This is a genomic window from Actinomadura latina NBRC 106108, from assembly GCF_001552195.1.
GTDB lineage: Bacteria > Actinomycetota > Actinomycetes > Streptosporangiales > Streptosporangiaceae > Spirillospora > Spirillospora latina.
In genome coordinates this window covers 220,182-277,506 of the sequence record NZ_BCQS01000012.1, presented here as the reverse complement: position 1 = coordinate 277,506, position 57,325 = coordinate 220,182, and the positions used below count along the sequence as shown (strand labels likewise).

At 71.8% G+C, this 57,325-nt stretch carries 49 protein-coding genes and 2 tRNA genes (2 of these 51 only partly in view); 28 read left to right on the top strand and 23 right to left on the bottom strand.

Translation table 11 applies throughout. From position 1 onward, the window contains the following. Nucleotides 1–561 carry the start of a MocR-like pyridoxine biosynthesis transcription factor PdxR gene (pdxR, locus tag AL2_RS19075; protein ID WP_376741299.1) on the bottom strand. It extends 807 nt beyond the left edge of the window, so 561 of the gene's 1,368 nt are visible here — the first part of the coding sequence; the start codon lies at nt 559–561; the stop codon falls past the left edge of the window. Nucleotides 562–630: 69 nt separating this feature from the next. Between pdxR and AL2_RS19070 the strand changes: the two genes are divergently transcribed. From AL2_RS19070 to AL2_RS19040, 7 genes are all read left to right on the top strand, one after another. Then, on the top strand, nt 631–1,281 hold the full coding sequence (locus AL2_RS19070; RefSeq protein WP_067635225.1) for a pyridoxamine 5'-phosphate oxidase family protein: 651 nt from the start codon (nt 631–633) through the stop codon (nt 1,279–1,281). Between the two features lie 52 nt (nt 1,282–1,333). Further along, the gene (gene orn, locus AL2_RS19065; protein ID WP_067635224.1) at nt 1,334–1,930 is read left to right on the top strand and encodes an oligoribonuclease; all 597 of its coding nucleotides are present in this window, start codon (nt 1,334–1,336) and stop codon (nt 1,928–1,930) included. 55 nt (nt 1,931–1,985) lie between these two features. Beyond that, a tRNA-His gene (locus AL2_RS19060) sits at nt 1,986–2,061 on the top strand. A gap of 121 nt (nt 2,062–2,182) precedes the next feature. Further along, nucleotides 2,183–2,749 (top strand): response regulator transcription factor, encoded by a 567-nt coding sequence (locus AL2_RS19055; protein ID WP_067635223.1) that lies wholly within the window; start codon nt 2,183–2,185, stop codon nt 2,747–2,749. Between the two features lie 82 nt (nt 2,750–2,831). Beyond that, nucleotides 2,832–2,904 (top strand) — tRNA-Lys (locus AL2_RS19050). A gap of 494 nt (nt 2,905–3,398) precedes the next feature. After that, on the top strand, nt 3,399–4,100 hold the full coding sequence (locus AL2_RS19045) for a YcnI family copper-binding membrane protein (protein WP_083946662.1): 702 nt from the start codon (nt 3,399–3,401) through the stop codon (nt 4,098–4,100). After that, nucleotides 4,100–5,803 carry a copper resistance CopC/CopD family protein gene (locus tag AL2_RS19040; protein WP_067635222.1) on the top strand — a complete coding sequence of 568 codons (1,704 nt, stop codon included), beginning with the start codon at nt 4,100–4,102 and terminating at the stop codon, nt 5,801–5,803. Before AL2_RS19045 ends, AL2_RS19040 begins: the two co-directional genes overlap by 1 nt. 121 nt (nt 5,804–5,924) lie before the next feature. Here AL2_RS19040 and AL2_RS19035 read toward each other — a convergent pair whose 3' ends face one another. From AL2_RS19035 to AL2_RS19000, 8 genes are all read right to left on the bottom strand, one after another. Further along, nucleotides 5,925–7,166 (bottom strand): styrene monooxygenase/indole monooxygenase family protein, encoded by a 1,242-nt coding sequence (locus AL2_RS19035; RefSeq protein WP_067635221.1) that lies wholly within the window; start codon nt 7,164–7,166, stop codon nt 5,925–5,927. Nucleotides 7,167–7,184: 18 nt separating this feature from the next. Next, entirely contained in the window at nt 7,185–7,790 is a 606-nt protein-coding gene (locus AL2_RS19030) for a GTP-binding protein (protein WP_067635382.1), read from the bottom strand. 55 nt (nt 7,791–7,845) lie between these two features. Continuing rightward, complete coding sequence (locus AL2_RS19025; RefSeq protein ID WP_067635220.1) at nt 7,846–8,187, bottom strand: DUF742 domain-containing protein; 342 nt, start codon at nt 8,185–8,187, stop codon at nt 7,846–7,848. Beyond that, on the bottom strand, nt 8,184–8,624 hold the full coding sequence (locus AL2_RS19020) for a roadblock/LC7 domain-containing protein (RefSeq protein ID WP_218003676.1): 441 nt from the start codon (nt 8,622–8,624) through the stop codon (nt 8,184–8,186). The genes AL2_RS19025 and AL2_RS19020 overlap by 4 nt, the downstream gene beginning before the upstream one ends. Next, nucleotides 8,621–9,595 carry a sensor histidine kinase gene (locus tag AL2_RS19015; protein ID WP_067635219.1) on the bottom strand — a complete coding sequence of 325 codons (975 nt, stop codon included), beginning with the start codon at nt 9,593–9,595 and terminating at the stop codon, nt 8,621–8,623. The genes AL2_RS19020 and AL2_RS19015 overlap by 4 nt, the downstream gene beginning before the upstream one ends. A gap of 389 nt (nt 9,596–9,984) precedes the next feature. Beyond that, nucleotides 9,985–10,833 carry a M23 family metallopeptidase gene (locus AL2_RS19010; RefSeq protein ID WP_067635218.1) on the bottom strand — a complete coding sequence of 283 codons (849 nt, stop codon included), beginning with the start codon at nt 10,831–10,833 and terminating at the stop codon, nt 9,985–9,987. An 18-nt stretch (nt 10,834–10,851) separates the two neighbouring features. Further along, nucleotides 10,852–11,370, bottom strand: a complete 519-nt coding sequence (locus tag AL2_RS19005; RefSeq protein WP_157438233.1) for an ArsR/SmtB family transcription factor — start codon at nt 11,368–11,370, stop codon at nt 10,852–10,854. Between the two features lie 31 nt (nt 11,371–11,401). Further along, nucleotides 11,402–12,382 carry a patatin-like phospholipase family protein gene (locus AL2_RS19000; RefSeq protein ID WP_067635217.1) on the bottom strand — a complete coding sequence of 327 codons (981 nt, stop codon included), beginning with the start codon at nt 12,380–12,382 and terminating at the stop codon, nt 11,402–11,404. A gap of 387 nt (nt 12,383–12,769) precedes the next feature. Between AL2_RS19000 and AL2_RS18995 the strand changes: the two genes are divergently transcribed. From AL2_RS18995 to AL2_RS18975, 5 genes are all read left to right on the top strand, one after another. Beyond that, nucleotides 12,770–15,958: a glycosyl hydrolase 115 family protein gene (locus AL2_RS18995; protein WP_067635216.1), complete on the top strand. Its 3,189-nt coding sequence runs from the start codon at nt 12,770–12,772 to the stop codon at nt 15,956–15,958. After that, nucleotides 15,955–17,340, top strand: coding sequence for a glycoside hydrolase family 10 protein (locus AL2_RS18990; protein ID WP_067635215.1), 1,386 nt, complete (start codon nt 15,955–15,957; stop codon nt 17,338–17,340). The genes AL2_RS18995 and AL2_RS18990 overlap by 4 nt, the downstream gene beginning before the upstream one ends. A 166-nt stretch (nt 17,341–17,506) precedes the next feature. Further along, nucleotides 17,507–19,288 (top strand): glycoside hydrolase family 15 protein, encoded by a 1,782-nt coding sequence (locus tag AL2_RS18985; protein ID WP_376741300.1) that lies wholly within the window; start codon nt 17,507–17,509, stop codon nt 19,286–19,288. Between the two features lie 34 nt (nt 19,289–19,322). After that, nucleotides 19,323–20,372, top strand: coding sequence for a glucose 1-dehydrogenase (locus AL2_RS18980; protein WP_067635213.1), 1,050 nt, complete (start codon nt 19,323–19,325; stop codon nt 20,370–20,372). Between the two features lie 187 nt (nt 20,373–20,559). After that, nucleotides 20,560–21,516, top strand: coding sequence for a DUF5954 family protein (locus AL2_RS18975; RefSeq protein WP_157438232.1), 957 nt, complete (start codon nt 20,560–20,562; stop codon nt 21,514–21,516). An 11-nt stretch (nt 21,517–21,527) separates the two neighbouring features. On the opposite strand, the gene AL2_RS18970 is transcribed toward AL2_RS18975, so the two are convergent. Continuing rightward, complete coding sequence (locus tag AL2_RS18970) at nt 21,528–21,905, bottom strand: hypothetical protein (RefSeq protein ID WP_157438231.1); 378 nt, start codon at nt 21,903–21,905, stop codon at nt 21,528–21,530. Nucleotides 21,906–22,087: 182 nt separating this feature from the next. Between AL2_RS18970 and AL2_RS18965 the strand changes: the two genes are divergently transcribed. Beyond that, entirely contained in the window at nt 22,088–24,196 is a 2,109-nt protein-coding gene (locus AL2_RS18965; RefSeq protein WP_067635210.1) for an ATP-binding protein, read from the top strand. Here the strand turns inward: AL2_RS18965 and AL2_RS18960 are convergent. The 3 genes from AL2_RS18960 to AL2_RS18950 are packed head-to-tail and all read right to left on the bottom strand — an operon-like array spanning nt 24,147 to nt 27,012. Continuing rightward, a complete protein-coding gene (locus tag AL2_RS18960) occupies nt 24,147–24,644 on the bottom strand; it encodes a hypothetical protein (RefSeq protein ID WP_067635209.1) in 498 nt (165 codons plus the stop codon). The genes AL2_RS18965 and AL2_RS18960 overlap by 50 nt on opposite strands. Next, complete coding sequence (locus tag AL2_RS18955) at nt 24,644–25,879, bottom strand: hypothetical protein (RefSeq protein WP_067635208.1); 1,236 nt, start codon at nt 25,877–25,879, stop codon at nt 24,644–24,646. The genes AL2_RS18960 and AL2_RS18955 overlap by 1 nt, the downstream gene beginning before the upstream one ends. Beyond that, complete coding sequence (locus AL2_RS18950) at nt 25,876–27,012, bottom strand: hypothetical protein (RefSeq protein WP_067635207.1); 1,137 nt, start codon at nt 27,010–27,012, stop codon at nt 25,876–25,878. Before AL2_RS18950 ends, AL2_RS18955 begins: the two co-directional genes overlap by 4 nt. 239 nt (nt 27,013–27,251) lie before the next feature. Between AL2_RS18950 and AL2_RS18945 the strand changes: the two genes are divergently transcribed. After that, nucleotides 27,252–30,368 carry an AfsR/SARP family transcriptional regulator gene (locus AL2_RS18945; protein WP_067635206.1) on the top strand — a complete coding sequence of 1,039 codons (3,117 nt, stop codon included), beginning with the start codon at nt 27,252–27,254 and terminating at the stop codon, nt 30,366–30,368. A gap of 502 nt (nt 30,369–30,870) precedes the next feature. Here the strand turns inward: AL2_RS18945 and AL2_RS18940 are convergent. Beyond that, a complete protein-coding gene (locus AL2_RS18940; protein WP_067635205.1) occupies nt 30,871–31,062 on the bottom strand; it encodes a DUF397 domain-containing protein in 192 nt (63 codons plus the stop codon). Continuing rightward, entirely contained in the window at nt 31,059–31,874 is an 816-nt protein-coding gene (locus AL2_RS18935; protein WP_067635204.1) for a helix-turn-helix domain-containing protein, read from the bottom strand. Before AL2_RS18935 ends, AL2_RS18940 begins: the two co-directional genes overlap by 4 nt. Before the next feature lie 99 nt (nt 31,875–31,973). On the opposite strand from AL2_RS18935, the gene AL2_RS18930 reads away from it, so the two are divergent. The 3 genes from AL2_RS18930 (at nt 31,974) to AL2_RS18920 (ending at nt 35,455) form a co-directional block, all read left to right on the top strand. Further along, a complete protein-coding gene (locus AL2_RS18930; protein WP_067635203.1) occupies nt 31,974–32,477 on the top strand; it encodes an ATP-binding protein in 504 nt (167 codons plus the stop codon). A 734-nt stretch (nt 32,478–33,211) separates the two neighbouring features. After that, nucleotides 33,212–33,745, top strand: a complete 534-nt coding sequence (locus tag AL2_RS18925; RefSeq protein ID WP_067635202.1) for a hypothetical protein — start codon at nt 33,212–33,214, stop codon at nt 33,743–33,745. 342 nt (nt 33,746–34,087) lie between these two features. Beyond that, nucleotides 34,088–35,455, top strand: coding sequence for a phosphodiester glycosidase family protein (locus AL2_RS18920; RefSeq protein ID WP_083946688.1), 1,368 nt, complete (start codon nt 34,088–34,090; stop codon nt 35,453–35,455). On the opposite strand, the gene AL2_RS18915 is transcribed toward AL2_RS18920, so the two are convergent. Next, complete coding sequence (locus tag AL2_RS18915; RefSeq protein ID WP_067635200.1) at nt 35,406–36,185, bottom strand: NYN domain-containing protein; 780 nt, start codon at nt 36,183–36,185, stop codon at nt 35,406–35,408. The two genes, AL2_RS18920 and AL2_RS18915, sit on opposite strands and share 50 nt — an antisense overlap. 127 nt (nt 36,186–36,312) lie before the next feature. Here AL2_RS18915 and AL2_RS18910 point away from each other — a divergent pair, with 127 nt between their 5' ends. The 5 genes from AL2_RS18910 to AL2_RS18890 are packed head-to-tail and all read left to right on the top strand — an operon-like array spanning nt 36,313 to nt 45,237. Continuing rightward, a complete protein-coding gene (locus AL2_RS18910) occupies nt 36,313–37,860 on the top strand; it encodes a TIGR02677 family protein (protein WP_245666726.1) in 1,548 nt (515 codons plus the stop codon). Further along, nucleotides 37,857–39,023, top strand: coding sequence for a TIGR02678 family protein (locus AL2_RS18905; RefSeq protein ID WP_067635199.1), 1,167 nt, complete (start codon nt 37,857–37,859; stop codon nt 39,021–39,023). The genes AL2_RS18910 and AL2_RS18905 overlap by 4 nt, the downstream gene beginning before the upstream one ends. After that, nucleotides 39,020–43,084, top strand: a complete 4,065-nt coding sequence (locus AL2_RS18900; protein ID WP_067635198.1) for a TIGR02680 family protein — start codon at nt 39,020–39,022, stop codon at nt 43,082–43,084. Before AL2_RS18905 ends, AL2_RS18900 begins: the two co-directional genes overlap by 4 nt. Continuing rightward, on the top strand, nt 43,081–44,301 hold the full coding sequence (locus tag AL2_RS18895; protein ID WP_067635197.1) for a TIGR02679 family protein: 1,221 nt from the start codon (nt 43,081–43,083) through the stop codon (nt 44,299–44,301). Before AL2_RS18900 ends, AL2_RS18895 begins: the two co-directional genes overlap by 4 nt. A gap of 15 nt (nt 44,302–44,316) precedes the next feature. Then, nucleotides 44,317–45,237, top strand: a complete 921-nt coding sequence (locus AL2_RS18890) for an SEC-C domain-containing protein (protein WP_067635196.1) — start codon at nt 44,317–44,319, stop codon at nt 45,235–45,237. Nucleotides 45,238–45,291: 54 nt separating this feature from the next. Here AL2_RS18890 and AL2_RS18885 read toward each other — a convergent pair whose 3' ends face one another. Then, a complete protein-coding gene (locus tag AL2_RS18885; RefSeq protein WP_067635195.1) occupies nt 45,292–46,332 on the bottom strand; it encodes a phosphotransferase family protein in 1,041 nt (346 codons plus the stop codon). After that, on the bottom strand, nt 46,329–47,303 hold the full coding sequence (locus AL2_RS18880; RefSeq protein WP_067635194.1) for a DUF7064 domain-containing protein: 975 nt from the start codon (nt 47,301–47,303) through the stop codon (nt 46,329–46,331). The genes AL2_RS18885 and AL2_RS18880 overlap by 4 nt, the downstream gene beginning before the upstream one ends. 136 nt (nt 47,304–47,439) lie before the next feature. Here AL2_RS18880 and AL2_RS18875 point away from each other — a divergent pair, with 136 nt between their 5' ends. The 3 genes from AL2_RS18875 to AL2_RS18865 all read left to right on the top strand — a co-directional run bounded on the left by AL2_RS18875 (nt 47,440) and on the right by AL2_RS18865 (nt 50,434). Further along, nucleotides 47,440–48,258 carry an SAM-dependent methyltransferase gene (locus AL2_RS18875; RefSeq protein ID WP_067635193.1) on the top strand — a complete coding sequence of 273 codons (819 nt, stop codon included), beginning with the start codon at nt 47,440–47,442 and terminating at the stop codon, nt 48,256–48,258. Nucleotides 48,259–48,407: 149 nt separating this feature from the next. Continuing rightward, the gene (locus tag AL2_RS18870) at nt 48,408–49,538 is read left to right on the top strand and encodes an acyl-CoA dehydrogenase family protein (RefSeq protein WP_067635192.1); all 1,131 of its coding nucleotides are present in this window, start codon (nt 48,408–48,410) and stop codon (nt 49,536–49,538) included. Continuing rightward, nucleotides 49,535–50,434 (top strand): acyl-CoA dehydrogenase family protein, encoded by a 900-nt coding sequence (locus AL2_RS18865; RefSeq protein WP_067635191.1) that lies wholly within the window; start codon nt 49,535–49,537, stop codon nt 50,432–50,434. Before AL2_RS18870 ends, AL2_RS18865 begins: the two co-directional genes overlap by 4 nt. On the opposite strand, the gene AL2_RS18860 is transcribed toward AL2_RS18865, so the two are convergent. Next, a complete protein-coding gene (locus AL2_RS18860) occupies nt 50,418–51,989 on the bottom strand; it encodes a FadD3 family acyl-CoA ligase (RefSeq protein ID WP_067635190.1) in 1,572 nt (523 codons plus the stop codon). The two genes, AL2_RS18865 and AL2_RS18860, sit on opposite strands and share 17 nt — an antisense overlap. Nucleotides 51,990–52,148: 159 nt before the next feature. Here AL2_RS18860 and AL2_RS18855 point away from each other — a divergent pair, with 159 nt between their 5' ends. Beyond that, a complete protein-coding gene (locus tag AL2_RS18855; protein WP_083946657.1) occupies nt 52,149–53,747 on the top strand; it encodes an amidohydrolase family protein in 1,599 nt (532 codons plus the stop codon). A gap of 1 nt (nt 53,748) precedes the next feature. Here AL2_RS18855 and AL2_RS18850 read toward each other — a convergent pair whose 3' ends face one another. Together AL2_RS18850 and AL2_RS18845 are read right to left on the bottom strand one after the other, a co-directional pair. After that, nucleotides 53,749–54,342: a TetR/AcrR family transcriptional regulator gene (locus tag AL2_RS18850; RefSeq protein ID WP_067635189.1), complete on the bottom strand. Its 594-nt coding sequence runs from the start codon at nt 54,340–54,342 to the stop codon at nt 53,749–53,751. Beyond that, nucleotides 54,332–55,111, bottom strand: a complete 780-nt coding sequence (locus AL2_RS18845) for an SDR family NAD(P)-dependent oxidoreductase (protein ID WP_247611719.1) — start codon at nt 55,109–55,111, stop codon at nt 54,332–54,334. The genes AL2_RS18850 and AL2_RS18845 overlap by 11 nt, the downstream gene beginning before the upstream one ends. A gap of 195 nt (nt 55,112–55,306) precedes the next feature. Between AL2_RS18845 and AL2_RS18840 the strand changes: the two genes are divergently transcribed. After that, nucleotides 55,307–55,876, top strand: coding sequence for a hypothetical protein (locus AL2_RS18840; RefSeq protein WP_067635187.1), 570 nt, complete (start codon nt 55,307–55,309; stop codon nt 55,874–55,876). Here AL2_RS18840 and AL2_RS18835 read toward each other — a convergent pair. Beyond that, nucleotides 55,833–56,201 carry a DUF1330 domain-containing protein gene (locus tag AL2_RS18835; protein ID WP_067635186.1) on the bottom strand — a complete coding sequence of 123 codons (369 nt, stop codon included), beginning with the start codon at nt 56,199–56,201 and terminating at the stop codon, nt 55,833–55,835. The genes AL2_RS18840 and AL2_RS18835 overlap by 44 nt on opposite strands. A 57-nt stretch (nt 56,202–56,258) precedes the next feature. On the opposite strand from AL2_RS18835, the gene AL2_RS18830 reads away from it, so the two are divergent. Beyond that, on the top strand, nt 56,259–56,768 hold the full coding sequence (locus tag AL2_RS18830) for an HXXEE domain-containing protein (protein ID WP_067635185.1): 510 nt from the start codon (nt 56,259–56,261) through the stop codon (nt 56,766–56,768). Nucleotides 56,769–57,068: 300 nt separating this feature from the next. On the opposite strand, the gene AL2_RS18825 is transcribed toward AL2_RS18830, so the two are convergent. Next, nucleotides 57,069–57,325: the 3' portion of an HNH endonuclease signature motif containing protein gene (locus AL2_RS18825; RefSeq protein WP_083946656.1), read on the bottom strand. 988 nt of this gene lie beyond the right edge of the window; the window shows 257 of its 1,245 coding nt (coding positions 989–1,245); the start codon falls outside the window, past its right edge; the stop codon is at nt 57,069–57,071.

The following is a 57,325-nucleotide window of genomic DNA, read 5'->3' as shown; positions in this document are numbered from 1 at the left end:
GGTCGCGGCCAGGAGATCGAGCCCGTTCGTCGCTCCCCGCGTCACCAGGAGCCCGTCCAGAGGACAGCTCACGCCGCGGCTACGCCTGAGGTAGTCGGTGAGCGCCGCCCGCAGTCCCGGCAGGCCGTGCGGGTCCTGGCGCTGTTGCGGTGGCATGCCCGCGGCCAGTCGCCATGCTCTGCGCCATGCCGGTGTGTCCAGGGCCCCGATCCAGGCGACGCCCGGTCTCAGGTCGATCTCATGTGGAGCCGCAGCCCTCCGTGCCGGTCTCGTCGCCGGTCTCTGCGGCTTGGGCACGGGCGCGGCGGCGACGCCTTCGGTCACGTACGTCCCGGACCCGTGGCGTCCTTCCAGCCAGCCCTCGGCATACAGCTGCTCGTAGGCCTCCGTCACCACCGTCCGGCTGACGCCCAGCGACTCGCCCAGGGCCCTGCTGGACGGAAGCCGCTCCCCCGCGGCAAGCCGTCCGGCCGTCATCGCGTCCCGCAACTGGCCGACGAGCTGAGCGCTCATCGGCTCCTTCGCGCCCCGGTCGACGACGAGGGGCAGATCGATCGACAAAGTGGTCTCCGGCTTTGAGTGCCAAGTGGCCATACCGGCCAGGCCACTCTCCCTCTAGCGTAAACGGACATGACCCCACTCTCATCGACCGCCCGCACGCGCCTCACCAGGGCCCCGGAACGCGGCAGCGCGGACCGCTCCGTCCTCTACGAGATCCTGGACGCCGGCATGATCTGCCACCTCGGCGTCGTCGTGAACGGCTCCCCGCGCGTCCTGCCCACCTGCTACGGCCGCCTGGACGACACCCTGTACGTCCACGGCTCCAGCGGCGCGAGCAGCCTCATGGCCGCCCCGTCCCAGGAGATCTGCGTCACCGTCACCCACCTGGACGGCCTCGTCCTCGCCCGGTCCGTCTTCCACCACTCGGTCAACTACCGCAGCGCCGTCATCTTCGGGACGCCCGAACTCGTCACCGACCCGGACGAGAAGCTGACCGGACTGCGCACCGTCGTCGACCACCTCGTCCCCGGCCGATGGGACGCGGCCCGCGGGCCCAACCGGAAGGAACTCGCCGCGACCTCGGTGATCGCCCTCTCCCTGGAGGAGGCCTCCATCAAGATCCGCCAGGCCCCGCCCTCCGACGACGAAGAGGACTACGCCCTCGACACCTGGGCCGGCGTCATCCCTGTCACCCAGATATTCGGGACGCCCTCCCCCGACCCGCTACTCCGCCCGGGCATCGCCATTCCAGGGCATATCGCCCGCCGTGTGACCTCCTAATTCCATCCCGCTCAATGCCCCGCGCAGTCGTCCATGGCCGTAGGGTGAATCCATGAACGAGCGGCTGGTCTGGATCGACTGCGAGATGACAGGACTCGACCTGCGCAACGACGCGCTCATCGAGATAGCCGCGCTGGTCACCGATAGCGAGCTCAACATCCTCGACGAGGGCGTCGACGTCGTCATCAAGCCGCCCCCCGAGACCGTGACCCAGATGACCAAAGTCGTCCGGGACATGCACACCACGTCCGGGCTCCTGGAGGCGCTCCCCAGCGGCATCACCCTCGCCGAGGCCGAGGAGATCGTCCTCAGCTACATCCGGACCCACGTGAAGGACGCCAAGAAGGCGCCCCTGTGCGGCAACTCCATCGCCACCGACCGGTCCTTCCTGGCCCGCGACATGCCCGCCCTCGACGCGCACCTCCACTACCGCATGGTGGACGTCTCCTCCATCAAGGAACTGGCCCGCCGCTGGTACCCGCGCGTGTACTTCGCCAGCCCGGAGAAGAAGGGCGGCCACCGCGCCCTCGCCGACATCACCGAGAGCATCCAGGAACTGCGCTACTACCGCGCCGCCGTCTTCGTCCCGCAGCCCGGCCCCGACTCCGACATGGCGCGCTCCATCGCCGCCAAGGTCTCCTCCGGCTGACCCACCCTCACGGAGCCGCTACACTACTGGGAGCCGGGACGCGCTCCCGGCCGCGGTGGGTGTAGCTCAGCTGGCAGAGCACTTGGTTGTGGTCCAAGATGTCGGGGGTTCAAGTCCCCTCACTCACCCCAGGTGCGGGGCCCCGGTCATAAGGCCGGGGCCTTCGTCGTGTGCGGCGCGGTCCATCGACTCTTGAAGATGGTCCCGTTATGCTCCGTCCCTATAAATGTCAACGACACGTCAAGGGCAGCGATGAGTGTCGACGAGACGGCCCCCTTGCGCGTCCTCGTGGTGGACGCCGATCCCCGGGTCCGCGCGGACGTGATCTCCCTCCTCAACGCCGGCGACGACCTCCGGGTCGTCGCCGACACCCCCGACCCCCTGACCGCCCTCACCCTCGCCGAGCGCCTGCGTCCCGACATCGTCCTGCTCGACGCGCCCGCCGCCGCCCACACGGCCGCCCTCAGCGCCGCCTCCCGCGTCTTCCTCCACTCCGACGACCAGCCCGCGGTCGAGACCGCCCTGCGCGCCGGCGCCTGCGGCCACCTCGTCCCCGGCTCCTTCACCGTCCGCGACCTCATCCGGGGCGTCCGCGACGCGTCCCGCACCACCCTCGGCCTGTCCGCCCGCGAGTCCGAGGTCATGGACCTCATCGCCACCGGACGCTCCAACGGCGAGATCGCCCGCCAGCTCTTCCTGTCCGAGAAGACCGTCAAGAACCACGTCAACCGCATCTACGCCAAGCTCGGCGTCAGCTCCCGCGCCACCGCCATCGCCCTCTGGCGCGGCATGGTCAGCGTCCTCCCCGTCCGGGAGTAACCGATTCGCACTGCCCCGCGGCCCCTGGTACTGTTCTTCCTGTCGCAAGGGCCCCCGGCCACGGCCGAGGCCCCCCAGACATGCGCCGTTAGCTCAATTGGCAGAGCAGCGGACTCTTAATCCGCGGGTTCGGGGTTCAAGTCCCTGACGGCGCACTCGGGCACCCCTGTTCGCAAGCCTTCGGCTTGCTTCGCGGGTGCCTTGCCTTTTATTGGGGGGCGACCCCCCATTTTCCCTCCGGTGGCCTGTGCGGGCCCGTGTTCGCAAGCCTGCGGTTTGATCCGCGGGTGCGTTGCCTTTGTTGGGCCCCATACCTCGATCCCGGTCATCCCAGGCTTCAAAGGCCCTCTCGTTCATTCGCAGTCCCCTGCGAGTGCGAGGTGAACCGGTCGCACCGTCTCCAGACGCGAGGACGCAGGCGTACGCGTACAGGCGGTGCTCGCGCCGCCCCAGAAGTGCGACTCACGTCAGCAAGACCCGAGCCCCGATCACCTCATGCTGGGGGCACGGCTAGCGCAAGCCATGCCGCACACCTGTTGACCAGGACACACAGCCTCTGGCTTGCATTTTTCTAGGCGAGACATGTAAAAACTAGAACATTCGTAAAAACCTCGCCCATCCCCGCTGCACCGCCGCGCCTGGAGGCACCATGCCCGCTCCGTCCGTCGTCGGCCGCGCTCTGATCACCGGCTCGGTCACCGCCACCGCGCTGATCACGGCGCTGGCCTCGGCCGCGTTCGCGCACGTCACCATCAGTCCGAACACGGCCGAGCCGGGCGGCTACGGAGCCGTCACCGTGCGGGTCCCCAACGAGAAGCCCGACGCCGACACCACCAAGGTGGAGTTGTTCCTGCCCTCCGATCACCCCATCGCCTCCGTTCTCGTCCAGCCCACCCCCGGCTGGAAGGTCGAGACCACCGTCGACCGGCTGGAGCAGCCGATCAAGACCGGCAAGGGAGAGGTGACCGAGGCGGTCACGAAGATCGTCTGGTCCGGCGGGAAGATCGCCCCGAGGCAGTTCCAGCAGTTCGGCGTCTCGCTGGGTCCGCTGCCCACCGACACCCCCAAGCTGTACTTCAAGGCCCTGCAGACCTACACCGACGAGTCCGGTAAGACCGACGTCGTCCGGTGGATCGACATCCCGAGCGGCACCGAGAAGCCCGAACACCCCGCGCCGTCGCTCAGCCTGGTCAAGCAGGCCGCTCCAGCGACGACCCCCGCGGCCGCGTCGACCGGGACCGAGGACGAGGGCGGCAGTACGGCGTCCACCGTCCTCGGGGCGGCCGCGCTCCTGGTCGCGCTGGTCGCGCTGGCCACCGGGGTGTTCGCCCGCCGACGGCCGTCGCGCTGATGAACCACCGGCTCACCCTGCGGCTGGTCACGCTCGCGCTCGCCCTCATCGTGCCGGCCCTCATCGCGCCGGTCTTCCTGGCCGGACCCGCGGATGCGCACACGATGCTGCGCTCCTCCTCCCCTGCCGACGGTGAGGTCGTGACCGGGACACCGGCGCGCGTGATCCTGACCTTCACTGAGCCGGTACGCCCCGTGACCGGTGGGATCCGGGTGCTCGGCCCGGCCGGCCAGGACGTGGGCGGGGCCGTCTCGGCGGAGGGCTCCGGCGTCACGGTGGCGGTGCGCCCGCCGGCCGACGCGGACGCCGTGCAGGGCACGTACACGGTGAGCTGGCGGGTGGTCTCGGCCGATTCCCATCCGGTCGCCGGCGCCTTCACCTTCGCGGTCGGCCACCCGAGCGCCGCCCAGGCCGGGGGCGTCCGCGGGGACGGGAGCGCGGCCGATCTCCCGGATGGGGCCCGGACCGTGCCGGTGCTGCGCTCCGTCGCGCGCTTTCTGGGGTACGCGGGTTTCGCGATGCTCGCGGGGGCGGCGGCCTTCTGCGCCTACGCCTTCAGCGGGGGGCCGGAGCTGCGCGGGTTGCGACGGGTGATGGCGGCCGGTTGGGCGGCACTGGTCGCCGGTGCGCTCGGCGCCCTGCTGCTGCACGCTCCTTACATCAACGGGACGTCCCTGGCCTCGGCGTTCCGTCCGGCTTCGCTGCGTGAGACGGTGCTCGATCCGGCCGGTCGCGCACTCGTGGTCCAGGCGGCCATCGCGGTCGTGTCGCCCCTGCTCCTCTACCGGGCCTGGGCCGGGCTGCCGGGTTCGCGTGCGAAGGAACGGCTGGTGTTCGGGGTCTGCGCCGCGGTGGCGGCCTGCGCCCTCGCGGTGACCTGGCCGTTGTCCGGGCACGCCGTCGCGGGCCCGCGTCCGCTGCTCACCACGGTGGCGGGCACCGCGCACGTGTGCGCGATGGGGCTGTGGGTGGGCGGCCTGGCCGCCCTCGCGGTGACCGTCCGGGCCCGTGCCGGAGATCCGGCGGCGGGCACCGCGGCCGCTCGCTTCTCGTGGGTCGCGGCGGGCAGCGTCGCCGTGCTCGCGCTCACGGGCCTGCATCAGGCCCGCCTGCGGGTGGAGACACCGGAGGCGCTCACGACCACCGGCTACGGGGTGACGCTCCTCGTCAAGCTCGCACTCGTCGCCGGCGTGGTGGCGGTCGCCTTCTTCTCGCGGCGCGTCCTGCAACGGCGGAAGAGCGCGGCCGTGCCCGTCCGGCTGGGCCGGCTGGTGGCCGTGGAGACGGCCGGGACGCTGGCCGTCATCATGGTGACGGCGCCGCTCGTGTCGATGCAGCCCGCGGGGACGGCGTTCGCCGCCAAGCCGGTCACGTTGACCGCCGGGTTCGACACCGGCGGCGCCGAAGGGTCCGGCACTCTCGCGATCCGCATGCCCAACCGGGCGCGCGGGCTCACCGATTCGGTCGTCCGCGTCCGGGACGGCTCCGGCAGGCCGAAGGACGTGGCCGAGCTGACCATCGCGTGGTCGCAACCCGATCGGCGCATCGGGCCGATCGACGCACGGGTGGACCGGCTGGCCGCCGGCCGCTACTCGGCCCGCACTCCGCCGCTCACCGCGGCGGGGCGCTGGCTGATCTCGGTGACCGTGCGGACCGGTGAGATCGACCAGGCCAAGGTACGGCTGGCGCACACACTTCGTTGACGGGCGTCGTCGCCGTCGCCGATCGTGCGGGCCGGTTCGGAGAGGAGGGGGTTGCAGTGCCTCTTCAAGCGCTGCCCGTCCCCGCGGGCGGCCACACGGGCCTCGTACAACCCCCGGACCGCTAGTGCGGCGCCGGACCGGTGACCGTCGCCAGGTACTCCTCGGTCTTGGCCGGGTCGAGGAGCCAGTTGGCGAAGTCGCCCGGATTGGCGTACCCGTAGGCGAACCGGTAGGCGACCGCCTCGTTCTCGGCGGCGATCGCCAGGACCTTCTGGACGTGCTCCGGCAATGGCCCGAGCATCATGTTCGTATAGGCGGTCGGGTACTGCGCGTACTCCCAGTAGGTCTCGAAGGTCTGCCGCATCCAGGCCGGATCGAAGGGCCGGTCACCGTGGCGGAGGATCGACTGGAAGTACACCTCGGCGCACCGCACCGCGTTGTTCGAGCCCTGCCCGGTGCACGGGTCGTTGGCGACGACGACGTCCGCCATGCCGAGTACGTGCGCGGTCGGCGACAGGTTCCCGACCGGATGCCGGACGACCGGCGCGTATCCCCCGTACAGAGTGCAGCGCGCATCGGTGGGTTCGGCGTCCACCGTGCGTTCGTACTCCCAGGGGGCGTACTGCCGCATGAGGTCCAGCGTCCGGGCGAGGTGGTCGGAAGGGCTCGGACGGTCGTCCCAGCAGTCGAACGGCCCGCCCGGCACCGCTTCCCACAGCAGGATGTCGCAGGGGCCGGTGTTCGTGTAGCCCGGCATGAAGAAGAGCTCGCCGATCCCCGGCGTGGCGGTGATGCGGACGTGGGGCTCGGGGTGGTCGGGCCACGGCGTCATCCCGTGCAGGTAGACGCACGACAGCCGCCGCTGCGGACGGTCGTACGGCGAGCGGCTCGCGTCCCGGTCGAACAGCTCCACCAGCTCGCCCTTGCCCGCCGCGATGATCGTCAGGTCGTAGAGGGCGGAGAGGCCCTCCAGGTCGGACGTCATCACGCTGTGGTAGACGGTGTTGCCGCCGCGTTCCTCGAACAGCTCCAGCCAGCCGGCCATCTTGACCCGCTGGTCCACCGACTGGGCGTAGTGGTCCCAGCGTCCGAGGGTCTGGAACGCGCGGGTGCCGGGCGGCGCCGCCACGGTCGCGCGCTGCGCGACGATCTGCGGGGCGCGGTCCTCCCAGAGGTTCAGGCCGTGGTCGCGCTCGATCTGCAGCTGCGGCCAGAAGATGCACTGCGTGGACATGATGCGGCCGCCCCGGATCTCGTCCGGGGTCCGCGCCGACATGACCGTCACCTCGTAGTCCTCGGCCTGCAGGCTCAGGGCCAGCTGCAGGCCGGCCTGCCCCGCTCCGACGATCAGGATCCTTCGCAACGTCTCCTCCTCCGGGGGTCAGCGGATGGCCGGCGCGCGGCCGGCGGTGCGGTCGAGGGTGTGGCCGAGCGTCCGCGTCAGGACGTCGACGGCCGAGGTCCGCTCGCGGGCGTCGCAGGTGATGAGGGGGACGCCGGGGTCCAGCCGGAGCGCCTCCCGGACCTGCCCGAGCGGATGGGTCTGCCGCCCGTCGAAGAGGTTCGCGGCCACGATGAACGGCACGTCGGAGTCGTTCTCGAAGTAGTTGACCGCCGGGAACGACACGTCCAGCCGCCGGGTGTCCACCAGGACGACGGCGCCGCTGGCCCCGCGGCACAGGTCGTCCCACATGGGCCAGAACCTCGGCTGGCCGGGCGTGCCGAACAGGTACAGCACCAGGTCGGACGCCAGGGTGACGCGGCCGAAGTCCATCGCGACGGTCGTGGTCGTCTTGCCACCGCCGCCACCGCCACCGCCGCCACCGCCGTCGCCGCCGTCGCCGCCGTCGCCGAGCCGGTCGACGTTCTTGGCGGCCTGCGTCATCCACGCCTCGGTGTTCACCGGCGGGATCTCCGAGATGGCCTCGACCAGGGTGGTCTTGCCGACGCCGAACCCGCCCGCGACGACGAGCTTGACCGAGGTCATGCCGCGCAGGGGCGAGCGCGGCGGGACGCCGGGGGCCGGCCTCGGCCCGGACGGGTCAGGCGAGCTCGCGTAGACCATCGATCACTCTTTCCAGGACGTGCGAGTCGTACGGCGAGACGTCCTCGGCGACGATCACGATCCGGTCGCCGGCGGCCAGGTCGGCGAGGAGGACCCGGGTGACGCCGAGCGGCACCCCGCAGTGGGCGGACAGTTCGGCGACCGATTCACCGCCGGCGTGCGCCCGCTCGTACAGCGCCCTGGCCTCGGGAAGGAGCCGCTCGGCGAACGCCGCGTCGTAGCCGCCGCCGGTGACGAGCGTGTGCACCAGCAGGTGCCGCCGGCCGCGGGTCCGTCCCCCGGTCAGCACGTAGGGCCGCACCCACGGATTGGCGCTCACGTCGCCGCCCGCTCGGTCATGCGGCGCAGGTCGTCGCGCATCTGGGGGGTGAGGACGTGCCCGACGGCGTGCACGAACTTGGTCATCTCGTGGGCGACGGCGCCGAGGTTCGCGCCCTCGCCGACCAGGACGACGAGCCCGGCGAGCTGCCCGATGCCCATGAACAGCAGGTGCCCGGTGGCGAACTTCAGCATGACCTGGTCGCAGCCGCCCGCGCCGACGTGCTTGGCGATGTTGTTGCCGATGCTGATCATGCCGCTGGTCAGCGCGGCCATCGGATCGACGAACTCCGACGGCATCGAGCCGGACTCGACGAGCGCCAGGCCGTCCGACGACACGATCAGCGCCAGCGTCACGCCGGGGGTGGCGGAGGCGAACTGTTTGAGCAGCCAGCCGAAGTCCTGCGGGCCCTTCGGCCCGGTGGCGGCGATGGTCACTGCCGTCCTTCCTCACGTTCTGCGCCGGCGGACCCGCCGGCGTCGCGGCGCGCGCCGGAGGTGAAGGCGTCCAGGTCGGCCGCGAACGAGCCGCCGCCGGGCGCCGGTTCCGGCCCGGGGGGCGCGGCGGCCGGGCGCAGGCTCGTGCGCTCCCGCCGCGGCAGCCCGCCGAGGTCGGTCACGGTCCCGGCGCCGCGTACGGCCGCGACCGGCCCGGCCGGACGTTCCGCGCCGCGCGCCATGGCCAGGTGCCCCATCCCCGCCGACCCGCCGGCGGGGGAGGCGGCGGGCTCGTCCGCCGGGATCTCGCAGAGCAGCGCGGGCGGGACGGTCACCATGGCGACCGTCCCGGTGGCCCTGGCGGCGAGCCGGACCCCGACGCCGTGCCTGCGGGCCAGCCGGTGCACCACGGGGAATCCGGTGGACCGCGCCGTCTCCCCCGTCATCGGCGGCACGGGGCCGGCGAGCGTCGCGTTCAGCCCGTCCAGCTGCGCGGGCGACATGCCGATGCCGGAGTCCTCGATCCGGATCATCACGGCGCCGTCGTCGAGCAGGCGGGCGCTGACGGTCACGTGCGCCGGCGAGTACCGGGTCGCGTTGTCGAGCAGCGCGGCGACGAGCGAGGCCAGGTCCTCGGCCGCGTAGGCGGCGACGGCGAGGTCCACCACGCGCAGGATCGTGACCTGCCGGTACTGCTCGATGGACGATTCGGCCATCCGCACGACGTCCAGCAGGGAGGTGTCGGGGCCGGAGAGCTCCTCGCCGTCCCGTCCGGCGAGCACCCGCAGGTCGCGGGCGGCCCGCCGCATCCGGGTCACGCCGTGGTCGATCCTGTAGAGGGCCTCCAGGCGGTCCGGGTCCTCCTCGCTCTCCTCCAGCAGGTCCATGGCCGGACGCATTTTCTCGGCGAGGACGAGGAACTGCAGGCAGAATCGTTCGCACAGTTCGGGCCACAGGTCCGGAGCCGCCATTCGCGGCGCGGACGGAATGGGCATCGGAACGGCCGCCCGGTATTCCGGCGGCACCTGGACCGCCGCATACGGGTCCGGTGACCTGCGCCTCCGCCATCTCACCGGCGGGCTCCGGGCGGTGTCGCGGACGCGTCCGCATCCCGGCCGATCCGGCTTTTCCTCACAGCGGCCTCTCCACCTGGGCGCGAGCAGCGGACAGCACGGCAGAGGCGCGGTGGGCGCCGATCGGCGAAATCGCCTGCTGCCGGGGGCATCGGTAAGAGTGGCACACCGGCGGACGACGATCAACGCATTCGGGCGTCCTGAGCGTTATATACGTCAAATAGCGAAATCTGGCGTTTGTTGCCGATAGCTGCGGTCCGGAATGCCGGAATCCGGATGTGCCGTTCTCAGCGTCCGGGTACTGGTGTCTCCGGGTTCTCGCAGGTGAAGGCGGTGCGAGTGCCGGGGACGCCCATCCGGGTCTGGCCGGCCGATGCGTAGGGGAAGGCGAACGGGATGCCGGCGGCGGCCAGCGGGCGAGGGCGGTCCATGAGGTGGAAGTGCAAGTGCGGCTCAGAGCTGTTCCCGGAGTTGCCGACCTCCCCGAGTACGTCGCCCGCGCGGACGCGGTCGCCCTTCGCCACGCGAAGCGAGCCCCGGCGCAGGTGTGCGAAGACCGCGTGCACGCCGTCGCCCAGGTCCAGGGTGACGGAGTTCCCGACGATGAACCGCCCCCCGGACAGGGTCAGCAGCGAGAGCACCTGCCGGAAGACCATGCCCTCGACCAGCAGGTAGAGGACGCCCGGCCAGGAGTTCCGGCTCCAGTGGTCGCGCTGCCACCCGCTGGCGTGGACGACCACGCCGTCGGCGGGGGCGAGCACGTCCTGGCCGAACGCCGGGAACGTCTCCGGGCGTGCCGCGAGCGGCCACCGGTGGATCGGGGTCCACGTCCGCGCCTCATCGGGCACGTGGACGAGGTCGATCGCGTACGTCTGACCCAGCTCGTGGGTTCCGTGGCTGGGCACCTTGTCGGCGGGGCTGTTGACCGGCACCCAGCGTCCGCGCACCGGGCCGCGGACCACGACGGGCTCCCGGTCCGAGGCGCCGCTGGGGACGAAGAACAGCACGATCCCGGCGACGATCAGGGCGGCTCCCGCCCAGAAGAGCGCGGCGACGCCGTGCAGGGACTCGGTCAGGGCCAGCAGTATGCCGAGCAGGAGGCACACGGTCCGGAAGCGGGCGATCGTCCTGAGCATCTCTTCTCCGATCGGTCGTCAGCGGCGGGCCGCCGCGAGCACGGTGAGCAGCGGCACCACCCGTTCGCCCGGGACGCTGTACTGCCCGCGCGACGTGGTGCGCAGCCAGCCGGCCGCGACCAGCTGGCGAAGGTGGTGGTAGAGCTGGCCGGTGGTGCCGAGGCGCTCGTGCGCGGCCAGTTCGGCGGTGCCGCGGGAGCCCTGGAGGATCTCGCGGAGCAGCAGCAGCCGCACCGGATGCGCCAGCGCGGTCAGCGTCTCGGCGGCCTGCGACCAGTCGTCCGCCAGCAGGTCGTCCACCGGGTGGCCCTGCTGCCATTCGTAGTGCTCCCCGGCCGGCAGCGTCACCGAGCCGGTGAACAGCACCGCGCCGGGATCGGCTGCGCGGTCCTTCAGGGCGTTCAGTGCCCAGAAGGCGTCGTCCGCGTCCGGACGGTGCCCGGCCGCCGGCCGCGGCCCCTCCAGCCGGGCCACCCGCTCCTCCAGGCGCTCGACCCGGTCCGCCAGGCTCCGGTCCGCCAGGTTCTCCTCAGTCACGACCTCGATACTACGTAATTACGTAAATCTTTCAAACCGGTCGGTGGCAGCGGTGCCTCGCCAGGTAGTCGCCGTGGTCCCAGCCGTCCAGGAAGCGGGCGGCGGCCTCCCGCCCGGCGGCGTAGAGGCGGTCGCGGGTCTGCGCGTCCAGGTCGAAGTCGGTGGCGAGGACGCCGCCGGTGCGGGCGAACATCGTGCGGGCCACGATGGACGGCTCGTCCATCTGCACCCGGTCGTGCGCCTCCGCCATGGTGGAGACCAGCGCCCGCCCGTAGCCGACAGGGCCGCGGATCCCGCGCCACTGGCGGAACACGCCGCCGGACGGCGGGCGGCCGGACAGCTTCACGCCGAACGTCGGCCAGCGGGGCTCGCGGTCCTCCCGGTCGAAGATGGTGATCGGATAGTTGGACAGCATGCCGCCGTCCACCTGCACGCATTTGCGGCCGTCCTTGCGGCAGATGCGGCACGGGCGGAAGAACACCGGGATGGACGCCGAGGCGCGCACCGCGTCGGCCACCGGCTGGTCGTCGGCGTCGAGGCCGTACCGCTCGTACTCCCACGGCAGGCACACCATGCGCCCGCTGCTGACGTCCGAGACGACGACCACGAGCTTGTAGGCGTGCTCGGGCGGCAGCGCGGAGCCGGGGTCGTCCAGTCTGAGCTGCCCGAACGTCTCGACGCCGCAGTCCCGGAGCCGCGCCGCGATCCAGCGGTGCAGCGCGTCGCCCCGGTGCATGCCGAGGGTCGCGAGCAGGGAGATGCCGCGGACGACGGCGAACCGGGAGCCGTCCTGGAACGAGCGGTAGTCCACTTCGCGCATGACGCGGACCATGTCGGAGACGGGCATTCCGGCGGCCAGCATCGACCCGACGATCGCGCCGGCGGACGTTCCCGCGATGCGCGCGGGCGCGCCGAACCGGTATCCGCGCGCCTCCATTTCCGCGATCGCGCCGACCAGCGCGATGCCTTTTACTCCGCCGCCTTCGAGAACGAGGTCAGCGCAGCCGTCCATGGCCTTTCTCCTTCCGCCGCCGAAGGCACGGTGCTATTCGGAAGAGGAACGATAAGGTCCCGGGATATGTGTTCCGCTCGCCTTACTTGATGATGCCCGCTCGGGCATTGATCCATGCTGATCGGGTTTCGGAAGGAGGATTTCCGTAGCTCTCGCCGAAGACGATCCCGCCGACCGGGGTCCGGGCCGGCCTGCCGGACGCATGGCGGCGCTCGCTTCGAAAGATTTCGAACGAACGATCATGGTGGCCGCACGCCCTCTGTACAGGCTGACCTTTGAAAGCGTGTGGAAGTGGTTGACGGTAGGGGCACTTGGGGTTATTTTCCTGTCTACTCTCGAAAATGTATCGAAAAGTTTCGAGGCCGCTCCCCACTGAGGAGACCGCCGATGGGCAGATCCCCGCGGACGTGGAAAGTCCTCCTGACCCTGGTCCCGACCGTCGTCGTCTTCACCGCCGTCCCCGCCGGCGCGGCACCGGCCGCCGGGGCGTCCGGCCATGGAGAACCCCGCCACGCCGACCCGGCGTCCTACATCTCGTTCCGCGACGGGCGCGGGTACTTCCCGCTCGTCGAGAACGGCAGGGCCGCGCCACTGGTGGTCAGCGGCGCCGACTTCCCCGGCGTCGTGCGCGTCGTCGGCGACCTGCAGTCCGACGTCGAGCGCGTGACGGGCGTGAAGCCCGAGGTCACGCAGGACGAGTCGCCGTCCGGGCGGGACGTCGTCATCGTCGGCACCATCGGCAGGAGCCCGCTCATCAACCGTCTCGTCTCGTCCGGGAAGCTCGACGTGAAGGGCATCGCGGGCCAATGGGAGACGACGCTCGAACAGGTGGTGGAGCACCCGATGCCGGGTGTCCGCCGCGCCTTCGTGATCGCCGGCAGCGACCAGCGCGGGACGATCTACGGCGCGTACGACGTCTCGAAGAGCATCGGCGTCTCACCCTGGTACTTCTGGGACGACGTCCCGTCCGCGCACCGGCGGGCGTTGTACGTGAGGCCGGGGCGGCACACCCAGGGCACGCCGGCGGTGAAATACCGGGGCTTCTTCATCAACGACGAGAACCCGGCGCTGAACCGGTGGGCCCCGAAGTTCTTCGGGAACGGGAAGGCGCCCGGCTATCCGAACGGCTTCAACCACGAGTTCTACGCCAAGATCTTCGAGACGATGCTCCGGCTGAAGGCCAACTACCTGTGGCCGGCGGTCTGGGGGCGGGCGTTCGCCGAGGACGATCCGCTGAACCACGCAACTGCGAAGAAGTACGGCGTGGTCATGGGGACGTCGCATGAGGCGCCGATGATGCGCGGCATCGAGGAATGGAACCGGCACGCCGTCCCGGCCCAGCGGGACGCGGACGGCAACATCGTCAAGCCCGGCCACGACCCGTACGGGGGCACGGGCGAATGGAGCTACCGCCGGAACGCCGCCGCCATCGAGAAATACTGGAAAGACGGCGTCCAGCGGATGGCCGACGAGGACTTCGAAGGCGTCGTCACGCTCGGCATGCGCGGGAACGGCGACGTCGGCCTCCCCGACGGGGACGGCATCGAGCTGATGCGCAGCATCATCGCCAAGGAGCGCGAGATCCTCGGCGAGGTCACCGGCAAGGACCCGTCCGCCACCCCGCAGGTGTGGACGCTCTACAAGGAGGTCCAGCGGTACTGGGACCGGGGCCTGCGCGTGCCCGACGACGCCACGGTCGTCTTCACCGACGACAACTGGGGCAACATGCGCAAGATGCCCGACCGGAGCCTGCCGGACCGGGCGGGCGGGTACGGGCTCTACTACCACTTCGACTACGTCGGCGGCGGCCGCAACTACAAGTGGGTCGACACCGCGCAGCTCGGCAACACGTGGGAGCAGCTGCACCAGTCGTACCAGTACGGCATCCGCAACCTGTGGGTGGCGAACGTCGGCGACATGAAGAACGACGAGCTGCCTCTCCAGTTCTTCCTCGACTACGCGTGGAACCCCGACAAGTGGCCGCTGGAGAACCTCAAGGAATGGGAGCGGCAGTACGCGGCGCAGAACTTCGGGACCGAGCACGCGGACGAGATCGCCGACGTCCTCGACACGTACGGGAACCTCCAAGCGCTGCGCAAGCCGGAACTGCTGAACCGCCGCATCACCGTCGACCCGGGCAAGGACCTTTCGACCGACTCCAGCGCGGTCGTCTACGACGACCAGCAGACGCCGTTCCACCTGAACCAGTACAGGGAATCGGCCACGGTGACCGCGCGGTGGAAGCGGCTGGCGGCGCAGGCGGAACGGATACGCGACCGGCTGCCCGACGCATACCAGGACGCCTACTACCAGCTCGTCTACTACCAGGTGAAGGCGACCGCGAACCTGTACGAACTCCGGGACGCCGAGTTCACCAACATCCGCTACGCGAAGCAGGGACGGGCTGCCACCAACGAGTACGCCGACCTCGCCGAGGCCCGTTTCGCCGACGATCAGGCGATGTCGGACCACTACAACACCGGGCTCGCCGGCGGGAAATGGGACGGCTTCCAGAGCCAGCCGCACATCGGCTACGGCGACGTCGAGCGGTACGGCCCGAACGCGCCCTGGCAGCAGCCCGAACGCGACAACGTGGCCCTGCCGGACGAGATCTTCCCGAAGCTCCAGCGGATCGATGTCCCGGACGGCGCCGACATGGGCGTGGCCGTCGACGGCTCCGACGAATGGTGGCCGAACGCGAAGTCCGAGGCCGTCCTCCCGGAGTTCAGCCCCTACCAGAGCGGCCCCGCGCAGTACATCGAGGTGTTCAACCGAGGGTCAGACCCGTTCCAGTACCGGATCACCCCGGCCGAGCCCTGGGTGCACGTCACCCATGACCGGGGACGCGTCGACAAGCAGGTCCGGGCGACGGTGCGGGTCGACTGGTCGCGCGCGCCGAAGGGGACCAGCCGCGTGCCCATCGAGGTCTCCGGGCCGGACGGACGCACCGTGACCGTCCAGGCCGTCGTCAAGAAGCCGGCGTCGTACCCGGCGCACGGTTTCGTCGAGGCGGGCGGCTACGTCTCCATGGACGCCGACCATTACAGCCGCGCGACCGACACGGGAGCGGCGCAGTGGAAGCGCGTCGCCGGAATCGGCCGCACCGGCGCCGGAATGGAGCCGTTCCCGGTCACTGCGTCCAGTCAGGAACCCGGGAAGGGCCCGCGCCTCGAATACGACATGACGCTGACCACGACCGGCCCGGTGAAGGTCTGGGCCTACCTGTCGCCGCGGAACAGCGTCCTTTCGGCCGAGGGCCTGAAATACGCCGTCTCGATCGACGACGAACAACCACAGGTCGTGAACATCACGACGCAGACCGGCGCCAACGACACGACCATGAACAAGCAGTGGGAACGGAACACGTCCGACAACGTGAACCGCACCGTCACCACCCACAGCATCACCGAATCGGGGACGCACACCCTGAAGTTCTGGATGGTCGACCCCACGGTCGTTCTGCAGAAGATCGTGGTCGACACCGGAGGACTCAGGACCTCTTATCTCGGGCCCGCGGAAAGCCGGCGGGCCGGGTTTCGCTCGACCCCCACTCTCCTAGGAGGAACGAAACCATGAGAAGAGCACTCACCGCAGTGCTGGGAGCAGTGTCACTGCTCCTCGCGATGCTGGTGGCCGTCGCGCTCCCCGCGTCGGCGGCCCCCGGCACGCTCGGAGAGGCGGCCGCCGCCAAGGGCCGCGTCTTCGGAACCGCCGCCGCCCAGGGCCATATGGGCGAGTCGGCGTACGTGAACACGCTCGACCGTGAGTTCAACCAGCTCACACCCGAGAACGAGATGAAGTGGGACACCACCGAGCCGTCGCGCAACTCGTTCAACTTCAGCGCCGCCGACCAGCTCGTCAGCCACGCGCAGGGGCAGGGAATGGCGATCCGCGGGCACACGCTGGTGTGGCACAGCCAGCTGCCGGACTGGGTCAGCAGCATCTCCTCGCGGGACGACCTGCTCAGCGTCATGCGGAACCACATCGCGAAGGAGGCCGGGCACTTCGCCGGGAAGATCAACTACTGGGACGTCGTGAACGAGGCGTTCCAGGACGGTTCCGGCGCCCGCCGCGACTCGGTGTTCCAGCGGGTCATCGGCGACAGCTACATCGAGGAGGCGTTCCGGGCGGCCCGCCAGGCCGACCCCAACGCCAAGCTCTGCTACAACGACTACAACATCGACGGCCAGAACGCGAAGAGCAATGCCGTCTACAACATGGTGCAGGACTTCAAGGCGCGCGGCGTCCCGATCGACTGCGTCGGGCTCCAGGCGCACCTGACCCTGGGCAACGTCCCGTCCGACATGCAGGCCAACATGCAGCGGTTCGCGGCGCTGGGCGTGGACGTCCACATCACCGAACTCGACATCCGCATGAACACCCCGGCGGACAGCTCGAAGCTCGCCACCCAGGCGAACGACTACAAGAAGGTCGTGTCCGCCTGCCTCGCCGTGTCGCGCTGCACCGTCATCACCGTGTGGGGCATCACCGACAAGTACTCGTGGGTTCCCGACACGTTCCCCGGTGAGGGCGCCGCGCTGCTCTTCGACGACAACTACGGCAAGAAGCCGGCGTACGACGCGGCCCTCGAAGCCCTCGGCGGCACCTCCGACGGCGGCGGGGACGACGGCGGAGGCGATGACGGCGGCGGCGACGGCACCGTCACGTGTGCCTACACCCGCACCGCGCAGTGGAACAACGGCTTCAACGGCCAGGTCACCGTCACCGCAGGCAGCAGCGCGGTCAGCTCCTGGACGGTCGTCATGACCATGAACTCCGGGCAGTCGATCGCCGCCATGTGGAACGGCAGCCCCAGCACCAGCGGCAACGTCGTCACGGTCAAGCCGGTCGGCTGGAACTCCAGCCTCGCGCCGGGCAGCTCCGCGTCGTTCGGCTTCACCGCGAACGCGCCGGGCGGCGATGTGTCCAACCCGTCCATCACCTGCAGCGCACCCTGATCACGGATATTCGGCAACACCCGGCACGGCGGCAGCTCCCAGGTCGCCGTGCCGGCCCATTTCCGGGGCCATTCCCCGGAAACTCGGACGGGCAGGACATACATCCACTATCACGGGTAGATCGGAATACGGCGGAGAACCGAGTGCGGGGGTGCGCGTTTTGGCACTGAGGATCGAGGACTACGGACTGCTGGGGGACACGCAGACGGCGGCACTGGTCGGCAGGGACGGGTCGGTGGACTGGCTGTGCCTGCCCCGGTTCGACTCCCCCGCCTGCTTCGCCGCGCTGCTCGGCGACGAGAGCGCGGGGTTCTGGCGGATCGCGCCCGCGTCCGGCGGCCTCGCCACCCGGCGCCGGTACCGCGGCGACACGCTGATCCTGGAGACCGAGTGGGACACCCCGGACGGCACCGTCCGGGTCATCGACTTCATGCCGCCGCGCGGTGAGGCCGCCGACGTCGTCCGCATCGTGGAGGGCGTCAGCGGACGGGTCCCGATGCACACGGAGCTGCGGCTGCGGTTCGACTACGGCCGGATCGTGCCGTGGGTGCGGCACCGCGAGGGCGAGCGCAACGCGATCGCGGGCCCGGACGCGGCGTGGCTGAAGACGCCCGTCGAGCTGGCGGGGCACGATCTCGCCACGTACGGGGACTTCGCCGTGTCGGCGGGCGACCGGGTGCCGTTCGTGCTGACCTACCGGCCGTCCCACGAGCCGCGCCCGAAGGCGGTGGAGCCCGAGCGGGCGCTCACCGACACCGAGGCGTTCTGGTCGGACTGGATGGAGCGCTACCACTACGAGGGGCGCTGGGACGAGGCCGTCCGCCGGTCGCTGATCACGCTGAAGGCGCTCACCTACGCGCCGACCGGCGGCATCGTCGCCGCGGCGACCACCTCCCTGCCGGAGCAGCTCGGCGGCCCGCGCAACTGGGACTACCGGTTCTGCTGGCTGCGGGACGCGACGTTCACGCTGCAGGCGCTGCTCGGCACCGGGTTCGCCGCGGAGGCGAAGGAGTGGCGGGAGTGGCTGCTGCGCGCGGTCGCCGGCGACCCCGCCGACCTGCAGATCATGTACGGCATCGACGGCACCCGGCGGCTTCCCGAGCTCACGCTGGACTGGCTCCCCGGGTACGAGGGGTCGTCGCCGGTGCGGGTCGGGAACGCGGCGTCCGACCAGTTCCAGCTGGACACGTGGGGCGAGGTCCTGGACGGCCTGTACCTGGCGCGGACCGCCGGCATCGACGCGGACGAGAACGCCTGGGACCTGCAGCTCGCGCTGATGGACTTCCTCGAAGGGCACTGGAGCGACCCCGACAACAGCCTGTGGGAGGTGCGCGGGGAACGCCGCCACTTCGTCCACTCGAAGGTGCTCGCGTGGACCGGCGTCGACCGCGTCGTCCAGGGCGTCGAACGGTACGGCCTGGAGGGGCCGGTCGGCAAGTGGAAGGCGCTGCGGCGGCAGATCCACGACGACGTGTGCGCCAACGGGTTCGACGCGGACCGCGGCACGTTCACCCAGTTCTACGGATCGCGGGGACTGGACGCGGCGCTGCTGCTCATCCCGCAGGTCGGGTTCCTGCCGTGGAACGACCCGCGGGTGGTCGGCACGGTCGACGAGGTGCAGCGCGAGCTGTACCGGGACGGGTTCATGCTCCGCTACGACACGGGCGCGGACGGCGGCGTGGACGGCCTGCCGGGCGGTGAGGGCTCGTTCCTGGCCTGCACGTTCTGGCTCGCGGACGCGCTGCACGGCATCGGCCGCACCAAGCAGGCGACGGAGCTGTTCGAGCGGCTGCTCGGCCTGCGCAACGACCTGGGCCTGCTCAGCGAGGAGTACGACACGACCGCCGGGCGGCAGATCGGGAACACGCCGCAGGCGTACTCGCACGTCGGGCTCGTCAACACCGCACGGCACCTGAGCGGCACCCGGCCCGCCCACCGCCGGTCCTGAACGCCTCGACGCCGGAAGCCGAAGGAGAGATCGCATGCGCGCCTTGACCGTCCTGCCGCGGAAGGGCGGCTCGCTGGCCGTCACCGACGTCCCCGACCCGGAGCGCGGGGAGAACGACCTGCTGGTCGACGGGATCGCCGTGGGGGTGTGCGGCACCGACAGGGAGATCGCCGCCGGCGATTACGGGTGGGCGCCGCCCGGACGCGAGCGGCTGGTCATCGGGCACGAGTCGCTCGGCCGGGTCCGGGAGGCGCCGGCCGGCAGCGGCTTCTCCTCCGGCGACCTGGTCGTCGGCGTCGTCCGGCGGCCGGATCCGGTGCCGTGCGGGGCGTGCGCGCACGGCGAGTTCGACATGTGCCGCAACGGGAGGTACACCGAGCGCGGCATCAAGGAGATCGACGGGTACGCGAGCCGGGCGTGGCGGGTCGAGGCCGGCTACGCGGTGAAGCTGGACCCGCGGCTGGCCGAGGTCGGCGTGCTGATGGAGCCGACCAGCGTCGTCACCAAGGCGTGGGACCAGATCGAGAAGATCGGCGGGCGGGCGTGGTTCGAGCCGCGCCGGGTGCTGGTGACGGGCGCGGGGCCGATCGGGCTGCTCGCCGCGCTGCTGGGCGCGCAGCGCGGCCTGGACGTGCACGTCCTCGACCGGGTGCCGGACGGCCCCAAGCCGCGGCTGGTCGCCGACCTCGGCGGCACCTACCACCACGACGGCCTGGACGAGGCCGTCCGGCGGTGCGAGCCGGACGTGGTGATCGAGGCGACGGGCGTGGCCGGGCTGGTGTTCGGCGCGATCGCGAACAACGCCGCGTACGGGGTCGTGTGCCTGACCGGGGTGTCGCCGACCGGGCGTCCGCTGAAGGTCGACGCGGGCGCGCTCAACCGCGACATCGTGCTGGAGAACGACGCGATCGTCGGGTCGGTCAACGCGAACCTCGGCCACTACGCGGCCGCCGCTCAGGCGCTCGCGAAGGCCGACCTGGACTGGCTCGGCCGCCTCATCTCCCGGCGCGTCCCGCTGGAGCGCTACGAGGAGGCGTTCACCCCGCATCCGGACGACGTGAAGGTCGTCATCGACCTCGGCTGACCCGGGGGGCGCCTGCCACTGTCGGCGATCTGCCGCGCCTGTGCACGCGTGGCGTCGCCGCGGTCGCCTGCGTCGTCCGAAAGTCCGCCTGAATATTGCCCGTAATCACGGACAAGACAGACAATTCCGGCATGGGAATGCGGGAAAAGCCGTGCGCGGGAACCGGGCGTCCGGCCAGGATGCGGGCATGACCTTCGCGTTGATGCGCGGGTACGACCACATCAACGTGGTCGCCCGCCTCGATCCGGTCGCGGCGGTGCGCGACCGGGAACTCGGCGAGCGAATCCGGCGCTATCCGAGGATTTTTTCATTCGGCTCCCCCGATTTCGGCCATGCTGTGCAGCGCGGAAGCGCATGGCGCATCGGCGCGCTCGGCTGCGACGACCCGTCCTCGGCCCGGTACAGCCTCGCCATCGACCTGCGGACGGCCGCCCCCGGCGAGCCCGACCTCACGACGGCCAAGGCAATGCTCGCGACGGCCGACCGGCTCGACCCGGAGGACGGCGAGCAGCTCGCGAAGGACGAGTGGGAGATCGGCGACCGCCGGTACCGGATCGTCCGGGTGGAGAAGTTCATCCAGTTCGGCGACCGGGTGCTGGAGCCGCCGCGGTCCACCGACGCCGACCTCGCGGGCGACGGCCTGCTGCGCGACCACCCGATCGACCCGGCGGCGCCGTGCGGCCAGTGGGAGGCGCAGCTGCGGCTCAACCTCGTCGGGTTCATGCCGAAGCCCGGGAGCGTTCCCGACGCCGTCCGGGCGGAGGCGCGGCACGCGATCCAGGCGCATCCCGCGGTGGTGCTGCTCCCGCCGACGTTCGTCTCGGTGGAGCTGGACGGCGACTCGTGGGCGCCGCTCACCGGCGGCGACGACCCCGACGACGCCCGCGACCGGCTCGCCCGGCATTTCACCGGCCTGCTCCCCCGGCTCCGCGAGTTCGAGGGCGACCCGCCGTCCGCCGCGGAACTCGCCGAGTGGGAGGCGATGGCCGCGGGCATCCGGGCCACGCCCGGCCACTCGTTCAGCGTCCGCGGGCGCGAGTTCCGCACCGTCCGCGTCTCCCGCATGCTCCGCCTCGGCCGCGACGGCCCCGAGGCGCCCCGCCCGTCCGACGAGGAGCGCGACGACCTCCCCGCCGACGCCTGACCGGGCGGCGATCAGCTGATGTTCAGGTCGCCTTGGACGTCCCTGAGCTGAATCACCTTCTCGGCCCGCCCGTTGAGGACGTTGACCACGCCGTCACCCGATGCGGCGGCGTTGGTCTGCGCCTGGTTCCAGAGGTGGCGCGCCTCCGCCCCGAACCGGGGGTCGTCGGCCATGAGGTGCTCGATGGCCGAGACGAGGGCCTCGACACTCTCGGGCGTCGGGTCGGCGGTGGCCCGCACCAGCGCCGCCTCGCCGGAGGGACGCCCCCGGAATCGCTCGCGGACCCGCCGGGACAGCTCGGCGACGGCGGCCCGGACCGGCTCACCGGCCACTTCGACGGCCTTCCCGGCCATCGCGGTGGCGACGGCGACCGTCATCGGATCTGTCACGGTCACAGTTCATCACGCCGGGACGGGTGCGGACAATCGCCATTCTGACCCGTTTCGCGCAAGCGACCTGACCCAAATTGCAAATACCGCCCCGCTCTTACCCGTACAAATTGGACGTCCGGGTACGTTAGTCGTAAAGCGGGGCGATCGACGCGCCAGCGAGCCAATGGGATGGATAGAACGTGCAGTCTCCCGACGAACGGGACCGGTGGACCAACGAACTGACGGGGAGGATAGCGGGGTCCAGCGTCCAGGCCGGGTCCATCGCCGGCGGCGTGCACATCACCGCGTCCGGCGCGACGCCCCTTCCCGCCCCCGCCCAGCTGCCGCCACCCGGGCTGTTCGCCAACCGGCGCAGCGAGCTGCGGGACCTGGCGGCACTCGCGGAACGGCCGGGGCTCGTGGTCCTCACCGGCCCCGGCGGCGTCGGCAAGACCACGCTGGCGCTGCGTTGGCTGCACGGCATCAAGGACGGTTACGAGGGCCAGCTCTTCATCGACCTGCGCGGCTTCTCCGGCACCGAGCCGCTGCCGCCCGACGAGCCGCTGGAGCGCTTCCTGCGGGCTCTCGGCGCGGCCCCGGAGAGCATCCCGGCCGCCGCCGACGAGCAGTCGGCGCTGTTCAGGTCCATGACCACGGGGCGCCGCCTGGTCGTCATGCTCGACAACGCCGTGTCGGCGGCGCAGGTCCGCCCGCTGCTGCCCGGGGCCGGGGCGTCGCTGGTCGTGGTCACCTCGCGCCACCGCCTGACCGGGCTCGTGGTGGACGGCGCCCGGTTCCTGGACGTCGCTCCGCTCGGCGAGCCGGGGGCGCTGGAACTGCTGGAGCGCCTGATCGGGACGGAACGGATCGGCGCGGAGCGCGACCACGCCCGCTCGCTGGTCGCGCTGTGCGGCACCCTGCCGCTGGCGGTCTGCGCGTCCGGCGCCCGGCTCGCGGCGCGGCGGCGCTGGCCGATCGCCCGCGCGGTGGCGGAACTCGACGACGAGGCGCGGCGCCTCGCCGCGCTGCGCACCGGCGAGGGCGACATCTCGGTGGGCGCCGTCTTCAACACCTCCTACCAGGCGCTCGACGCGGAGCGGGCGGCGGCCTACCGGCTGCTGGGCGTCCATCCGGGGCCCGACCTCGGCGTCGCCGCCGCGGCGGCCCTCATCGGGACGGACGCCGAGCACGCCGCGGGACTCCTGGACGGCCTGGTGGACGCCAGCCTGCTGCTCGAAGGCCCCGGCGACCGGTACGGCTTCCACGACCTGGTCCGCCTGCACGCGCGGGACGCGTCCCCCGCGGCCGACCGCGCAACCGCGTTCGCGCGGCTCGCCGGCTGGTACCTGGCGACCGCCGTCGGCGCCGACCGCACCCTGATGCCGGGGCGGTGGCACCTCGGGGAGCGGTACGCGGACCCGCCGGACGGCCTCTTCGCGTCCCGTCCGGCGGCGCTGGAGTGGCTCGAACGGGAGCGGCAGAACCTGGAGGCGGTGGCGCGGGAGGCGCACGAGGGCGGGCTGCACGCCGTCGCCTGGCAGCTCGCCGAAGCGATGTGGCCGCTGTTCCTGCAGCGCAAGCACTACGCGTCATGGATCCGGATGTACGAGCTGGGGCGCGCCGCCGCCGCGTCCTGCGGCGATCCGCGCGCCCAGGCGCGGATGCTCGAAGGACTCGGCGTCGCCCACCTCAACCTTCAGGAGTTCGGCACGGCGGCCGGCCACTACGAGACCGCCCTCGCCTTGGAGCGGCAGGCCGGCCACCGGCTCGGCGAGGGGACGGCGCTCGAAGGACTCGGCGTCGTGGCGCTCGCCACCGACGCGCCGTCCCGCGCTGTCGACCTGTTCGGCCGCGCGCGGGACGTGCACGTCGACCAAGGGCGTCCGCGCGGGATCGCGCTGATGGACCGGCACATCGGCGAGGCGCTCAGCGTGGCCGGCCGACACGCCGAGGCGGACGCCACGCTGACCGCCGTCCTGGAGATGTTCACGCGGCACGACGAGCCGTACCACCACGCGCGGACGCTCGCATGCCTCGGCGAGGCCCGGTTGCGGGCCGGACGCCTGGACGAGGCCGCCGCCGCGCTCCGCGAAGCGCGCGAGGTCGCACGGGAGATCGACGCGCCGCACGTCGAGGCCGACGCGCTGCGCGAGCTGGCCCGGGTGGCCGCGCGGCGGGGAGACCCGGAGGCGGAGCGCCCGCATCTGGAGCAGGCGCTCGCCATCTATACGGAGCTGGGTTCTCCCCATGCGGCGGCCATCAGAGAACGGCTCTCCGATCCCCCGGCGGCGCCGCCCGGCGATGCCTGACCCTGACCATCGCGGCGGCGTTGCCGCGGACGAGGGTGAGCCGGGTGAGCACGCCCACCGGTCGTGCGCCCGCCACCAGCCAGGCGTGCAGGGCTGAGGCGTACACGGCCACGTCGGCGGGCGAGCACGCCCCGCCGAGCACCGGATCGAGCCGCACGTCCAGTCCGCGCGCCGCGACCAGGCAGCCCCGCCCGGCGGCGGTCGCGGCGACGAGGCAGCCCGGGTGGGCCGCCAGGAGCCGGGCCGGGTCCCCCGCCCGGCCGACGATCACGTCCGCGCACGCCAGCCAGGCCCGCGAGGTCTCCGCCGGCCCGGCGACGAGATGCTCGTCGCAGGGCGGCGGCCCGGAACCGCCGGCGGGTGAGTGACGCAGCGCCAGCGCCCGCCCGCCGATCAGCACGCGCACCGGTCCCGGCAGGTCGTCCCACACCCTGACCAGCGTGGCCATCACGCCGCCCTCCGCAGGGTGGGGCCCGGGAGCGGGACGGGCTCGACGTCCGGCGGGCGGTCCCGGTCGGGCAGCCGCAGCAGCCGGTACATCTCCCCGCGGATGAGCCGGGCCGCCTCCCCCGGCCGGGAGGTGATGGCGCCCCGCATCGCGGCGTGGACCCGTCCCGAGAAGGCGTGCGCCGCCTGCTCCAGCTGCGGGGCCAGTGGCCGCGCCCAGTCGACGCGCGGCGCGAACGCGCCGAGCCCGGCGACATGGGTCCCGGGCACCACGGCGTCCTCCGGGAAGGTGCCGAGCAGCACCGGCACCCCGATCGCCGCCCCGTAGCAGGTGACCGACCCGTGGTCACCGAGCAGCACGTCGGCGGCGACCAGACCCGCGCGCCACCCCTCCTCCGGTGGGAAGAGCCTGACACCGAGCCGCACGCAGTCCGCGTGCCAGGCCAGGACCTGACGCCTGCCGTAGAAGGACCACACGTTCGGGTGCAGCGCGGCGACGACCTGGTACCTGTCGCGTGGGAGGCCGGCCGCGACGCGCAGCAGCAGGTCGGGATCGCGGCCGAACAGCGAGTCCTCGTGCCACGTGGAGCTGACGAACACGAGCCGCCGGCCCGGCCCCACGCCGAGCGCGCGGCGGTACTCCCTCCGGTACGGCAGGCTCGCCACCAGCCGGTCCAGGCACGGGTCGCCGGCGGCGAACGCCACCGGGCGCGCCTCGGGGCACTCCTGTTCGAGCATCTCCAGGTGCCGGTCGTGCGGCAAGACGATCGACGACGGCACGACCCGCCCGCCGACAACGAGCCGTTCCCTGATCAGGTCGCTGACCGGACGCGCGGCGGGCGGCCCCGAACCGGCGTTGCGCGGATGGAACTTGCCCGGACCGGCACCGTGCGACACGGTCATGACCGGTCCGTGCAACTTCTCCAGCATCCCGTGGCCCGCCGCCACGACCAGGTCCCATCTGGTGCTGACCGCCTGCCGCCAGGGCAGCACCAGCCCGCCCAGGCCCCGCAGATGCGCGTCCAGCCCGCCGGTGTTGGCCGACGCCGGCGCGGCCGTGTACGCGACCGCGATCCGCCGGTCGCTCTCCAGCAGCGGTATGACGTCGGCGAGCCGCGTCGCCGCGGTCAGATGGTGCGCGACGGCGAGGACCGCCCGCCGCGCCGGCACCGTCGCGCCTCTGAGTGCGTCGAGCCCGAACGGGCCCGGCACCCACGCGTCCACCGGGACGTTCATCTCGACCTCCCCTGGGGGACATGGCCGAGCAGCTCCCCGTCCCGGCAGCCGATGCGGAAGGGCGGCGAGACCGGGTCCGCCACGGGGATCGTGGCGGGCTGCGGCAGCCGCAGCAGCCCGTACATCAGGCTGCGCACGTTGCGGTCGAACCGTCCCGGCTCGGACGTGATCCGCCCGAGAACGGGCCGGACCCGCTCCGGCCGCCACCGCGCCGCGGCCTCGGTCAGCTGCGGGCGGACGGGCCGGTGCGCCGCGAGCCGGGCCGCGAGGAGCCGCAGCGCGTCCCCCGGCGGCGGCCCGGTCATGAGCACCGGGACCCCCGTGACCGTCCCGTACCGCGTGATGGGGCCCGGGGGGCCGAGGATCCAGTCGGCGGCGACGAGCGCGGCCCGCCAGTCCGCCTCCGGCGGCATGAGGCTCAGCCCCGCCCGCAGGTGGACGGCGAGCCCCGGCCCGCCCGGGCACCGGTCACCGCGCGGCTCGGGGACACCGAGGACGTGGTACCGGTCGGACGGCAGTTCGGCGAGCAGGCGGCGCACGACGTCCAGCGGCCCGCAGCGGACGCACGCACCCGCGCCGCCGGCCGCGGGCAGGGCCACCACGACGAGGCCGCGCCGCCCGCCGACGCCCAGCGCCCGCCGGTAGAAGTCGCGCAGCGGCAGGCTCGCCACCAGCCGGTCGTGGTCGGAGTCGCCGACCACGTGGCCGTCCTCGGCGTCCGGAGGGCGGTCCAGGTGGTGGGCGTAGGTGAACACGGCCGGCGCGGGCCGGTGCTTGACCTCCGCCGGGATCGTTCCCGGCAGGGCGATGAGCGGCGCACCCGGCGGGCGCGCCGGAACCCGGTGCGCGGTGACGACCAGGCCGACGTCGCCGTCCGCGAGTTCGGACCAGGGCAGCGGTGCGGCGCCCGCGTCCTTGAGCATCACCTCCACGGCGGCCGAGGACGGCCCCGGGGCCGCCGCCAAGAGCACGCGCAGCCGCGGGTCGGTTCCCGCGAGCCGCGCCACGTCCAGTGCGGGCTGCCCCGGTACGGGCGAGCCCACCACAACCAGCACGGTGCGCCGGTCCCCCAGCCGTCCCCACCAGCCGGGGTCGAACCCGCTCAGGGCCCGACGCCATTCGAAGCCGGTCATTGCCGTCAACGAACCCCCTTTGACCTCGGATGCGAACATCCGTCCCTCCGTCGCGGATCGAAAAGACCCGCCTCCGGAATCGAGTGTCCGCCCGGAAACTTGACGAAAACTTGCAATCATCCTGACTGTGTGAGTAGCGGCGTCCCATGTTGGCCAAGTGAACGGTGGATCCACTCTGGCCACGCCATGCAGGCGGTGCGAAAATGGGTTCCGGAGGAGATTTCCACAAAGGGGCGTCGGTGGAGTTCCGCGTCATAGGCCCCGTTGAGCTGTGGGTCAGCGGCCAGCGGCGCGACCTCGGAACGACCAAGGAACGGTGCGTCCTCGCGGTGCTGCTGCTCAACCCGCGGCAGCCGGTGCCCGCCGAGACCCTCATCCGCCGGGTCTGGGACGACGAACCGCCGGCGAAGGCGCGGCAGAGCCTCTACTCCTACGTGACGCGGCTGCGCCGCCGGCTCGACGGGGCACCGGGCGTCGCGTTGCGGTCCCGGCAGGGCGCCTATCTCATCGACGTCGCGGACGAATCGATCGACCTGCACCGGTTCCGCCTGCTGCGCGACCAGGCTCGCGCGATCGCCGAGAGCGGCGACGACGAGTACGCGCTGGACCACCACCGCCGGGCCGCCGCGCTCTGGCGGGGCGAGCCGCTCGCCGACCTCATCGGCGGCTGGGCCACGCGCACCCGGCACAACCTGGAGCAGGAACTGCTGGCCGCCGCGTTCATGCGCATCGACATGGAACTGGCCAAGGGGAACCATGCCGACCTCGTCCGCGAATTGTCGGACCTCGTCGAGCGCCATCCGCAGGACCAGCGACCGGTGGAACGGCTCATGCTCGCCCTTTACCGCTGCGGGCGGCAGGCCGCGGCACTGGAGGCGTACCGCCGCACCCACAACCTTTTCGTCAAGGAGTCGGGAACCGACCCAGGCCCTGGACTGCGGGATCTGCAACAGCGCATCCTGCGCGGCGATCCTGCGCTACTGCGGGTTCCCGGTACCCGGTTCAGCGTCGACCGCCCCCCGCACAACCTCCCGCACGACTCGCGGGCGTTCGTCGGACGCGACGAGGAAGTCCGGCAACTCCTGGACGTGGCGCCCATCGCGCGCGAGCCGGGAGCCGCGGTGACCGTCATCGCCATCGACGGCATGCCCGGAGTCGGCAAGACCGCGCTCGCGGTCCACGTCGCGCACCGCCTCGAGGAACACTTCCCGGACGGGCAGATCTTCCTCCAGTTGCACGCGCACGACGCCCGACGGGACCCGGTTGACCCCGCGGAGGCACTCGACACGCTGCTCCGCACGATCGGCGTCCCGGCGGCCCGGGTGCCGCGCGCGCTGGACGAGCGGGCCGCGATGTGGCGGTCGCAGCTGGCGAGCAGCCGCGCGATCATCGTGCTGGACGACGCCGCGGGCCGCGACCAGGTCGGGCCGCTGCTGCCCGCGTCCGCCGGATGCCTGGTGATCGTCACGAGCCGGCGGCGGCTGACCGGGCTGCACGACTCGTGGCCGCTGTCGCTGGACGTGCTGCCCGTCCGGGAGGCCGCCGCCCTGTTCACCACCATCGCCGGGGCCGGACGGGCGCGGGCCGCCGCCGACGTCGCCGCGATCGTCGAGCACTGCGGCCGGCTGCCGCTCGCGGTGGGCATGGCGGCGAGCCGGCTGCGGCACCGCCGCGCCTGGGACGCCGGCGACCTTCTCGCCCGGCTCACCGCCGATGACCGGCGGCTGGACGAGCTGCGGGTCGAGGGACACGAGATCACGGCGGTGTTCGAGCTGTCCTACCGGGGACTGCCGCGGGCCCTCCGGGACGCCTTCCGCGCGTTCGGCCTGCATCCCGGGCCCGATCTGACCGCCCACGCGGCGGCGGCGGCACTGGCCCGTCCCGTCCGGGAGGCCGAGCGGATCCTGGAGGAACTCCTCGACCGGCACCTGATCACCGAGCCGGTCGGCGGCCGCTACCGCTTCCACGACCTCGTCCACGCCTACGCCCGCCGCCTCGCCCGCGACCTGGACCCCGAGGATTCGCGCCGCCGGACCGTCCACCGGATCCTGGACTTCTACCTGGCGGCGGCGGACCGAGCGGCCCGGCACCTGGCCCCGCACCGCCAGGCCGCCGACGTGCGGCTCGTCCATCCGCCACCGGACCTGCCGCCCCTCCCGGACGAACCGTCCGGTTGGTTCGCCGCCGAGCACGACTGCCTCCTCCGCGCCGCCGCCACCGCGGAAGACCCTGGCCACATCGCCGGCTTCGCCCGTCTGCTGGCCGCGGACCTGGAGTCGCGCGGGCACTGGGACGAGGCGGAGCGCCTGCACACCCGCGCAATCACCGCCCTCCCGGCCGGCCGTCCGGACCTCGCGCACGCTCTCGCGGACCGCAGTCTCGTCCGATTCCGCCGCGGCGAGTACGACATCGCCTTGGAAGACGCCGAAGAGGCCCTAACGATCTTCCGGACACTGGGCGACCGACACGGCGAGGCCGAAATGCTCGGCCACATCGGCCTCGTGCACTGGCACGGCTCCCGGCTCCCCGACGCGCTGGCCCACTGCCGGAAGGCATTGGAGATCCACCGCTCGCTCAGCGACCGGCGCGGCGAGGCCCGCAGCCTCGACCACACGGCGATATTCCTCGAATACAAGGGCGAGTACCAGGAGGCGGAACGCCTGCGCCTGCGCGCCCTCGCCATCTTCGCCGAGATCGACGATCCCCGCGCCCGTACGATGGCCCTCAACAACATGGGCGACCTGGCCCTGCGCATGGGCAATGTCGGAACCGCGGTCGAATATTACGAGAAAACCGCGTCCGCCGCTGCGGAACTGGGCCGCCAGCACCAGGCGATCGTCCTTATCAATCTGGCGAATATAAGCCGCCTTACCGGTCATCACGAACCCGCCCTGGAGAACTACCGCAAGGCCCTGGCCATATCAATGGAGTTGGGGGACCGACGCACCCAGATCGAAACGCTCATCGGCATCGGCGCCACCTTCCACGAAACCGGCCGCTACAGCGAGGCCGTGATTCACCACGAGCGCGCCCTGGCCATTTCTCGCGAGATCAGCGAGCGCTATGAGGAGACCCTGGCCCTCCGCCATCTGGGCGAGACCCTGACCGCGTCGGGCCGTTACACGGCGGCCATCGACCATCTCCGCCAGGCGCACGACCTGGCCGCCCTGATCGGCGTCCCTTACGAGGCAGCCAAGGCCCTGGAGGCCCTCGGAGCGGCGTCCCTGCACGTCCAAGGCCGGGACCAGGCCCGCGTGCACTGGCGGGACGCCCTGGAGATCTTCGACTCCATCGCCCTCCCCACCTCCGCCCTGCGCGCCCGCCTAGAGGACCTGGACCAAGCCACCGGCACCTAGGGCGGTGACCACGAACCTCGGCCGGGTCGCGTTGACTTGCGGCGTGTTGTTGCTATGGCAAGGCCGATAGCAACAACACGCCGCAAGTCAACGCACTCGGCCTCGCCGACGTCCGCGCACGGACAGGCTCAATTCGGACTGCTGGGTACGAGAGTCGCCAAAGTCGCATGCGAGACTCGTCGGGATCGGTATGCTTCGCTACCAGATAGCCGGGGGAACCCGGCGAATCACCCCATAGCAGACAAGGCTCTCAACGATGAGATATCTCCTTGTAATGGCCGGCGCAATCGCCCTGTTCACGGCCGTGAACATCACGCCCGTGAGTGCGGCCGAGACTGCGCACCAGACGACGGCTTCCCCCTGCCAGGTCCAGAGGCCAGGGGTCCACATGACCTGAGCCCGCAACTGTGCGGGCGATGCTGGGAGCCGGGCGGTACGGAGAGACTCGCCCCCGGCTCTCGCGCAAACGGCCCCGCCGGCGGGCCGTTCTGCCACTGCGGGGCTAAAGGTGCAACTCTCCCCGCTTCACGGCGCTGATGATCTGAGCGAAGCTCTCTGCGGAGAGCGTGAGGTGTCCAGCGCCGGGGTCCTTACTGTCACGCACAGCGATCGCAATGTTGAGGCTTGCGACCTCAACGCAGTCACCGCCCGTGGTACTAGAGCGGCTCGCCTTCCGCCAGGCGGGTTCGGTCATCGCTTGGACTCCATCTGATCGGCGATCAACCTACGGGTCAGGCTCTCAGGCAGCGCCCGCGCCCCGATCCGCTCCCACCGTAGCCCCATATCGGCGAGTTTTGCCGCATCAGTGATCAATCTTCCCTCTATCGCAGCCTCGATGTAGACGACACTGCCCCTCTCGACCGTCATCAGCTTGAACGCGCCGTCTTGCCCCATATGCGCGCCAGCTTCCCAAGGGATGATGCGCAACATGGTGTGCGGCCAATCGGCCACCTCCAGGAGCCGGGCGAGCTGCTCGCGCATGACTTCCCGCCCGCCGACATGGCGTGTGATCACTGCCTGATCAAGCAACACATAGAGTTGCGGGGGGTCGGGGTGATCCAGGATCGTCTGACGTGCCGACCGCTGCTCCCATAGTTCGTCCGCTTCGGGCTTGCCGATGCCTGCGGATTCGAACCCGGCCCGTGCGTAGCCCTCTGTCTGAATGAGACCAGGCACCAGCGAACTCTCGTAGGCCCTGATCACAGACGCCCTTGCCTCATGCTCGACGTTCTGGTGGCGCCAGTCCGGGTTATGCATCGACTCCGCATACCGGCGCATCCGGACAAAGTGTCCGCGAGTACGCCAAAGCTGGTCAAGAATATCGGCCTTACGCTCAGGGATTTTCGACGTGCCCGATTCATAGTTCGAAACCGTAGAAGTATCAACACCCAGGATCTCAGCTAGCTGCGCCTGCGACAGGTTGCGTTCGAGGCGCCATATCCGCAGGTCAGCGGCCAGCCAGTGCCATGGGTTGTTGTCGGGGTCGAGTCGGTCGGCCTTCGCCATTCAAGATCCTTAATCTTGATATTTATGAACGAAAGAAGACAAGCATAACCGGCTGACGCCAGTCTGTGGGCAGAAACAGGAACCGCGAAAGGCCAGCCGATGTCCGGGATTTCCAAAGTGGACATAGATCAGCAAAACATACTCAGCGAGACCTTCCGGGCTTATCCCGAAACCGTCTATCTCACGCGCGAACTCGCGCGCAGCGCCCTCGCGTCCTGGGGGCTCGGCGCCTTCGAGGGGGACGCCTGCCAGATCATGACCGAGCTCGCGTCCAACGCGGCCCGGCTCTGCAAGGGCAGGAACATCCGCGTGTGGGTCAGCCGTATCGACCAGGGCGTCGAACTGTGCGTGTGGGACGACCACCCCGGCCGGCCCGTGATCCAGCAGCCCCACCCGTTCGACACGTCCGGGCGTGGTCTGGTCCTCGTCCAGGCGTTCGCGTCCGGCGGCTGCGGATGGTTCGAGGTGGGCGCGGGCAAAGCCGTGTGGGCGCGGATCGCGATCGACCGCGGACACATGATCAACGCTGCACGGGAAGCGGGCCTCCCGATCGTCGGGCGCCTGCGTCACGTGGAGAGGCCGCGCACGCCGCTGCGCTCATAGACCGCCCCCGCCCTGCGGAGCACGTCCCACCGGCTCCCCCAGCTCGGTGGGTTCCCCCGTCGTCCGCAGGGCGGGTGGCCAACGACGAAAGGCCGGGGCACCGGACCAGTCCTCGGGGAGATCGCTTGGGCGGCGTCTTCTTCGCTCCGCGGCTCATTGCGTGGTCTTGCGCGAGTGTTGGCGTCCGGCGGGTGGGGGGCTTCACCAGGAGCGCGTCATTATCAGCGGGCTGGAGATCGCTGAGGGGAGCGGCGCGGATGCGGTGGGGCCCAGCAGGACTGGCGGTGGCATGGACGGTCGTCGCCGGGATGGTGGTGGCGGGGGGCGCGCCGGCGGTCGCGGAGCCGGGGCCGGGTCCGGAGAGCGGCCGTCCGCGGCCGGCGCGTATGCCTGTGGTCACCGGGCCGCGCAGTCCAGCGAAAGTAACTGTGCTGGGCGCCATCGAACGGGCGTGTTAATCTAGCTCTACATGGGTAGTACTATCACTACATGCCGGGAAAGCACACGCGGGCGGCCATCAAGGAGTTAGAGGACGCGGGGTGGCAGGTCACCTACACGAGCGGGCGGGCTCACGCCTATGCGAGAGCATCCTGCCCTGGCGGCCCTGGCTGCTGCACTCCTCCGTTCTCGATCAACGGAACTCCCGACGTTGACGAACACGAGGCACAGAAGATCCGGAGGCGGATGCGACAGCACAACGCCAAGGTGACCGAACGACAGGAAGGGGAGGGCTGATGAGCACCTACTGGTTCGAGCTTGAGGTCGGCCCGGTCAGCGACCTTGAGGAAGCCGCAGAGCGGCTGTACTCGCGTTGCGCTGACGGTCAACTCTCCGGCGACGAGCAGGGGGGCACCGTCCTGTTCTCACGCGAGGCGCGCAACGCGATCGGGGCGATCCTGTCGGCCATCGACGACAGCGAGCGCAGTGGGCTGTCGGTGACCGGTGTCATGGAGGACCTGGTCACCATCGACGACATCGCCGAGAAGACCAGCAGGTCCGCCCCAGCGGTCGGGCACTGGACGACCGGTGAACGCGGGCCTAAAGGCTTTCCCGCTCCGGTCATCCATCGCGGCAGTCGCGTCAAGCTGTACTCCTGGGCACAGGTGTCGCGCTGGCTCGCTGATGCCGGGCTCGGGAAGATCGACTCGGTTGCTGCGGAAGTCGCCGCCGCCACCGCCGATGTGGATGCCCTGTTGCGTGCTCGACGCGTGCTACGTAACGCTCCTTCAGGCAAGCGGGAAGCCTTTGTGAAGCTGGTAGAGGCTTAAGCGCTCTGGAGCAGCGCCGCTGGCTCGCCCGAATCCGTGGCCGCGGCCCAGCCCCACTGTGCCTGCACTGGGTCGGTCATCCCGTGCTCTCCCATGGAGACGGAAGGGTACGTCCGTCAGTTCCGAGCCCCGACGCCTGATTCGCCACGGTGAGCTGCGGTCGCGCTGAGCCGGCTCGACCCCTTACTGGCGCAGCCCCGTGATTTCCCTTTGAAACGGCCTCGCCTCCTGGCAGGGCGGCTGGCATGTCCGGAACACCCACTGATCCACGTGTTTACGGAACCGTCGCCCGCTGTTGGGGGTGGGCTGGCATCGCTTCACCCTCCGCGAGCCATGATCAACATGGGTTCGGTTCTGCGGGGAGGGGCGTGGCGGGTGGTCGGGGTGTGGGGCGCGGGGTTGGTGGTCGCCGTCCTGGTGGCCGGAGTCGGCGGTGCGCCGGCTTGGGCGGACGAGGCGCCGCCGCCCGGGGTGGACGGGGCTGGTTCCGGGGAGCGGCCGGATGCGCGGGCCTTACCGGCGTCGGCCGAGGTCGGGGACGTACGGTTCACCTCGTCCGAGCGGATCGCGCCTGGGGTGCGGTTTCGGACGTTCGAGACGTCCGGGGGCGGTGGCCGGGTGCTGGGCGATCTGCTGGACGCCGACCTGCGCAATCCGAAGGTCTCTGTGGGCCTGCTGCGTCCGCCGGTGGTCGCCGCACGGCGGACGGTCTCCGACATGGCGGACGGGCAGCGCGCGGTCGCCGGGGTGAACGGCGACTTCTTCAACGTCAGCGAGACGCACCCCGGGGTGGCCGCTACCGGGTCGTCGTCCGGGGCCGAGGTCGTGGACGGACGTCCGCTGAAGGGCGCGGTGCCGGACGGGCAGCGGTTCGGGCCGGCATTGCCGGTGGGTGCTTCCGGGGAGAGTGTCATCGGGGTCGCAGGCGACCGGCGCGGACATGTGGCGCGGCTGCGGCTGACGGGGGTCGTCCGGTCCGGGAAGACGTCCATTGCACTGCGCGGGCTCAACCAGTACGCGCTCCAGGTCGGGAGCGTCGGTGTGTTCGATTCGCGGTGGGGCGCGGTTTCGCGGCGGCGGGCGGTGTGCGGGACGGACGAGGCGCGCGGCGCTCCGTGCAGCACGAACACCGCCGAGGTGACCGTCCGGCAGGGTGCGGTGGCGGGCGTGTCCGATGTGGTGGGCGCGGGCGCCATCCCGGAAGGCACGACCGTGCTGGTCGGGCGGGAGAAGGGGGCGGACGCGCTGCGCCGGCTTCGGCCCGGCGATCGGGTGCGGGTCTCCTACCGCTTCACCGGGCCGATCCGTTTCCGGTTCGCCGTCGGCGGGTTCCCGATCCTGCGGGACGGCGAGCCGCTGGACGGCCTGAGCCCGCGAGGCCCGGCGCCGCGCACCGCCGCCGGTGTCAGCCGCGACGGGCGGCACCTGTACCTGGTCGTGGTGGACGGCCGGTCGGAGCGAAGCGGCGGCCTGACCCTCGCCGAACTGGCGTCCCTCCTGGACGAGGCCGGGCTCGACGACGCCGTGAACCTGGACGGCGGCGGCTCGTCGACCCTGGTCACGCGGTTGCCCGGCGCGGCGTCGGTGACCGTCCGCAACGTCCCGTCGGGTGGCGGAGAACGCGCCGTCGCCAACGGCATCGGCGTATTCTGCGCGGGCGCTATGAGCCGGGTTTCTTGTCCTGGTGGCGTTTGTCGCGGACGTAGATGATTCTGGCTTTTCCGTCGCCGGGGCTGCGGCGGTCCTGCTCGAACAGCGTCGTTGCGGCGATCAGCTCGTTGAGCTTGGCGTAGCCGTAGTTGCGGGAGTCGAACTCGGGGCGCTGCTTGGTGATGATGTGGCCGACGGACGCCAGGGCGGCCCACCCGTCCTCGTCGGAAGCCGCCTCCACGGCGTTGCGGAGAAGGTTGACGAGCGCGGCGTCCTGCTTGAGCTTCGCGGCCGATGTCTGGGGCGCCGGCTTGAGCGTCGCGGCGGCGGGCGTGCTCGAGACCTGGTCGTAGGCGAGGTTCTCGATGTAGATGAACTTGTCGCATGCCGCCACGAACGGCTTGGGGGTCTTGCGCTCACCGAACCCGTAGACGGTCAGGCCGGACTCGCGGATCCGCGCGGCGAGGCGCGTGAAGTCGCTGTCGCTGGAGACGATGCAGAATCCGTCGAAGCGGTCGGAGTACAGCAGGTCCATCGCGTCGATGACCATCGCGGCGTCCGTGGCGTTCTTGCCGGTGGTGTAGGCGAACTGCTGGATCGGCTGGATCGACTGGGCGAGCAGGTGCTCCTTCCAGCTCCGCAGGCTCGTGCCGGTCCAGTCGCCGTAGGCGCGCTTGACGTGAGCGGTGCCGTACTTGGCGACCTCGGCCAGCAGTCCTTCGACGATGGATGCCTGGGCATTGTCGGCGTCGATGAGCACTGCCAGCCTGTCGGCGTTCTCGCTGACCATGGCCCCAAGCTACTTGCCCGAGCCCGGGGGCGACACGGCCGGCGTTCGTGGCCACCGCACTCGACCGGACCCGGACGGGACGCGGGAGTCGGCACGCGCAGCCGCGCCCAGACGGCACAATGGGGCGGTGACTGATCTGGACTCGGGGCCGGACGGACCACAGCCCTTCGCCCACCTGAGCGTGCCGAACGCGTCCCTCTACCGGGACGTGCTGCTGTCGTTCGCGCGGGCCAAGGAGCGGTTCATCGTCCACCTGCGACCCGAGGACGTGGCCGCCGAGCTGCGCCGCGACAGCGACGAGCAGCTCGCGCAGGCGCTGGACAAGCTCGTCGAGTGGGGAAACCTGCGGGCCGACGCCGACACCGGCCGGGTCACGACCGTCGAGGACTTCCACCGCAAGCGGTTCCTGTTCCAGTTGACCGCGGCCGGGCACGCCGCCGAGCAGGCCATCGCGTTCTACGAGGAGGCGATCGGGCAGCGCGGCGTCCTGCAGTCGGTGGCGCTGGCCGACATCGCCGACCAGCTCGCCGCCCTGGCGGCCTTGGCGGACGAGGCCGGCCCGGACCCGGCCAAGGTCCATCTGCTGCTGCTGACGCTGGCCGAGCGGTTCTCCTCGCTGGCCGACAACGCGCAGGCGTTCATGGCGTCGCTGCGCCGGGCGATCGACTTCTCCGACGGCGACGTCGCGGGATTCATCGCCTACAAGGAACGTCTCATCGACTACATCAACCGGTTCATCGCCGACCTCGCCAACTCGGGCGCGCGGATCGCGGCGCTGCTGGACGAGGTGGAGGCGCGCGGGCACGAGCGGCTGCTGACGGTGGCGGCGCGGCGGGAGGCGTCCGACGCGGTGCCGGAGGGCGCGGACGCCGCCGAGGCGTTCGGCCGGGCCGAGGCCGCCGCGCTGGAGTCGTGGCGCAACCGGTGGCGGGGACTGCGGGACTGGTTCGTCTCCGGCGGCGCCGCCCGCCCGTCGCAGGCCCGGCTGCTGCGGCAGTCCGCGGTGACCGCGATCAAGCAGCTGGTCGACACGGTCGGGCTGCTGAACGAGCGCCGGTCGGGCCGCTCGGACCGGTCCGCCGACTTCCGCACGCTCGCCCGCTGGTTCGCGGCGGCGCCGGACGAGGAGGCGAGGCACCGGCTGTGGCGGGCGGCGTTCGGGCTGACGTCCGCGCGGCACCTCACCGTCACCGCCGCGACCGTCGCGGCGTGGGAGGAGGGCGCGCCGCACGGGCTGCCGTGGGCGGAGGCGCCGCCCGTGCGGATCTCGCCGCAGCTGCGCCGCACCGGCTCCTACGAGCGGCGCGGCAAGCCGAACCGCGTCCAGGACCGGTCGGAGATGCGCCGCCTGCTGCGCGAGCGCGCCGACCGGGAGGCGGCGGAGACGGCGGCGGCGCGGGCCCGGCTGCACACCGGCGGCCCCGTCCTCCTGTCGGAGCTGGACGTGCTGGACCCGCGGGCGTTCCGGCTGTTCCTGGCGCTGCTCGGGGACGCGCTGGCCGCGCGGCTGCCGGGTGACACGGAGGTGAAGGCACTGACCGGGGACGGGTCGATGGAGGTGCGGCTGTCGCTGGTACCCGACGGCGGTGAGGTGCGGATCGCGACCGAGGACGGCGTGCTCACCGGGCCGGAGCACGTCATCGAGATCACCGACCTGAGCGGGGACGCGACGTGAGCGACGACGACCTCGCCCGGCGGCGGGCGGCTCTGCGGGCGCTGCTGAAGCGCCCGCTGCTGACGGTCGAGTCCGAGCCGGAGGCCCTCGTCCTCGTGCGCCGGTACCAGTCCGAGCTGCGGGACTGGCTGAGCCGGGAGACGGGCTGGCGGCTCCAGGTGGACGCCGAGACCGCGCGGCTGTTCAAGACGGCGCCGACGCTGGACGACGGCACGCATCCGGCGCGCGGCAAGGCCGGTGAGCCGTTCGGCCGCCGCCGCTACGTCGTGCTGTGCCTGGCGCTGGCGGTGCTGGAGCGCGCCGACGCGCAGACGACGCTCGGGCGGCTCGCGGAAGAAGTGCTGAACGCCGCCGCCGAGCCCGATCTGGCGTTCCCGTTCACGCTGGACAGCCGGGCGGAGCGGTCCGATCTGGTCGCGGTGGTGCGGCTGCTGCTCGGCTGGGGCGTGCTGCGGCGCGTGTCCGGGGACGAGGAGTCGTACCTGTCGGCGACCGGGGACGTCCTGTACGACGTGCGCCGGGTGGTGCTGGCATCGCTGCTCACCGGTGTGCGGGGGCCGTCCACGGTCGCCGCGGCCGGGTTCGAGGAGCGGCTCGCGGAGCTGACCGACGAGCCCGTCCCCGATACCGACGACCTGCGGAACCGGGCGCTGCGGCGCGGGCTGACCCGGCGGCTGCTGGAGGACCCGGTGGTCTACTACGGCGACCTGGACGACGCCGAACGCGGCTACCTCGTGTCGCAGCGCGCGGCGATCACCCGCCGGATCGAGGAGGCGACGGGGCTGGTGCCCGAACTGCGGGCGGAGGGCGTCGCGATGGTCGATCCGGACGACGAACTCACCGATGTGCGGATGCCGGAGCAGCGCACGGACGGCCACGTGACGCTGCTGGTCGCCGAGTACCTGGCGACACGCGATGCGGCCGGGCGGGACGAGCTTGCCGCGTTCGTCCGGGACGCGGCGGCACGGCACAGGTCGTTCTGGCGCAAGGGCGTGACCGAGCCGGGCGCCGAGGACGAACTGCTGGACATCGCGCTCGGGAAGCTGGCCGCGCTGCGGCTGGTGGAGGTGCTGCCGGACGGCCGGGTCCGGGCGCGTCCGGCGATCGCGCGTTACGCCGTGGAGGAACCGACCGTCCGCGACACGAAGGGGGCCGTGCGGTGAACGGGACGCCCGTTCCGACGTCCGAGCGCTGGAAGCCGCTGCGCGCCGGGCTCGTCGACATGTTCTACTACGACGTCGAGGAGTTCCGGTTCCATGACGGGCGGCTGCTGCTGCGCGGCAACAACGGCACCGGGAAGTCGAAGGTGCTGGCGCTGACGCTGCCGTTCCTGCTGGACGGCGAGCTGTCCCCGCACCGGGTCGAGCCGGACGGCGACCGGCAGAAGCGCATGGAGTGGAACCTCCTGCTGGGCGGGAAGCACCCGCATCCGGAGCGGCTCGGCTACACGTGGCTGGAGTTCGGCCGCCTCCACCCGGACGGGACGGCGGAATACCGGACGCTGGGCTGCGGGCTGAAGGCGGTGAAGGACCGCGGCATCGTCCGGCACTGGTTCTTCGTCACCACCCGCCGCGTCGGCGTCGACCTGTCGCTCGTCTCCGCCGGCGGCGTGTCGCTGACGCGGGAGAAGCTGCGCGAGGCGGTGGACGGCCACGGCACGGTGTACGACCGGGCCACCGACTACCGGCGGGCCGTGGACGAGGCCTTGTTCGGGCTCGGCGAGCACCGGTACGAGGCGCTGGTCAACCTGCTGATCCAGTTGCGGCAGCCGCAGCTGTCGAAGAAGCCGGACGAGCGGCTGCTGTCGCGAGCGCTGACCGAGGCGCTGCCGCCGCTCAGCCCCGCGCTGATCACCACGGTGGCGGAGGCGTTCCGCGGCCTGGACGAGGAGCGGGACGCGCTGCGGGCCCTGGAGGAGGCGCACAGGGCCGCCACCGGCTTCCTCGGGCACTACACCCGGTACGCCCGGATCGCGGCGAAGCGGAAGGCCGCCGGGCCACGCCTCACGCAGAGCAGGTACGAGCACCTCAACCGGGACCTCGCCGAGGCGGAGACGCGGTTCGCGGCGGCCGAGACCGAGCTGGCCGAGGCGGCACGGCTGCTGGACGAGCTGGCGGCGGCGAAGACCCGGCTGGATGCCCGCCGGCAGGCCCTCGAAGCGAGCCCGGAGATGCGCGACGCCGAGCGCATCGAGCAGATGGGCGCGGAGGCGCAGCGCCGCGACGCGTACGCGACACGGCTCGAACGCGACCGGGACGGCCTGTCCGGTGAGGCGGCGCGCAAGCAGTCCAGGGCCGAGACGACGCGGTCGCGCGCGGACGAGGCCGAGGCGTCCTTCGGGACCGTCCGGGACCGTTCGGCGGCGCTCGCGGCGGTCGCCGGATGCGGGACCGCCCACGCCGGGGCGATGAACACTTGGGAGACCGATCCCGCGGCGGCGCGCCGCACCACCGGTGTCCTGGCCGACGACCGTTCTCGCGCCCTCACCGAACTCGACCGGCTGATGGCGGCGGTCGGGACCGCGCGGACCCGGCTGGAGACCGCCACAGCCGAGGCGGAGCGGCTGGTCGGCGAGCTGCAGGCCGCGTCCGAGCGGATCACGGCGGCCGAAGCCGAGACTCGCACCGGCGCGGAGAGCCTGCTGGAGGAGTACGTCGGCTACCTGGCGGGGCTGGCCGAGATCCGGGTGGACGACCCGGACGCGGTCCTGGCGAAGCTGGCGGAATGGGCCGAGACCGCCGACGGGCGGAACCCGGCGGCGACCGCCGTGGACGACGCCGCCCGCGAGGCCACGGCCGCGCTCGGCGGCCGGGTCGCGGACGCCGAGTCCCGGCTGCGGGCCGAGCACGGGGCCGAGACGTCGCTGCTGGAGGAGATCGGACGGCTGGAGTCGGGCGGGCATGACGTCCCGCCCGTCCCGTATACGCGCACCGCCTCCCGCGAGGGCCGGCCGGGCGCGCCGCTGTGGAAGGTCGTCGACTTCGCCGGCACGGTGCCCGCCGACCACCGGGCCGGGCTGGAGGCCGCGCTGGAGGCGGCCGGCATCCTGGACGCGTGGGTGACGCCGGACGGCGCGCTGCTCGGCGAGGACGACACGTTCCTGCTGACCGGCGGAGCCGTCCAGGGGCCGTCGTGCGCGCTGGTGCTGCGTCCCGCCATCGACCGCGCCGACCCTGGGGCCGCCGCTCTGACCGATGACGCGGTGCACGCCGTCCTCGCCGGGCTGGGCCTCGGCCCGGGCGCGCGGACCTGGGTCGCGGTGGACGGCCGGTGGGCGAACGGCGTCCTCGGCGGCTCCTGGCGCAAGGACACCGCCGACTTCATCGGCGACGGCGCCCGCGAGGCCGCCCGCCGTGCCCGCCTCGCCCGGCTCCGCGGCGACCTCGCCGAAACCCGGTCCCGGATCGCGGCATTGGGCGCGGAACTGGACGAGCTGGCGGCGAGGCGGCAGACGCTGACCGCCGAGCACCGGGCCGTCCCGCGCGACACCGCGCTGCGCGAGGCGCAGGTCCGGCTCGCCGGGGAGCACCGCAGGCGGCGGGAGCTGGACGGGGAGCACACGCGCGCGCAGGAGGTCGTGACACGCCGCCGCGGCGAGGTCTCGGCGGCGGCGGAGCAGGCCGCGGAGTTCGCCTCGGACGTCGGCCTCCCGGACGGCGGACCGGAACTCGCGCGGGTGCGCGAGGCGATCGGCGGCTACCGGCTGGCGCTGGCCGAGCTGTGGCCGGCCGCGCAGGCCCTGCTGTCGGCGCGGGAGGCGGCGCGCGAGGCCGCCGGGGAACTCGCGCTCGTCCGGGACCGGCTGGACGAGGCGGCGGAACGGGCGGCGCAGGCGCGCGAGCAGGCCGACGCCGCCGCCGAGGCGCACCGGGCGCTGGTCGAGACGGCGGGCGCCGCCGTCGACGAGCTGTTCCGGCGGCTGGAGGAGGTCAAGCGGGCGCTCTCCGACCGGGACGGCGCCGAGTTCACGGCACGCAGGCGGGAGCGGTCGGCGCTGGAGGAGCGCGGCAAGGCCGAAGGGGCCCGCGACGGGCTCCGCGCGCAGATCACCGAGGCGGCCGGGGCCCGCGACCAGGCCGTCGCCGGCTTCCGCGCGTTCGCCGGCACCGGCCTGCTGTCCGTCGCCGTGCCCGGCCTCGACGTCCCCGACCCGGCCGAGGAGTGGGCGGCCAGCCCCGCCGTGCTCCTCGCCCGCGCCGTCAACACCGAACTCGACGCGGTGGACGACGGCGACAACCCGTGGGAACGCGTCCAGAAGAAGGTCTCCGATGAGCACAAGCTGCTGTCGGACGCGATGTCGCGGCACGGGCACTCGGTCGGCCTCACCGTCCGCGACGGGGTCATGGTCGTGGACGTGGTCTTCCAGGGCCGCACCCGCGACGTCCCCAGCCTGGCGGACGCCCTCGACGCCGAGACGGAGCAGCGCGCCCGCCTCCTGTCGGCCCGGGAGCGGGAGATCCTGGAGAACCACCTGCTGAACGAGGTCGCCGGCACCCTGCAGGAGCTCATCGCCGCCGCCGAGGACGAGGTGCGGGAGATGAACGCCGAGCTGACGTCCCGCCCGACGTCCACGGGGATGCGGCTGCGGCTCGTCTGGAAGCCCGCGAAGGACGCCCCCGAGGGCCTCGGCCGCGTCCGGGAGAAGCTGCGGCAGACCGTCGACGCCTGGTCGGTCGACGACCGCGCCGCCGTGGGCCGGTTCCTGCAGGAGCAGATCGCGCGCGAGCACGCCGACAACCCGGCGTCCGGGTGGACGGAGCAGCTCACCCGGGCGCTCGACTACCGGTCCTGGCACGCGTTCGCGATCCAGCGGCTCCAGGACGGCCAGTGGCGCCCCGCGACCGGCCCGGCGTCCGGCGGCGAACGCGTGCTCGCCGCTTCGGTCCCGCTCTTCGCCGCCGCGTCCGCGCACTACAAGTCGGCCGGCAATCCCCACGCCCCGCGCCTCGTCGCGCTGGACGAGGCGTTCGCCGGCGTGGACGACGACTCGCGCGCCAAATGCCTCGGCCTCCTCGCCACCTTCGACATGGACGTCGTCATGACGAGCGAACGCGAATGGGGCTGCTACCCGCAGGTGCCGGGCCTGTCGATCTGCCAGCTGTCCCGCCGCGACGGCATCGACGCCGTCCTGGTGACGCCGTGGCGCTGGGACGGCCGCGAACGCACCCGCGCCGACCTGCCCGAGCCGGAACCGGTGACCGGGCAGGCGGACATCTTCGAATGACCGGCACCGACCGCCTCCGCCGCCTGCTCGGCGGGCCGGACACCGCGTGGCTGGTGCAGCGCGTCCGTTCCCGGCTGGAACGCGGCACGCCGCTCACGGGCAAGGTCACCCTGGCGCGGGCCACGGCCGCCGAACGCCGCGCGGCCGAGCTGCTGCTCGGCCGCCGCGCGGGAACCGGGACGTCGCTGTCGGTGTCGCTGCCCGAGGTCGACCGCGTCCTGCGCGCCAGCGGAGCGTCTCCGGACGGCTTGGCCGCCGCCGTCGAACTCCTCGACGGCCCCGTCCGCGACCTGGCCCGCGAGAACGCCTCGATCGCCGCCGCGTGGGCTGCGGCCTTCGCCCCGCTGGACGAAGCCCTCGCCTCCCGCCCCGAACTCGCCGAATGGCGCGCCTGGCTGGACGCGACCGGCCTCGTCCGGCGGCTGACGTCCGGTCCCGCCGAAGCCGCGGACGTGCTCAGCCGCCTCGCCGCCGTCGTGCGCCGCCTTCCGTCCCCCGACATCCCCCTCGGCCAGTTCGCCGCCGAGACCTGCGGGCACGCCCACGCCCTGGACGACGGCCCCCTCGCCACCCTGGCCCTGTCAGCCGCCCGCGCCCTCACCGGCCTGCCGTTCCGCGCGGACGGCGGCGCCGAATCACGCCGCGGAACCTGGGCGGCCGTGGGCGTGCACCTGGACGAACTCTCCTCCACCGTCCTGTGCCTGGGCCTGCCCGGCGACGCGCACACCCCCACCGGCCGGATGCTCGCCGCCATGAAGGGCGAACCCGTATCGCTCACCCTCCGCCAACTACGCCGCCACACGGCCCCCATACGGGCAGGCTTCGTCCGCATCTGCGAAAACCCGGTCGTGGTGGCCGCCGCGGCCGACGCCCTGGGTTCAGCATGCCCGCCGCTCGTCTGCTGCAACGGCCGTCCGTCAACGGCGGTCTGGCGCCTTCTGGAACTCCTCGCCGACGGCGGCGCCGAGTTCGCCTACCACGGCGACTTCGACTGGGGCGGGGCCGCGATCGCCGCCGCCGTCCACGCCCGCATCGGCTGGCGCCCCTGGCGCTACGACGAGGCCGCCTACCTCAAGGCGGCCTCGGACACGCCCCTGACGGGCCGTCCCGTCCCGACCCCATGGGACCCTTCCCTGGTTACCGCGATGAAGGACCGCGCCGTCCGCGTAGAGGAGGAACAGGTTCTCACCGACCTCCTCACCGACCTGGCCTCCTGACGGTACGGTGACCCGGTGACGGACTCCAGGCCACGAGCACGACGACTCGCTGAAGATCTCGAACGCGATGCGGCGAAGTACCCCGAGCAGCGTGCGGAGATCCTGATCGAGGCCGCCAGGGAGTGGTCCCAGGCGGGCGAGCCCGACCGGGCACTGCGGATCTACGAGGACATCATCGCCTCGGAAAGGGGCGAGGACGCCCAGTTCGCCACCGTGGAGAAGATCTCCCTGCTCGCCGACCTCGGCCGCACCGATGAGGCGGAAGCGGAGATCGCCCGGCTCGGCCGCACCCGCGTCCACCCGGGTCCGGCCGAACTGGTCGCGGAGTTCCTCGAAGCGCAGGGACGGCTCGAAGAGGCCCTCACCTGGTTCAACACCGCGTGCCGCGACCTCATGGCGGACGACGGGGAACTCGCCGAGGCCAAGCTGTTCGCCCGGCCCGAGCTACGTGGACGACAGCGCGTCCGCCAGGCGCTCGGCCTCCCGCCCGACGCCATCGACCTGCACACCGAGGACGAGCAGGCCGAACTGACCGAACTTCTGGAAAAAGCCGCGGCCCCGTCCCAGCCGAACGCGGGCTCGTTCTTCGTCCGGTCGGACGTCGAACGCGCCTTCGCCGAGGGCCTGGTCCACGGCACCGCTCCCGCCGACGCGTCCAGCTACTTCCGCGACGTCGAACGCGGCTGGCGCACCTCCAGCGACGAGATCGGCGCCTCCGTACTCCGCGTCCTCCCCACGATGGTGGACGACCTCCTCAAGTACGCGGACGACCACGACCGCGACCCGAGGGACCAGCAGACCCGCGCCGACCACCTCATGACCCGCATCCGCGAAGGCGCCCCCACCCTCGGCTGGCCCCCGGAACGCAACGCCCCCTGCTGGTGCGGCTCGGGCCGCAAGTACAAGAAATGCTGCGGCTCCCCCACCAACCGCTGAAACGGCCGGACGTCTCCCGCCAACAGAAGCCGCAGCCGGTTCATGGTCTCGGCGTCAGGGGACGAGGGCGAGGGAGTCCAGGTCGAGGGCGTGGTGGGCGTGGCGGGTGGTCATGGTGCGGAACATGTCGTCGCCGCGCGGGGTGCGTTCGACGAGCATGGAGGCGCCGATGGCCATGACGATGCCGTGGAAGACGTGGTGGCGGTAGGCGGTCCAGCAGTCGTCCCAGGTGAGGGCGACGCCGTGGGCGGTCAGGGCCTTGTGGTAGCGCTCGACCAGTTCCCTCTCGTGCGCGCGGCGGGCCTCGACGGGGAGGCTGGAGCCCAGGAAGTAGGAGAGGTCGGCCAGGCCGGGGCCGTAGGTGACGGTCTGCCAGTCCAGGACGGCGGCGCGCGGCCCGCCGAACAGCAGGTTGTCGGCGCGGAAGTCGCCGTGGGTGAGGGTCGGCGGGCCTTCGCGGGCGGCCAGGTAGGCGCCCATGGAGGGGAGGAAGTCCTCGATGAGGCTGATGACTTCGGGGCCCAGGTCCGCGGCGTAGCGGTCCTTGAAGCCGGTGTAGAGGTCGGTGACCATCGCGGTGGTGAAGGCGGCCGAGTCGGCGTCGTGCCGGTTCAGCCAGGTCAGCGCGGCAAGGCCGGGGTCGTCCCAGCCGGCGGCGTGCAGGGCGGCCATCTCGGCGATCGCGGCGGCGGCGTCCCCGGGGGTGACGCCGGCGAGCTGGTCGCCGGGCTGCGCGGGCGCGAGGTCGGCCAGGAGGACGGCGTACTCGTCCTGCTCGGCGTCGTAGGCGGAGAAGTAGCAGGTGGGGACGCCGGCGTCGAGGCGGCCGGCGATCTCGGCGTAGAAGCTCGCCTCGACCTCGTAGGTGCGGATGGCGCGGGCGGCGGCGCGGCTGGACGGGTCGGCCGCCGGGACCTTGGCGACCATGGTGGGCGGCAGGGCGGTGCCGCCGGCGTAGGTGAGGAACAGGCGGAGGCTGTCGGACACCTGGCCGGTGCCGACCGGCTCGGTGCGGACGGCGGCCACCTCCGTGCCGAGCGCGCCGGTCAGCCAGGACGCGGTCAGGGCGCCGGCGCCGGAGACGGGCCCGGTCATGCGGTCTCCTCGGCGAGGTGGGTCCAGCCGTGGTCTTCCCAGCCGGGCGGCTGGTGCCACTCCGTCCAGCCGTGGCCGGTTCGCCCGTCCTCGGTCTCGAAGCGGCACAGGGCGCGGGGGAAGCGGGCCTCGCGCCCGTCGGGCGAGGTGACGGCGACGGGCGCGAACGCCACCGGGGTCACGGTCATCGGCGCGCCCGGGAAGCGGAGGTCCGAGCGGGCGGGCAGGCCGCCGGCGAACGTCGTCCCGGCGGAGAAGCCGGCTCGGTGCTCGATGTCGCCGTCCGGCGGGACGGCGAAGCACGGCCACGCGAGCGGGAAACCGATGTTGGCCTGCATCCCGTGGACGAACGTGCCGTCGCCGAGGCGGCCGGACGTCCAGAGCCAGGAGACCTTCCACCAGTCGCGCTCACCCCAGCTGTGGTCGCGTTCCCCGTGCGCGTCGACGGCGATCTTCGCGCCGCCCACGCTGACCAGGCCGGTGACGGTGCACGGGATCTCGTAGCGCGGGAGGTCCCGGTAGGGGTAGACGCCGCCGACGGTGTCCCAGCGCAGGTCGAAGGACAGCCCGATGGTGTCGGCGGCGCCGGGGCCGCCGTAGGGCGCGGCCGGGTCGGGGAGGACGGACGCGGTGCCGTGCAGGGTGACCCTCGCCGGGCCGAACGGGTCGGTGATCTCCTGTGTCGCCGTGTACCCGTCGGCGTGGACGTCGGCGGATCCGGGCTCGGGCAGCGGCGCGTTGTTGTCGGCGATCAGCAGCAGCGGCCGGCCCGGCCGCACCAGCGCGGCCCAGTACCAGGCGCGGTCCCAGTTCGGGTAGAGGCCGAGCCGCACGTAGCCGGCGATCGAGCCGTCGGGGGCGGCGAAGTCGAAGTAGTAGGACTCGTTCCACAGCTGCTCGGGGCCGGGTTCGTGCAGCCCCTCGTCCGAGGGCTCCAGGTTCCAGGTGCCGTGCTCGACGATCCTCGCCATGGGCCCTCCGGGGATTCCGAACGCGATTCTAGAGCGCGATCTTAGCCCCGCCCCGCCGTCTCCGACAGGGGCCCGCGAACGGCGCGGCAAGTAAGATCACTCGCAGACCGCGACAATCTCGGCGTTGGAGGGTCGCATGGCCGAACACCCCCCGATCGACTCGTCCGTCCCGCATTCCGCGCGCATCTGGAACTACTGGCTGGACGGCAAGGACAACTACCCCATCGACCAGGAGGTCGGCGACGAGTTCGTCCAGATCTTCCCGGGCCAGGTGGACATCGCCAAGCACTCGCGGGCCTTCCTCGGCCGCGCCGTCCGGTATCTGGCGGGCGAGGCCGGGATGCGGCAGTTCCTCGATGTCGGCACCGGGCTCCCGACCGTCGACAACACCCACGAGGTCGCGCAGCGCGTCGCGCCCGACGCGCGGATCGTGTACGTCGACAACGATCCGCTCGTCCTCACGCACGCCCGCGCGCTGCTCACGTCCACCCCCGAGGGCGCCACGTCCTACCTGGACGCCGACATCCGCGAGCCGGAGACGATCCTGGCCAAGGCGGCCGAGACGCTCGACTTCGACCGGCCGGTGGCTCTGCTGCTGCTCGGCATCCTCGGCCACCTCACCGACGAGGAGGACCCGGAGGGCGTCCTCGCCCGCCTGGTCGCGCCGCTCGCGCCCGGCAGCCACGTGGTCGTCAACGACGGGACCAACGTGTTCGGGACCCCCGGCGCGGACGGCGTCGACGACACCGCCCGCGCCCGCGCGATCGGCCGCTACGTCGAGGCGGGCGGCATCGCCTACAACCTCCGCTCCCCCGAGCGGATCACCGGGTTCTTCGACGGCATGGAACTGCTGGAGCCGGGCGTCGTCCCGGTGTCGCGCTGGCGTCCCGAGCCGTCCCCGTTCGGCGAGCCGCCCGAGGTGGACGCCTTCTGCGGCGTCGCCCGAATCCCCTGACGCCCGGACTCCGACAGCAACCTCGATCGACGATGCAGAGCGTCCTGCGCCGGCAGGGCGCTCTGCGTATCTCACTGGACGGGAGGGCGTGCGGGTAGAGGGCCGGGAAGGCGGTTACTCTACCAAACAGTTGTTAGAAAGAGGTTCTCATGGATCTTGAGTTCGGGGCGGCGGACGAGGCGTTCCGTGCCGAGGTGCGGGAGTGGCTGCGCGCGCACGTCCCCGCGGAGCCGCTCCCCTCGCTGGAGACCGAGGAGGGGTTCGCGGCCCACCGGGAGTGGGAGCGGACGCTCGGCGCGGCACGGCTCGGGGTGGTGTCGTGGCCCGCGGAGTACGGCGGCCGCGGCGTGTCGGTGCTGCAGTGGCTGATCTTCGAGGAGGAGTACTACGCGGCGGGCGCGCCCGGACGGGTCAGCCAGAACGGGATCAACCTGCTCGCGCCGACGCTGCTGAAGCACGGGACGCCGGAGCAGCTCGCGCGGATCCTGCCGCCGATGGCGGCGGGCGAGGTCATCTGGGCGCAGGCGTGGTCGGAGCCGGGCGCGGGCAGCGACCTCGCGGCGCTGCGCTCGACGGCGACGCGGACGGACGGCGGCTGGCTCCTCGACGGGCAGAAGACGTGGAGCTCGCGGGCCGCGTTCGCCGACCGGGGGTTCGGGCTGTTCCGGTCCGATCCGGAGTCGGCGCGCCACAAGGGGCTCACCTACCTGATGTTCCCGCTGGACGCCGAGGGCGTCACCGTGCGTCCGATCGGGCGGCTCGACGGGAAGCCCGCGTTCGCCGAACTGTTCCTCGACAAGGTGTTCGTGCCGGACGAGGACGTGATCGGCGCGGCCGGTGACGGCTGGCGGGTCGCGATGGCGACGGCGGGCAACGAGCGGGGGCTGACGCTGCGCAGCCCCGGCCGGTTCACGGCGGCGACCGAGCGGCTCGTCGAGCTGTGGAGGGAGCGCGCCGACCCGTCCGACACGGCGCTGCGGGACCGGGTCGCGGACGCGTGGATCAGGTCGCGCGCCTACCGGCTCAAGGGCTTCGAGACGATCTCGCGGGACGACGACATCGGCGCCGAGTCCAGCCTCAACAAGATCTTCTGGTCGGAGCTGGACGTCGCGCTGCACGAGACGGCGCTCGACCTGCTCGGCGCGGACGGCGAGCTGGCGTCGGAGTGGCTGGAGAACTACGTGTTCTCGCTTGCCGGCCCCATCTACGCGGGCACCAACGAGATCCAGCGCAACGTGATCGCCGAGCGGCTGCTCGGCCTGCCGAGGGGATCCCGATGAAGTTCGTTCTGGACGCCGAGCAGCGGATGTTCGGCGAGACGCTGCGCAGGCTGCTGGCCGACGCGGGCACCGCGAAGATCGCGCGCGCGTGGGCGGCCGGGGACACCGGTCCGGGGCGGGCGCTGTGGACGGCGGTCGCGGAGGCCGGCGTGTTCGCGGTCGCGGTGCCGGAGGAGTTCGGCGGCGCCGGGCCGCTGCCGGTCGAGCTGGTCGTCGCGGCGGAGGAGCTGGGGCGCGCGGCCGCTCCCGGGCCCTACGTGGAGACGCTCGCGGCGGCCGAACTGCTGGGCGAGTCGCCGTGGCTGGCGCGGATCGCGGAGGGCGAGGCGATCGTGTCGCTGGCCGTCCCGCACGCGCTGGACGCCGACGTCGCCGACCTCGTGCTGAGCGTGGACAAGGTGGAGCGGCGGGCCGGGGAGGCGCTCGCGTCCCTCGATCCGGCGCGGCGGCTGTTCCGCGCCGAAGGAGGCGGCGGGTTCACCGACTTCGGTGCGCTGCTGTGCGCGGCGCAGCAGGTCGGGCTCGGGCAGGCGCTGCTGGACGTGTCCGTGGAGTACGCCAAGACGCGGCAGCAGTTCGGGCGCCCGATCGGCGAATACCAGGCGATCAAGCACCATCTGGCGAGCGCGATGGTAGAGCTGGAGTTCGCGCGCCCGCTCGTGTACGGGGCGGCGCTGGCGTACGGCACGGCGGATTTCGCGCGGGACGTCTCCGCCGCGAAGGTCGCTGCCTCCGAGGCGTCCTACGGGCTGGCCAAGACGGCCCTCCAGGTGCACGGCGCGATCGGCTACACCGACGAGTACGACCCGTCGCTGTGGATCCGCAAGGCGCGCGCGCTGTACTCGGCCTGGGGTTCGGTGGCCGAGCACAGGGCCCGCGTCATCGCCGCTCTGTGACCTCTTTGAGCTCTACGCGGCGGACCTTGCCGGACGCGGTCTTCGGGAGGTCGTCCACGAAGACGACCTCCCGGGGGACCTTGAAGTTCGCGAGCCGTTCCCGGCAGTGCGCGATCAGCTCGTCCGGCGTCGCCCGCCTGCCGGGGCGGAGGCGGACGTAGGCGCGTCCGACCTCGCCCATGCGCTGGTCCGGCATGCCGACCACGCCGGATTCGGCGACGGCGTCGTGCCGGGCGAGGACGTCCTCGACCTCGGCCGGGTACACGTTGAAGCCGCCGACGACGAACATCTCCTTCGTCCGGCCGGTGATGGTGAGGTTGCCGCGCTCGTCGAGGCGTCCCCGGTCGCCGGTGTCGAGCCAGCCGTCGCGGATCGTCTCCGCCGTCGCGTCCGGGTCGTCCAGGTAGCCCTTCATCACGTTGTAGCCGCGGACGAGGACCGAGCCGTCCGTGCCGGCCGGGACCCGCTCGCCGTCCTCGCCGGCGATGGCGATCTCGACGTCCTCGATGGCCTTGCCGCAGGTGGTGGCGATGGTCTCGTCATCGTCGTCCACCGAGCACGCCGACACGGTGCCGGACGACTCGGTCAGCCCGTACGCGGTCACGACCTGCGGGAACAGCTCAGCGCGGATGCGCCCCACCAGCGCGACCGGCACGTCCGCCGCGCCCGTCACCGCCAGCCGCAGGGACGAGAGGTCACGCTCGTCCCTGCCGGGGGCGTCCAGCAGCGAGGTGTAGATCGTCGGCGGGCCGGGCAGGACGGTGATCTTCTCCTGCTCGATGAGCCGCAGCGTCTCCGGGACGTCGAACGTGCGCTGGAGCACCATCGTGGCGCCCTTCAGCAGGCACGCCAGCACGCCCGCCTTGTAGCCGAACGAGTGGAACATCGGGTTCACGATGAGGTACCGGTCGCCGGCCTTCACGCCGGTGCGTCCCGTCCACGCCGTGTAGGTGCGGACGTTCTGCTCGTGCGTGACGATGGCGCCCTTGGGCTTGCCGGTCGTCCCGGACGTGAACAGGATGTCGGCGATGTCGTCCGGCTCGACGGCTCCGGCTCGGGCGTCGGCCTCGTCCGCCGGCACGGCCTTGGAGAGGAAGTCGTCCCAGCCGGCGACGCCTGGACGCGCCGGCCCGCTGAAGGTGACGACGGATCCGAGCGCGGGCAGGCCGGGGACGCCGCCCGTCCCGTCCACGCCGAGCATGCCCGAGTAGTCGATGCCGAGGAACCCGTCCTCCACGAAGAGGATCTTCACCTCGGCCTTGGCGAGCGGCCACCGGGCCTCGTCGCCCTTGTACCGGGTGTTGAGCGGGACGAGCGTCGCGCCCGCGCCCAGGGCGCCGAGCACGGTGACGATCCAGCGCAGGCCGTTCGGCGCCCAGATGGCGACGCGGTCGCCGGGGCCGACGCCCGCGCCGATGAACGCGCCGGTCGCCTGGCGGACGCTGTCGCGCAGCTCGGCGTAGGTGACGCGGACGTCCCCGTCCACGACCGCCTCCGCGTCCGGAAAGTCCTTCGCGGCCCGCGCCAGCACAGCCGGAATCGTCAGCTCGCTCATAACCCTCCATGATGGGCGCGGCAGGGCGGATCGGGCCAGGGCGTCCCGCTCACCGGTACCCCCTGAATCCCCCAATGTGAGGGTTGTTCACTTTTGTCGGGATCGGTGTTTCACTCGATGAGAAAGCCGTGGCCCCCCACCCCGGTCGAGGTGCCCCCCATGCCCTTCCGACGCTCTCTCCACGTCCCCGTCGTCCTGGCCCTGCTGGCCGCCCTGCTGGCCGCCCTGCTCATCGCCGTCCACCCCGTCCCGCCCGCGCACGCGGACGGCGAGGTGCGCGGCTACATCGACGCCCACAGCCACCTGATGTCGTACGAGGCGTTCGGCGGGCAGGTGCTCTGCGGCAAACCGTTCGACCCGCGCGGCATCACCGAGGCGCTGCGCGACTGCCCCGACCACGCCGGAAACGGGGCGTTCGCCTGGTTCGAGAACTTCATGCGGCACGGCACCCCGTTCGGGACGCACGACCCCACCGGCTGGCCCACGTTCAAGGACTGGCCCGCCTGGGACTCCCGCACCCACCAGCAGGTCTACTACACGTGGCTGGAACGCTCCTGGCGGGCCGGGCAGCGCATCCTCGTCAACCATCTGGTCGCCAACCGCCAGCTCTGCGAGGTCTATCCGCTCAAGCGGAACGCGTGCGACGAGATGGACGTGATCCGCCTTGAGGCGCAGCGCATGCGCGAACTGGAGTCGTACATCGACGAGCAGAACGGCGGCCCCGGCAAGGGCTGGTTCCGCATCGTGCGCGACTCCACCGAAGCACGCCAGGTCATCCAGGACGGCAAACTCGCCGTCGTCCTGGGAATCGAAACGTCGGAGCCGTTCGGCTGCCGGGTCATCAACGGCGTCCCGCAATGCACGCGCGCGGACATCGACAAGGGCCTGGACGAGGTGAAGCGGCTGGGCGTCTCCTCGATGTTCGTCTGCCACAAGTTCGACAACGCGCTCTGCGGCGTCCGCTTCGACGGCGGGACCACCGGCGCCATCGTCAACGCCGGGAACTTCCTCGGGACCGGCCGTTTCTGGCAGGCCGAGACGTGCACCGGCCCCATTCACGACAACACCCTCGCGTCCGCCTCGACCGTCAACGACGATGTGGCGGCCTTCCTGCGGCAACTCGGGAAAGCGGGCATCACGCTGCCGCTTTATCCGAAGGCGCCGCACTGCAACATCCTGGGCCTGACCGACCTCGGCCGCCACATGCTGCAGGGCATGATGGACCGGCACATGATCGTCGAGATCGACCACATGAGTGCCAAGGCCGCCGGCGAGACACTCGACATCCTGGAGAACGCGCACTATTCGGGCGTCATCTCGTCCCACAGCTGGACGGACGAGCACTACATGAGCCGTATCTACGGGCTCGGCGGAATGGCCACCGGCTACGGCAACGCCTCCGACCGGTTCGTCGCGGAATGGAAGCGCAACAAGCAGGCAAGCGACTCCCGCTACACATTCGGCTACGGCTACGGGCTCGACGCCAACGGTATGGGCGCACTGCCCCCGCCCCGCTCGAACAATTCCGCGAACCCGCTGCGCTACCCGTTCACATCTCCCATCAACGGCGTCACGCTCGACCGGGAGCGCACCGGGCAGCGCACCTGGGACGTCAACACCGACGGCGTCGCGAACTACGGGCTCGTCCCCGACTGGATCGCCGATATGCGCAACATCAGCGGACAGGAGGTCATCGACGATCTGGCCCGCGGAGCGGAGGCGTACCTCGAAATGTGGCACCGCGCCGAAACCCACTGAGTCAGGGCTGGAGGGAGCTCCAGATCCGGGCCGGCAGGACGGCGGCGGCCTCGTCCAGGTCGGCGGACCGCGGGTCGGACAGCCACCGCCGCGCGGTCTCCGCGACCGGCCCGATCAGGAGCATCTCCATCATCACCGGCGACAGCCGGGCGACCCGGCCGGCCGCGACATGCGGGGCCGTCCACGCGGTGAGGCGCGCGACGCGCGGCGCCTTCGCCGCGGCGATGACCCCCGCGTGCCGCGGCAGGAAGGCCGCATAGGCCGAGGCATGAACGAACCTGGCGGCGTCGCTGCGCTCCCGCGTGAACCGCAGGTACGCGCGCGTCACCGCCTCGACGCCCGCCCGCGGTTCGGCGATCCCGTCCAGCGCGTCCAGCAGGGCGTCGAGCAGTTCCGCCATGCAGCGCGCGTAAAGGGCGGCGGCGAGGCCGTCGAACGACCCGAAATGGTGGTACAGGCTGCCGCTGCTCATCCCGGTGGCCGCGATGACGGCCTTCATCGTGAAGCCCTCGTGGCCGCGTTCGGCGTGCACCCGGAGCGCCTCGGTGAGGATGCGCGCGACGGTCTCGTCCGTGCCCTGGTGCTTAGGAGACATCGACCGCTTTCTCGGCGTCGGCCCAGAGCCGTGCCGCCAGAGGCGCGTCCAGGGCCTGGGGCTTCAGCGGCGTCTCCTTCTTCACATGGAAGTACCGCCCCGTCCCGTCGGCGGTGATCAGATCCGCGACGGGAGGACCGCTCTTCTCGGCGGGCTTCAACGTCCATTTGACGGTTTTCAGCAGGAAACCGAAGACGCCGCGCCGGGCACCGAGATCCGTCCGCAGCACGCCGGGATGGACGGCGTCGATCGTCACCCCCGAGTCCTTCCACCGCTCCGCGAACAACGGCACCATCAGCAAGTTCGCCAGCTTGGTGTTGGCGTACGTGTGAACGGCGTGGAAATCCTCCCCCCTGGGCGTCCGATCTGCGTCGACCCTGCCCATGACATAAAGGCCGGCACTGACCTGGACGACCCGCCGCAGCCGCTCTTCCAGCAGCCGGTTCAGCAGGAACGGCGCCAGATGATTGGTGAAGAACGCCTGCTCGAACCCGTCCTCGTTGAGCGTCCGGCGACTGGGCCAGACCCCCGCGTTATGGACGAGCACATCGACCTCGGAAAGGGCACCCGCCAGCTCCCTGACCGCCGCAATGGACGACAGATCGCCCACGACCAGCTCCGCGCCGATCTCGCGCGCGGCGGCCGCCCCCGCGTCCGGCCGCCGCGCCACGATCACCACCCGGTGCCCCCGCCGGATGGCCTCGGCCGCCACCGCGCGTCCCACGCCCCGGTTCCCGCCGGTGACGACGACCCGCAAAGCCTCACTCATGACGCGCAACATACCGGTCTCCAGAGAACTTCTCTAGAGAGAGTCTCCAATTTGGCTACGCCGCTCGCGGTACCGCCCTCCCCCGGCTGCGCCGCCCGTCGTACGAGCGATGCCGCCGCACAAGGGACGACACGCACCGGACCCGCCCACCATCGTCACGTCCTGACGGATGACACCCGAAAGGACAGGCCAGCCATGGCGACCCAGGAGAAGGACCGCGCCACCCGCCGCCGCCCAGATGCCCGACTCCCCCTCAGCAGGAGATGGCGGAAGACGACACTGATCGTCCACATCGTCTCCGCCGGCGCGTGGATCGGCATCGACGTGATGGTGGCCGTCTTGGTGCTGACCGGACGCTTCGGCACGACCGGCGACGTGCGCGCCCTGGCCTACCAGGCGCTGGCGACCTTCGTCGTGTGGCCGATGCTGACGTCCGGCCTCATATGCCTGCTGACAGGCGTGCTCCTGGGCCTGGGCACACGCTGGGGGCTGCTGCGCTACTGGTGGGTGGCCGTCAAGCTCGTCCTCAACCTCGCCCTATGCACCCTCATCCTGCTGCTACTGCAGCCGGGCATGGACGAAGTCGGCGACTACGGCCGCACACTGACCACCGGCACGCCCGAACCGGCCTTCATCTCGAACCTGTTCTATCCGCCCGCGGTGTCGCTGACGGCCCTGACCTTCGCGACCGTCCTCTCCGTGGCGAAGCCGTGGGGCCGCCTCAGCCGCCGACCTGGACGGTCGCCTGCAGGACGGCTTCGCTGAGCCCCTCCGTCCGGAAATGGGCGACGGCCTGGAAGTCGGGGTCCGCGACCATCTGGCAGAACACCTCGCGGGACGGGTAGCGCACGAGGAGAACAGCGTCCCATGCCTGGCCGTCCTCGGCGACCAGCGCGGTCGAGCCCTTGCCGTAGTAGAGGAGCTCGGCGCCATACCGGGCGAGGACACCCTCACTGAGCACCTTCGAGTACCGCGCGTAGCTGTCCTGCCCGCCCTCTCGGAAGCGCAGCAGATTCAGCATCACCACAGGCCCGCCGGGATCCTCCGCGAGGAACCGCTTCAGCCCTTCACCAGTCGGATCCACCGCCATCGGACACCTCCAGAAGTTGATTCTAGAACGTCCTTCAATCCTGACAGACTGGACGCCATGATGGGAGATACCGGCCTCGGACTGCTGGCCGCGTGGGCACTGCACGACGCGGAAGAACTCGCCGTCGCCCCACGCTGGATCCGGGCGCGGCTACCCGAACTACAGGAACGCTTCCCGAACACCCCAGAACACGTATGGCGGTGGATGGAATCCGTGGACGAACGCGAATTCGCCATCGCCGTCACCCTGATGGGCCTGCTCATCACCGCAGCCGCCTCCGACGGCCGGCGCACCGCCGGACGCTCGGCCGCCTACCAGACCGCCCTGACCGGATTCGGCCTACACGGCCTGGTGCACCTGGGCCAGGCCGCCGCTCTCCGCCAGTACACACCCGGCTCGGTCACCTCGGCACTGATAGTCGTCCCCTACACGCTCTGGGCCCGCAAGCAACTGCGGCGCCGAGGCGCGCTACGCCCAACCCGCCCCCGAGACGCCGCACGTGGCCTGGCGCTGGCCCTGGCAGGAGTAGCAGCCGCTCACACCCTGGCCCACCGCCTCCGCCGATAGCACCTCCCCGGTTGCAGGCCGAGCGGGCGCAGCGCGTCTTCCTGTCGATCAACTACCCACCAAGATCAATTTCCACGCTTGGAGAGATACCCCCTCATAGGGTCGTCGACCAGTTGCCGTACGCGGCGGGCCCGTCCCGCCGCGGGCTGCGAAGTCCGGAATCACATCACCGCGATGACCTGATTGCGCAGGTCAGGAATTGGAGCGGACGCTCTCAGCGGTAGATGGGGCTCGATTTTGTGCAGCGGCAACTGATCCGGACTGCGAACAGGTCCCGCGCGGGTCGAGCCGGGTGATTGGTCAGGCGGCTTGGAGCCAGGGTGGCGGGCGGCCGGGGGCGGCGGTTGTCTCGGCTGCGGGTGGGACGAGGCGGTAGGTGTAGCGGCCGTCGGCGGGGTGTCGGGTGATGTGGACGCGGGTCGGGTTGGCGGCCTTGAATCTGTTGTGCCAGCCGCAGGTGAGGGAGAGCCGGTCGATGTCGGTCGGGGATCCGAGGGCCCAACCTTCCACGTGGTCGACCTCGCAGAGGGTGCCGGGGACTTCGCACCCTTGGACGG

Coding starts and splice junctions, on each gene's coding strand:
- AL2_RS18915 (WP_067635200.1), bottom strand. CDS start 36,185: ATGGTCAGCGAGAACGCCGACAGGCTGGCAGTGCTCATCGACGCCGAC.
- AL2_RS18855 (WP_083946657.1), top strand. CDS start 52,149: ATGCCCTTCCGACGCTCTCTCCACGTCCCCGTCGTCCTGGCCCTGCTG.
- AL2_RS19000 (WP_067635217.1), bottom strand. CDS start 12,382: ATGGACGGCTGCGCTGACCTCGTTCTCGAAGGCGGCGGAGTAAAAGGC.
- AL2_RS18875 (WP_067635193.1), top strand. CDS start 47,440: ATGGCCGAACACCCCCCGATCGACTCGTCCGTCCCGCATTCCGCGCGC.
- AL2_RS18980 (WP_067635213.1), top strand. CDS start 19,323: ATGCGCGCCTTGACCGTCCTGCCGCGGAAGGGCGGCTCGCTGGCCGTC.
- AL2_RS18870 (WP_067635192.1), top strand. CDS start 48,408: ATGGATCTTGAGTTCGGGGCGGCGGACGAGGCGTTCCGTGCCGAGGTG.
- AL2_RS19070 (WP_067635225.1), top strand. CDS start 631: ATGACCCCACTCTCATCGACCGCCCGCACGCGCCTCACCAGGGCCCCG.
- AL2_RS18850 (WP_067635189.1), bottom strand. CDS start 54,342: ATGTCTCCTAAGCACCAGGGCACGGACGAGACCGTCGCGCGCATCCTC.
- AL2_RS18885 (WP_067635195.1), bottom strand. CDS start 46,332: ATGACCGGGCCCGTCTCCGGCGCCGGCGCCCTGACCGCGTCCTGGCTG.
- AL2_RS18860 (WP_067635190.1), bottom strand. CDS start 51,989: ATGAGCGAGCTGACGATTCCGGCTGTGCTGGCGCGGGCCGCGAAGGAC.
- AL2_RS18935 (WP_067635204.1), bottom strand. CDS start 31,874: ATGGCGAAGGCCGACCGACTCGACCCCGACAACAACCCATGGCACTGG.
- AL2_RS18830 (WP_067635185.1), top strand. CDS start 56,259: ATGATGGGAGATACCGGCCTCGGACTGCTGGCCGCGTGGGCACTGCAC.
- AL2_RS19015 (WP_067635219.1), bottom strand. CDS start 9,595: ATGGCGGCTCCGGACCTGTGGCCCGAACTGTGCGAACGATTCTGCCTG.
- AL2_RS19055 (WP_067635223.1), top strand. CDS start 2,183: ATGAGTGTCGACGAGACGGCCCCCTTGCGCGTCCTCGTGGTGGACGCC.
- orn (WP_067635224.1), top strand. CDS start 1,334: ATGAACGAGCGGCTGGTCTGGATCGACTGCGAGATGACAGGACTCGAC.
- AL2_RS18840 (WP_067635187.1), top strand. CDS start 55,307: ATGGCGACCCAGGAGAAGGACCGCGCCACCCGCCGCCGCCCAGATGCC.
- AL2_RS18865 (WP_067635191.1), top strand. CDS start 49,535: ATGAAGTTCGTTCTGGACGCCGAGCAGCGGATGTTCGGCGAGACGCTG.
- AL2_RS19045 (WP_083946662.1), top strand. CDS start 3,399: ATGCCCGCTCCGTCCGTCGTCGGCCGCGCTCTGATCACCGGCTCGGTC.
- AL2_RS18960 (WP_067635209.1), bottom strand. CDS start 24,644: ATGGCCACGCTGGTCAGGGTGTGGGACGACCTGCCGGGACCGGTGCGC.
- AL2_RS19030 (WP_067635382.1), bottom strand. CDS start 7,790: ATGACCTCGGTCAAGCTCGTCGTCGCGGGCGGGTTCGGCGTCGGCAAG.
- AL2_RS18845 (WP_247611719.1), bottom strand. CDS start 55,111: ATGAGTGAGGCTTTGCGGGTCGTCGTCACCGGCGGGAACCGGGGCGTG.
- AL2_RS18835 (WP_067635186.1), bottom strand. CDS start 56,201: ATGGCGGTGGATCCGACTGGTGAAGGGCTGAAGCGGTTCCTCGCGGAG.
- AL2_RS18950 (WP_067635207.1), bottom strand. CDS start 27,012: ATGACCGGCTTCGAATGGCGTCGGGCCCTGAGCGGGTTCGACCCCGGC.
- AL2_RS19010 (WP_067635218.1), bottom strand. CDS start 10,833: ATGCTCAGGACGATCGCCCGCTTCCGGACCGTGTGCCTCCTGCTCGGC.
- AL2_RS19040 (WP_067635222.1), top strand. CDS start 4,100: ATGAACCACCGGCTCACCCTGCGGCTGGTCACGCTCGCGCTCGCCCTC.
- AL2_RS18925 (WP_067635202.1), top strand. CDS start 33,212: ATGAGCACCTACTGGTTCGAGCTTGAGGTCGGCCCGGTCAGCGACCTT.
- AL2_RS18940 (WP_067635205.1), bottom strand. CDS start 31,062: ATGACCGAACCCGCCTGGCGGAAGGCGAGCCGCTCTAGTACCACGGGC.
- AL2_RS18995 (WP_067635216.1), top strand. CDS start 12,770: ATGGGCAGATCCCCGCGGACGTGGAAAGTCCTCCTGACCCTGGTCCCG.
- AL2_RS18895 (WP_067635197.1), top strand. CDS start 43,081: ATGACCGGCACCGACCGCCTCCGCCGCCTGCTCGGCGGGCCGGACACC.
- AL2_RS18990 (WP_067635215.1), top strand. CDS start 15,955: ATGAGAAGAGCACTCACCGCAGTGCTGGGAGCAGTGTCACTGCTCCTC.
- AL2_RS18930 (WP_067635203.1), top strand. CDS start 31,974: ATGTCCGGGATTTCCAAAGTGGACATAGATCAGCAAAACATACTCAGC.
- AL2_RS18955 (WP_067635208.1), bottom strand. CDS start 25,879: ATGAACGTCCCGGTGGACGCGTGGGTGCCGGGCCCGTTCGGGCTCGAC.
- AL2_RS18880 (WP_067635194.1), bottom strand. CDS start 47,303: ATGGCGAGGATCGTCGAGCACGGCACCTGGAACCTGGAGCCCTCGGAC.
- AL2_RS18920 (WP_083946688.1), top strand. CDS start 34,088: ATGGGTTCGGTTCTGCGGGGAGGGGCGTGGCGGGTGGTCGGGGTGTGG.
- AL2_RS18975 (WP_157438232.1), top strand. CDS start 20,560: ATGACCTTCGCGTTGATGCGCGGGTACGACCACATCAACGTGGTCGCC.